The sequence below is a fragment of the Streptomyces sp. NPDC002888 genome (assembly GCF_042888465.1).
Taxonomy (GTDB): domain Bacteria; phylum Actinomycetota; class Actinomycetes; order Streptomycetales; family Streptomycetaceae; genus Streptomyces.
Map to the genome: position 1 here is coordinate 1 of NZ_JBIAPU010000035.1, position 56,621 is coordinate 56,621.

General features: G+C 69.1%; 46 protein-coding genes, 11 pseudogenes and 1 other annotated feature. Of the genes and pseudogenes, 28 read left to right on the top strand and 29 right to left on the bottom strand.

What is annotated here, in order from left to right:
• Positions 1–93: 93 nt before the first annotated feature.
• From tap to ACFYWX_RS39935, 9 genes and pseudogenes are all read right to left on the bottom strand, one after another.
• Positions 94–1,500: pseudogene (gene tap, locus ACFYWX_RS39895) on the bottom strand (telomere-associated protein Tap); the annotation flags it as partial.
• Between the two features lie 241 nt (positions 1,501–1,741).
• A complete protein-coding gene (locus ACFYWX_RS39900; RefSeq protein WP_389429996.1) occupies positions 1,742–2,866 on the bottom strand; it encodes an integrase in 1,125 nt (374 codons plus the stop codon).
• Between the two features lie 428 nt (positions 2,867–3,294).
• Positions 3,295–3,669 (bottom strand): helix-turn-helix domain-containing protein, encoded by a 375-nt coding sequence (locus tag ACFYWX_RS39905; RefSeq protein ID WP_389429997.1) that lies wholly within the window; start codon positions 3,667–3,669, stop codon positions 3,295–3,297.
• 18 nt (positions 3,670–3,687) lie between these two features.
• Positions 3,688–4,665: a tyrosine-type recombinase/integrase gene (locus ACFYWX_RS39910; protein ID WP_389429998.1), complete on the bottom strand. Its 978-nt coding sequence runs from the start codon at positions 4,663–4,665 to the stop codon at positions 3,688–3,690.
• A gap of 179 nt (positions 4,666–4,844) precedes the next feature.
• Positions 4,845–5,237, bottom strand: coding sequence for an AAA family ATPase (locus ACFYWX_RS39915; RefSeq protein WP_389429999.1), 393 nt, complete (start codon positions 5,235–5,237; stop codon positions 4,845–4,847).
• Between the two features lie 261 nt (positions 5,238–5,498).
• The gene (locus ACFYWX_RS39920) at positions 5,499–5,864 is read right to left on the bottom strand and encodes a hypothetical protein (RefSeq protein ID WP_389430001.1); all 366 of its coding nucleotides are present in this window, start codon (positions 5,862–5,864) and stop codon (positions 5,499–5,501) included.
• A 254-nt stretch (positions 5,865–6,118) separates the two neighbouring features.
• Entirely contained in the window at positions 6,119–8,401 is a 2,283-nt protein-coding gene (locus ACFYWX_RS39925; RefSeq protein WP_389430002.1) for a M4 family metallopeptidase, read from the bottom strand.
• A gap of 639 nt (positions 8,402–9,040) precedes the next feature.
• A pseudogene (locus ACFYWX_RS39930) lies at positions 9,041–9,208 on the bottom strand (IS6 family transposase); the annotation flags it as partial.
• A 24-nt stretch (positions 9,209–9,232) separates the two neighbouring features.
• Positions 9,233–10,476: pseudogene (locus tag ACFYWX_RS39935) on the bottom strand (IS3 family transposase).
• Positions 10,068–10,196, bottom strand: a sequence feature (AL1L pseudoknot). (Overlaps the previous pseudogene by 129 nt.)
• Positions 10,477–10,601: 125 nt before the next feature.
• Here ACFYWX_RS39935 and ACFYWX_RS39940 point away from each other — a divergent pair.
• Entirely contained in the window at positions 10,602–11,222 is a 621-nt protein-coding gene (locus ACFYWX_RS39940) for an MBL fold metallo-hydrolase (RefSeq protein WP_389430004.1), read from the top strand.
• Positions 11,223–11,269: 47 nt separating this feature from the next.
• On the opposite strand, the pseudogene ACFYWX_RS39945 reads toward ACFYWX_RS39940, so the two are convergent.
• Positions 11,270–12,410, bottom strand: a pseudogene (locus tag ACFYWX_RS39945) (transposase).
• A gap of 249 nt (positions 12,411–12,659) precedes the next feature.
• Between ACFYWX_RS39945 and ACFYWX_RS39950 the strand changes: the two are divergent.
• Entirely contained in the window at positions 12,660–12,875 is a 216-nt protein-coding gene (locus ACFYWX_RS39950) for a helix-turn-helix domain-containing protein (protein ID WP_389430123.1), read from the top strand.
• A 333-nt stretch (positions 12,876–13,208) separates the two neighbouring features.
• Here the strand turns inward: ACFYWX_RS39950 and ACFYWX_RS39955 are convergent, their stop codons facing one another.
• The 3 genes and pseudogenes from ACFYWX_RS39955 to ACFYWX_RS39965 all read right to left on the bottom strand — a co-directional run bounded on the left by ACFYWX_RS39955 (position 13,209) and on the right by ACFYWX_RS39965 (position 15,710).
• Positions 13,209–14,096, bottom strand: a complete 888-nt coding sequence (locus tag ACFYWX_RS39955) for an IS5 family transposase (protein WP_389430006.1) — start codon at positions 14,094–14,096, stop codon at positions 13,209–13,211.
• A 120-nt stretch (positions 14,097–14,216) separates the two neighbouring features.
• Positions 14,217–15,042, bottom strand: a pseudogene (locus tag ACFYWX_RS39960) (IS5 family transposase).
• 65 nt (positions 15,043–15,107) lie between these two features.
• A complete protein-coding gene (locus tag ACFYWX_RS39965; protein ID WP_389430008.1) occupies positions 15,108–15,710 on the bottom strand; it encodes a helix-turn-helix transcriptional regulator in 603 nt (200 codons plus the stop codon).
• 89 nt (positions 15,711–15,799) lie between these two features.
• On the opposite strand from ACFYWX_RS39965, the gene ACFYWX_RS39970 reads away from it, so the two are divergent.
• The 3 genes from ACFYWX_RS39970 to ACFYWX_RS39980 all read left to right on the top strand — a co-directional run bounded on the left by ACFYWX_RS39970 (position 15,800) and on the right by ACFYWX_RS39980 (position 17,135).
• Positions 15,800–16,111, top strand: coding sequence for a hypothetical protein (locus tag ACFYWX_RS39970; protein WP_389430009.1), 312 nt, complete (start codon positions 15,800–15,802; stop codon positions 16,109–16,111).
• A 215-nt stretch (positions 16,112–16,326) separates the two neighbouring features.
• Positions 16,327–16,515, top strand: coding sequence for an acyl-CoA dehydrogenase family protein (locus tag ACFYWX_RS39975; RefSeq protein WP_389430125.1), 189 nt, complete (start codon positions 16,327–16,329; stop codon positions 16,513–16,515).
• A 155-nt stretch (positions 16,516–16,670) separates the two neighbouring features.
• Positions 16,671–17,135, top strand: a complete 465-nt coding sequence (locus ACFYWX_RS39980) for a MarR family winged helix-turn-helix transcriptional regulator (RefSeq protein WP_389430010.1) — start codon at positions 16,671–16,673, stop codon at positions 17,133–17,135.
• A 307-nt stretch (positions 17,136–17,442) separates the two neighbouring features.
• Here the strand turns inward: ACFYWX_RS39980 and ACFYWX_RS39985 are convergent, their stop codons facing one another.
• Positions 17,443–17,610 carry a hypothetical protein gene (locus ACFYWX_RS39985; RefSeq protein ID WP_389430011.1) on the bottom strand — a complete coding sequence of 56 codons (168 nt, stop codon included), beginning with the start codon at positions 17,608–17,610 and terminating at the stop codon, positions 17,443–17,445.
• 183 nt (positions 17,611–17,793) lie between these two features.
• Positions 17,794–18,175: pseudogene (locus tag ACFYWX_RS39990) on the bottom strand (CoA-transferase); the annotation flags it as partial.
• Positions 18,176–18,642: 467 nt separating this feature from the next.
• On the opposite strand from ACFYWX_RS39990, the gene ACFYWX_RS39995 reads away from it, so the two are divergent.
• A complete protein-coding gene (locus ACFYWX_RS39995; protein ID WP_389430012.1) occupies positions 18,643–19,236 on the top strand; it encodes a CGNR zinc finger domain-containing protein in 594 nt (197 codons plus the stop codon).
• 36 nt (positions 19,237–19,272) lie between these two features.
• Here ACFYWX_RS39995 and ACFYWX_RS40000 read toward each other — a convergent pair whose 3' ends face one another.
• Positions 19,273–20,121, bottom strand: coding sequence for an MBL fold metallo-hydrolase (locus ACFYWX_RS40000; protein ID WP_389430014.1), 849 nt, complete (start codon positions 20,119–20,121; stop codon positions 19,273–19,275).
• Positions 20,122–20,341: 220 nt separating this feature from the next.
• Between ACFYWX_RS40000 and ACFYWX_RS40005 the strand changes: the two genes are divergently transcribed.
• Together ACFYWX_RS40005 and ACFYWX_RS40010 are read left to right on the top strand one after the other, a co-directional pair.
• Positions 20,342–21,517 carry an alpha/beta fold hydrolase gene (locus ACFYWX_RS40005; RefSeq protein WP_389430015.1) on the top strand — a complete coding sequence of 392 codons (1,176 nt, stop codon included), beginning with the start codon at positions 20,342–20,344 and terminating at the stop codon, positions 21,515–21,517.
• Positions 21,518–21,519: 2 nt separating this feature from the next.
• On the top strand, positions 21,520–22,434 hold the full coding sequence (locus ACFYWX_RS40010) for an alpha/beta hydrolase (RefSeq protein WP_389430016.1): 915 nt from the start codon (positions 21,520–21,522) through the stop codon (positions 22,432–22,434).
• A 421-nt stretch (positions 22,435–22,855) separates the two neighbouring features.
• On the opposite strand, the gene ACFYWX_RS40015 is transcribed toward ACFYWX_RS40010, so the two are convergent.
• The 5 genes and pseudogenes from ACFYWX_RS40015 to ACFYWX_RS40035 all read right to left on the bottom strand — a co-directional run bounded on the left by ACFYWX_RS40015 (position 22,856) and on the right by ACFYWX_RS40035 (position 28,084).
• On the bottom strand, positions 22,856–24,127 hold the full coding sequence (locus ACFYWX_RS40015) for an aldehyde dehydrogenase family protein (RefSeq protein ID WP_389430017.1): 1,272 nt from the start codon (positions 24,125–24,127) through the stop codon (positions 22,856–22,858).
• 134 nt (positions 24,128–24,261) lie between these two features.
• Positions 24,262–24,417, bottom strand: coding sequence for a hypothetical protein (locus ACFYWX_RS40020; RefSeq protein ID WP_389430140.1), 156 nt, complete (start codon positions 24,415–24,417; stop codon positions 24,262–24,264).
• Positions 24,418–24,640: 223 nt separating this feature from the next.
• A pseudogene (locus ACFYWX_RS40025) lies at positions 24,641–25,363 on the bottom strand (alcohol dehydrogenase catalytic domain-containing protein); the annotation flags it as partial.
• Positions 25,364–25,654: 291 nt separating this feature from the next.
• Positions 25,655–26,464 carry an SDR family NAD(P)-dependent oxidoreductase gene (locus ACFYWX_RS40030; protein ID WP_389430019.1) on the bottom strand — a complete coding sequence of 270 codons (810 nt, stop codon included), beginning with the start codon at positions 26,462–26,464 and terminating at the stop codon, positions 25,655–25,657.
• Positions 26,465–26,662: 198 nt separating this feature from the next.
• On the bottom strand, positions 26,663–28,084 hold the full coding sequence (locus ACFYWX_RS40035; protein ID WP_389430020.1) for an aldehyde dehydrogenase family protein: 1,422 nt from the start codon (positions 28,082–28,084) through the stop codon (positions 26,663–26,665).
• Positions 28,085–28,243: 159 nt separating this feature from the next.
• Here ACFYWX_RS40035 and ACFYWX_RS40040 point away from each other — a divergent pair, with 159 nt between their 5' ends.
• The 5 genes and pseudogenes from ACFYWX_RS40040 (at position 28,244) to ACFYWX_RS40060 (ending at position 31,296) form a co-directional block, all read left to right on the top strand.
• Complete coding sequence (locus ACFYWX_RS40040; RefSeq protein ID WP_389430021.1) at positions 28,244–28,861, top strand: TetR/AcrR family transcriptional regulator; 618 nt, start codon at positions 28,244–28,246, stop codon at positions 28,859–28,861.
• Positions 28,862–29,354: 493 nt separating this feature from the next.
• A pseudogene (locus tag ACFYWX_RS40045) lies at positions 29,355–29,492 on the top strand (transposase); the annotation flags it as partial.
• Positions 29,493–29,673: 181 nt separating this feature from the next.
• Entirely contained in the window at positions 29,674–29,943 is a 270-nt protein-coding gene (locus ACFYWX_RS40050; protein WP_389430126.1) for a winged helix-turn-helix domain-containing protein, read from the top strand.
• Positions 29,892–30,526: pseudogene (locus ACFYWX_RS40055) on the top strand (transposase). The gene ACFYWX_RS40050 and the pseudogene ACFYWX_RS40055 overlap by 52 nt, the downstream one beginning before the upstream one ends.
• The gene (locus ACFYWX_RS40060) at positions 30,523–31,296 is read left to right on the top strand and encodes a maleylpyruvate isomerase family mycothiol-dependent enzyme (protein ID WP_389430023.1); all 774 of its coding nucleotides are present in this window, start codon (positions 30,523–30,525) and stop codon (positions 31,294–31,296) included. Before ACFYWX_RS40055 ends, ACFYWX_RS40060 begins: the two are co-directional and overlap by 4 nt.
• 46 nt (positions 31,297–31,342) lie before the next feature.
• On the opposite strand, the gene ACFYWX_RS40065 is transcribed toward ACFYWX_RS40060, so the two are convergent.
• Both ACFYWX_RS40065 and ACFYWX_RS40070 read right to left on the bottom strand, forming a co-directional pair.
• On the bottom strand, positions 31,343–31,978 hold the full coding sequence (locus ACFYWX_RS40065) for a flavin reductase family protein (RefSeq protein ID WP_389430024.1): 636 nt from the start codon (positions 31,976–31,978) through the stop codon (positions 31,343–31,345).
• 652 nt (positions 31,979–32,630) lie between these two features.
• Positions 32,631–33,494 carry an alpha/beta fold hydrolase gene (locus ACFYWX_RS40070; protein WP_389430025.1) on the bottom strand — a complete coding sequence of 288 codons (864 nt, stop codon included), beginning with the start codon at positions 33,492–33,494 and terminating at the stop codon, positions 32,631–32,633.
• Positions 33,495–33,849: 355 nt separating this feature from the next.
• On the opposite strand from ACFYWX_RS40070, the gene ACFYWX_RS40075 reads away from it, so the two are divergent.
• Positions 33,850–34,119, top strand: coding sequence for a hypothetical protein (locus ACFYWX_RS40075; protein WP_389430026.1), 270 nt, complete (start codon positions 33,850–33,852; stop codon positions 34,117–34,119).
• On the opposite strand, the gene ACFYWX_RS40080 is transcribed toward ACFYWX_RS40075, so the two are convergent.
• Positions 34,092–34,703, bottom strand: coding sequence for a CGNR zinc finger domain-containing protein (locus ACFYWX_RS40080; protein WP_389430027.1), 612 nt, complete (start codon positions 34,701–34,703; stop codon positions 34,092–34,094). The two genes, ACFYWX_RS40075 and ACFYWX_RS40080, sit on opposite strands and share 28 nt — an antisense overlap.
• Before the next feature lie 668 nt (positions 34,704–35,371).
• Here ACFYWX_RS40080 and ACFYWX_RS40085 point away from each other — a divergent pair.
• Positions 35,372–36,160, top strand: coding sequence for an enoyl-CoA hydratase/isomerase family protein (locus tag ACFYWX_RS40085; RefSeq protein ID WP_389430028.1), 789 nt, complete (start codon positions 35,372–35,374; stop codon positions 36,158–36,160).
• Positions 36,161–36,203: 43 nt separating this feature from the next.
• Entirely contained in the window at positions 36,204–36,920 is a 717-nt protein-coding gene (locus ACFYWX_RS40090) for a flavin reductase family protein (protein ID WP_389430029.1), read from the top strand.
• A 324-nt stretch (positions 36,921–37,244) separates the two neighbouring features.
• Here the strand turns inward: ACFYWX_RS40090 and dgoD are convergent, their stop codons facing one another.
• The 3 genes from dgoD to ACFYWX_RS40105 all read right to left on the bottom strand — a co-directional run bounded on the left by dgoD (position 37,245) and on the right by ACFYWX_RS40105 (position 40,424).
• Entirely contained in the window at positions 37,245–38,390 is a 1,146-nt protein-coding gene (gene dgoD / locus ACFYWX_RS40095; RefSeq protein ID WP_286247620.1) for a galactonate dehydratase, read from the bottom strand.
• A 220-nt stretch (positions 38,391–38,610) separates the two neighbouring features.
• Positions 38,611–39,378 carry an SDR family NAD(P)-dependent oxidoreductase gene (locus ACFYWX_RS40100; RefSeq protein ID WP_389430031.1) on the bottom strand — a complete coding sequence of 256 codons (768 nt, stop codon included), beginning with the start codon at positions 39,376–39,378 and terminating at the stop codon, positions 38,611–38,613.
• Entirely contained in the window at positions 39,375–40,424 is a 1,050-nt protein-coding gene (locus ACFYWX_RS40105; protein WP_389430032.1) for a LacI family DNA-binding transcriptional regulator, read from the bottom strand. Before ACFYWX_RS40105 ends, ACFYWX_RS40100 begins: the two co-directional genes overlap by 4 nt.
• Positions 40,425–40,898: 474 nt before the next feature.
• Between ACFYWX_RS40105 and ACFYWX_RS40110 the strand changes: the two genes are divergently transcribed.
• The 10 genes from ACFYWX_RS40110 (at position 40,899) to ACFYWX_RS40155 (ending at position 52,515) form a co-directional block, all read left to right on the top strand.
• A complete protein-coding gene (locus ACFYWX_RS40110; RefSeq protein WP_389430033.1) occupies positions 40,899–42,245 on the top strand; it encodes an extracellular solute-binding protein in 1,347 nt (448 codons plus the stop codon).
• The gene (locus ACFYWX_RS40115; protein WP_389430034.1) at positions 42,242–43,285 is read left to right on the top strand and encodes a carbohydrate ABC transporter permease; all 1,044 of its coding nucleotides are present in this window, start codon (positions 42,242–42,244) and stop codon (positions 43,283–43,285) included. Before ACFYWX_RS40110 ends, ACFYWX_RS40115 begins: the two co-directional genes overlap by 4 nt.
• A complete protein-coding gene (locus tag ACFYWX_RS40120) occupies positions 43,285–44,106 on the top strand; it encodes a carbohydrate ABC transporter permease (RefSeq protein ID WP_286247629.1) in 822 nt (273 codons plus the stop codon). The genes ACFYWX_RS40115 and ACFYWX_RS40120 overlap by 1 nt, the downstream gene beginning before the upstream one ends.
• A gap of 162 nt (positions 44,107–44,268) precedes the next feature.
• Positions 44,269–44,928, top strand: coding sequence for a bifunctional 4-hydroxy-2-oxoglutarate aldolase/2-dehydro-3-deoxy-phosphogluconate aldolase (locus ACFYWX_RS40125; RefSeq protein WP_389430036.1), 660 nt, complete (start codon positions 44,269–44,271; stop codon positions 44,926–44,928).
• Positions 44,925–45,893, top strand: coding sequence for a sugar kinase (locus ACFYWX_RS40130; RefSeq protein ID WP_389430037.1), 969 nt, complete (start codon positions 44,925–44,927; stop codon positions 45,891–45,893). Before ACFYWX_RS40125 ends, ACFYWX_RS40130 begins: the two co-directional genes overlap by 4 nt.
• A gap of 40 nt (positions 45,894–45,933) precedes the next feature.
• Positions 45,934–46,995: a lactonase family protein gene (locus tag ACFYWX_RS40135; protein WP_389430038.1), complete on the top strand. Its 1,062-nt coding sequence runs from the start codon at positions 45,934–45,936 to the stop codon at positions 46,993–46,995.
• A 72-nt stretch (positions 46,996–47,067) separates the two neighbouring features.
• The gene (locus tag ACFYWX_RS40140; protein ID WP_389430039.1) at positions 47,068–48,597 is read left to right on the top strand and encodes an alpha-N-arabinofuranosidase; all 1,530 of its coding nucleotides are present in this window, start codon (positions 47,068–47,070) and stop codon (positions 48,595–48,597) included.
• A gap of 11 nt (positions 48,598–48,608) precedes the next feature.
• Positions 48,609–49,559: a glycosyl hydrolase gene (locus tag ACFYWX_RS40145; protein WP_389430040.1), complete on the top strand. Its 951-nt coding sequence runs from the start codon at positions 48,609–48,611 to the stop codon at positions 49,557–49,559.
• Positions 49,556–50,134, top strand: a complete 579-nt coding sequence (locus ACFYWX_RS40150) for a hypothetical protein (protein ID WP_389430042.1) — start codon at positions 49,556–49,558, stop codon at positions 50,132–50,134. Before ACFYWX_RS40145 ends, ACFYWX_RS40150 begins: the two co-directional genes overlap by 4 nt.
• Positions 50,131–52,515, top strand: coding sequence for a carbohydrate binding domain-containing protein (locus ACFYWX_RS40155; protein WP_389430043.1), 2,385 nt, complete (start codon positions 50,131–50,133; stop codon positions 52,513–52,515). The genes ACFYWX_RS40150 and ACFYWX_RS40155 overlap by 4 nt, the downstream gene beginning before the upstream one ends.
• A 576-nt stretch (positions 52,516–53,091) precedes the next feature.
• Here the strand turns inward: ACFYWX_RS40155 and ACFYWX_RS40160 are convergent.
• Complete coding sequence (locus tag ACFYWX_RS40160; RefSeq protein WP_389430044.1) at positions 53,092–53,661, bottom strand: TetR/AcrR family transcriptional regulator; 570 nt, start codon at positions 53,659–53,661, stop codon at positions 53,092–53,094.
• A gap of 236 nt (positions 53,662–53,897) precedes the next feature.
• Positions 53,898–54,620: pseudogene (locus ACFYWX_RS40165) on the bottom strand (DUF3533 domain-containing protein); the annotation flags it as partial.
• 31 nt (positions 54,621–54,651) lie between these two features.
• Between ACFYWX_RS40165 and ACFYWX_RS40170 the strand changes: the two are divergent.
• Both ACFYWX_RS40170 and ACFYWX_RS40175 read left to right on the top strand, forming a co-directional pair.
• Complete coding sequence (locus ACFYWX_RS40170) at positions 54,652–55,851, top strand: flavin-containing monooxygenase (protein WP_389430127.1); 1,200 nt, start codon at positions 54,652–54,654, stop codon at positions 55,849–55,851.
• Positions 55,848–56,198 (top strand): annotated as a pseudogene (locus ACFYWX_RS40175) (alpha/beta fold hydrolase); the annotation flags it as partial. The gene ACFYWX_RS40170 and the pseudogene ACFYWX_RS40175, both read left to right, overlap by 4 nt.
• Positions 56,199–56,621 lie beyond the last annotated feature (423 nt).

Sequence of the window (56,621 nt, forward strand, 5' to 3'; positions counted from 1 at the left end):
CAGGTCAAACACCGAACCAAAGTGTCCTCCATGAACTCTAAGCAGTGCACTTCAAGGCCATGTTCATGTCGTAACTAGAGAGAGGACTGACAGGTCGAAGGTGGGGTTCTCGACGTGGGTGGACGCGCCGAGGCCGACGGTCAGGCCGTTGGCTCCGGCGGCGAAGGCCATGTTCACGTCGATGCCGACCAGGTGCCGCAGGGTGCACTCGGCATCCGTCATCGGCCGCGCCCAGTCGTACGCCTCCTCGAACAGCTTCTCGCCGGGGCCGCGGACGTGGAAGCGCGGCAGATCCGCCAGGAGCGGGTGCCCGTCGGGGGCCTCGCACGGCGCGCAGTCCACCGTGTCCTTGCCCAGGCTGCCGGGGTTGTGCTCGGAGTGCCGGCGGCCTTCGGCGTCCGGCTCGGACGCACGGGTCGGCGGGTGCAGCGCGGTCATCAGCTCCAGGCCGGTCACGGCGGTCGAACCGCGCGGCGTCATCACCCGCGACGCGTACACGCCCAGCACCCGGGCGAGCTCCGCCGGAGGAAGCCGGGCGGCCTCGCCCCAGTGCCGGGAGTCCAGCGCGTTCCACGACGGGATGCACAGCTGCACGCACTGGCGGTCCGAACCCTGCGCGGGGCGGTAGATCCGCGCCCACGGCCCGAACCCGCGCTTGGTCAGCTTCCACTCCGCGCGGACCAACTGCTTGACGACCTTGTGGCCCTCCGGAATTCGCCCGGCGAGCCGCTCCTCCTGCGTGAGGGCGACCGGCAGGCCGTAACGCTTCAACGCGGCCTCGGTGAGCACCAGCAATGGGTCGGCGTCCTTGCCCGGACCGGACAGCTTCGGCGCCCCGAGCCTCGCCTCCGTGAGCGTCCACTCCACCAGGGACGGGATGGACTTGGCGGGCACGTCCAGAACCAGGCCGCCGGTGCAGTACGCCAGCACCTGCCCATCGGCGTCGACATCGACGACCGCCAGCGGACCATTCTCAAACCGCGGATCCGTGCCACCCGTAGGAGTCGCGGCCGGGGCTGCCTTCCGCGCGCCCGGACGGCTCGACGTCGACGACGGCCTCGCGGTGCGCGCCAGACGTGACGCAGCGTCCGGAGCTGGGGCGACGGGGGCAGAGGTCTGGGTGTTCTCGTTTGCAGTCATGGCCGCTGCCTCGGAGACCGGCGCCGCGGGCAGAGTCCGAACTTCCGGAGCGGGGGCGGGCTCGCTGATGAACGTCTCGGGCACCGCCGTGTCCTGCTCGGGCGCCGTGGCGCTGGGGGCGGCGGGGTAGAGCTCCGCGAGCTGGTCCAGCAGCCGGGCGTAGGCGTCGCGCTCCGGCGGGCGGGGCTCGGTCTTACCGGCCTCCCAGCCGCTGACGGTCGCACGCCGAACGTCCAGGGCGGAAGCCACTTCGTCCAACGTCAGACCGTGTGCCTGGCGCAGCCGCTTACGTTCCGCAGGCGGCGGCAGCGCAGACCGGGACGCAACCAGCGCATCAATCCGATCGAACAACTCGGACATGGAACACCTCCTGAGCAACACCCTAACCCATGAACCGTACGGATAGCGTACCTTTACCGTACGGATAGCGTACGAAATGCGTTGTGTTAGGTGTCGATCCAGGAGTCCTGCCCCTGTGTCCCGTCCTCGCGGCACCTGGGTCTGCGCAGGCTTTTAGCCGAGGGCCGCAGCGAGTTTCTTGGCCATGCCTGAACTGGCCGGAGGCAGTGCACAAAATCCCAGGGCGATGGGTGCTGGTCTGTCACATGAAGCTGGCCGGCGGCGTTGTTCCGGGCCGGTAGTGGGCGACTCCTGCGTATGACATGCCCAGCGATGTGGTGAGTACCTTGATGTCGAGTTCGTCTGCGAGGGTGAGCAGGCGGGTGGAGCGCAGGATGCGTGGCAGCAGGCCGACGGGGGCGAGGCTGTCGCGGACGTGAGCGGCGCCGGCGGGGCTGCGGCGCGTCCGGGTGAGGCGTGTGACGAGCAGGTGGGGGTTGTCCGAGCCGAGGCGGCGTCGATGTTCTTGGCAGCGCTGCAGGGCCCCCCAGGTCGCGTCGTCCAGCGGGAGGGCCACTGACCTGCCGGGAAACTGAACGCTCTGGTGATCAGGGTCGATTGCGGTGTCGGTGAGCAGGCGTAGCTCGGTGATGGTTGCTGCGTGGAGCAGGGCGGCGAGTCCGGCGAACGCCTCGTGCGGGTGGATGTCCTGCTTGGTGGTCCACCGTCTGTACAGGGCTCGCTGCTGAGCCAGTGCGAGGGTGGGTCCGTTAAATCCCCGTTGCTGCACCGCGGTTACCGGGTCGGCGGGGTTGTGGAGGACCGCCTTGGCGCGGTGGGCGTAGGCGAAGAACTGACGCAGTCCCGCGAGGCGGGAAGCCCGGCGGGCCGGGGCGAGGGCCAGGAAGGATTCCAGCTGCGCGGTGGTGACACTCGCCCAGTGCACGTGGCCCTCGGCGTAGAGGTGGAGAGCCAGGTCACGGACGGCGTCCAGGCGGATCTCGACGGTCTTCAGCTGGTTCGGCCGTAGCCCCAGCTGCTGGGCCTGCTCACGCTGGTGCAGCAGGGAGTCGGCGAATCCTCTGACCTGGGGACGCAGCGGGGCGGGTGTGGCCTCGATACGGCGTGCGCGGCGGGCTGCAGCTCGTCGACCCGCGAGGTCCGCAGGTGGGTCGAGGTGGCCGTGGGTTCGGAAGAAGTCGGTGAGTGCTCCGACAAGTTCGGGGGCGTCGTTTCGGGCGTGCGCGAGCAGGGTGCGGGGCTCGGAGGTCGTGGTTGTGAGGATCAGGCGCGCGGTGGTGGCGACGACGTCGGCCGCGTAGATCGGGTGGCGGTGCTCGGCCAAGGGAGCGGCGAGGGCGCGCCACCAGGAGGGCGGGGTGGGCATGCGCTCTGCCCAGCCGGCCGCGCGGGTCATGACGGTGCGCGGTGAATGCTCGTAGCAGCGCTTGCACATGCCTTTGGCCCACTGCCCGCTGGTTCCGCACCGTGTGCAGCGTGCCGCGGGCGCGGCGGTGGCGGGATCAGCGCAGGTCCGGCAGCATTGGGTCGCCGCGTCGAGGACGCGTCGGCGTCCGCAGTGCTGGCACTGCCCTCGTCCGGGTTGTCCGGCGGCGCGGCGTCGACACGCCGCGCACCGTTGTTCCGCTGATCGGCGAGGGGCGCCGCATGTGGTGCACGTGCGCGAGCACCAGGGGCAGCGACCGGTGTCGGGGCGCAGCCACCGCAGTCTGTGGCAGGCCGGGCAGTTGTCTTTGACGGTCGAAAAGGCGGCACCGGCGGTCACGGGCGGGTTCTTCGCAGGCTCGGATGCGGTCACAGCGGTGGCAGGGATCGGTGGCGGGGTACGGGCTGCTGCGGTGGAGAGGGCAGTGGGGCCGGGTCGGGGGCGGTGCGCGACGAAGGAGCTGGGGACGCGGCGGGCTCACACAAGGTCAGAAGGTCACCTGGGGTGCAGTCGAGCGCGGCGCACAGGGCTGCCAGGGTGGACAGCTTCACCTGGGACGGCTGTTTGGTGAACAGCGCGGACACCGATGCCGCGGACAGCTTGAGACCGGCTCGCTCAGCCAGGAGACGGCGCAGCTCGGTGCCTGTCCAGATGCCGCGCTGCGCTGCAGCCATCCGCAGCTTCCACTCCACCTGTGGCGGCGGGTCCGCAGGGTCGATGGCGTGCAGTTGCGGTGTGGTCATCGGTGCTCCTGGCTGTAGTCAGCCGGCCAGGCCGGTGATGGCGGTGCGGGTGGCGCGGCGCCAGGCGTCCTCGACGAAGGTGAGACAGGGCCGGACGTAGGCCATGGTCGCGGCGATATGCCGGTGACCCAGCAGTTGCTGGACGGTAAGCAGGTCCATGCCCTGCTCGTAGTGGTGGGTCGCGCAGGCGCGGCGCAGGTCGTGCGGGGTGAACCGGTCGTCCTGGGGGCGGCCTTCCAGGTCCAGAAGGTGGGAGAGGCGATCCCGTACGGTGTCCGGCTTCAGGGCCTGCCCGTGGATGTCGCAGAACAGCGGGGCGGTGTCAGGGAAGAAGGGGCGCACATCGTTCTGGTACCAGGTAAGGATCCGGTCCAGCCCGTCGAGCATGGGTGTCCATCTCGGGCGTGGTCCCGAGGCGTTGGCCGCCTTGCCGAACCGCACGTGGAGCTTGCCCGATGGGCCCAGTTCAGGATGGACGTCGCACTGGTCGAGGCGGACGGCTTCACTCACCCGAGGTGCGCAGTGGTACAGAGTGCGCAGCAGTGCGTAGTCCCGTGCCGCAGCCGGATAGTCGGACGCGGCCGCCAGGCGCGCGCGGGCGAAGGCGAAGAACGCCGTCAGGCGCTCAGCCGTGGGCGGCAGCCGACGCGGGGTGTCGTCCCAGACATGCCGCAAGCGGTTGAACCGGTCCAGCGGGTCGCCCACCGCCATGCCGTACAGGGCGCGGATCTCGGTGGCGTAGCGGTCTCGGACGAAGCCGTGGAACGTACGAAGCATCTGCAGATACTGGCGCCTGGTCCCCGCGGCCCGGCCCGCCAGCAGCAGTTGGCGGAGCATGGCATCCACGTCGGCGGGCTCGATCTGCCACACCGGCCGGTCGAAGTGGTCCAGCACCCGTTCCAGCAGGGACGTGTAGCAACTGATCGTCGTGTCGGCGAAACCCCGTACCACCCACGTCGAGACGAACGCCTCTGTGCAGCGGGCCTGGAAGCCCACTCAACCCGCGCCTGGTCGACATCGGATCCCGAGGTGGCAAGCCCGCCCTCAATCAGCCGGAGACACCGCTCCCCCACACCGCACCACCATCCCGCGACAACCGTCATTCAGGTGGCGCCTGAACCATGCGCGTGCCACCGAAGCCATCAACGAGACACCAGAAGAAAAGCAACCCCGCCTCACACATCCCCCTCCAATCCACACCACGGCACAGGCAGGCGCTGCGCCTCATCGACCACCAGCACCCGCGCCTCACCCAAAGCCCCCGCGACCGCGGCGTCGGCACGCGCCGACGTGTGCGGGAAACGGCCCGGCAGCGCCAAAGCATCGAACACCGCCCGCCTCATGCCGGACACCGACGGGCGCACCGGCACCGGCACCCACGTCACCTTCCAGCCCGGCGGGACCTCGTGGAGCGCCATCCGCACGGCCGCGGTCTTGCCCCGGCCCGGGTCGCCGAACACACACACCGCGCCCTCCGCCGCCATCGCCTGCCCGACCGCCTCGGCCACCGCCCGCACCGACGACGTCCGCACCAGCTGTGCTCCCGCCGACAACGCCACACCCGCCATCGCACCGCTCTCCCCCGACGGCCGCCTCGAGCTCCAGCAGCCGCGCCACCAGCACCGGCCTGGACACCCTCAACCCCGCCGTGACCTCACCCCACACGCCCGGCTCCCCCACCCCACACCCTCCCGACGCCCAAACCCGACGCCGACCACCGTGCCGCCGACCGGCCCCCGAAGGATCAGAAGTGCCGTTCCCATGACAGCGGAACAGGGAAGGGTGTACCGCCCCATGACAGCCACGACGGCACCAGACACCGCACCATGTCAGTGACTCCCCACGCTCAACACCCCACCACCAGCGAAAACACCCTGACCTGACATACCGTCACTGACACCACCCACTGACACCACACCGGCACATCGCACCGTGAGGGTGTGCCGCTTGGTGGCGATGCGCGCGAGCATCAGGGCGATCGCAGGGTCGGTCGTCGCGAGCGTGGTCAACTTCGAGTTGGGGATCTGGATGAACATGCACCGCGAGAGGCACATCCCGACGGACGTGATCTTCTTGTTGGTGTGCGGGTTCTGCCGGTCGTCGTTGTACGGCCCGAGTGACCCGAGGAGTGCTGCGTCGCTGATGTCCTCGAAGAGCATCACTTCGCGCCACAGGCGGGTCAGCGCGGCGACCACCAGTGCTCGGCCCTCCTCGATCATCGCCCGGTCCCACAGGCCGCGGTCTGGTCGTCGAGCAGCACGAGCCCACCGCCCGGGCCGGTCCGGGCACGTCGTCACGCATGGACCAGGAGCATCAGGGCGAGCAGTCCGACGGCCTCCCGGTCGGCGGGCGGAACGGCGTGCCCCGGCGGCGGGGGAGAACAGGCCGGGCCGCCCGTCGCCCCGGTGGTCCGGGTGCGACGGGCGGCTGCAGTGCCGAGAGGAGAGGGTCAGAAGCTCAGGCTCCAGCCGTCGAGGTATCCGGGGTCGACGGTGAAGATACCGGGGGTGTTGTCGTGGACGCGCAGCTTCCAGGTGCCGTCGGCGGGGACCGCGGAGGCGTCGACGGTGTACGTCTCGTGCAGTTCCGTGCCGGTGTCCCAGACGAAGTTCTTCACCGGGATCACCGTGCCGTCCTGCGCGACCAGTTCGATGACCTGGCCGCCGATGAAGTCGTGGACGAGATCGACGCCGACCTTCAGATCGCGGGGGGCGTTTCCTTCCCGGCCGGTGACGGTGATGGGAGACTCGACGACCGCCCAGTTCGGGATGTCGACCCGGGCCGGGTTGGTGAAGAAGGCGCCGCCGGAGGCCAGCACGGTCCAGCGGAAGGACAGGGCACGGGTCTGCGCCGCGGAGTTCGTGATGGTGATGACCGTGGTGAAGTCACCGGCCGTGGTCGGCGTGCCGCTGACCGCACCGGTGGCGGTGTCGATCGACAGTCCGCCGGGCAGACCAGTGGCGGCGTAGGTGAGGGCACCCGGGCGGGTGGACACCGCGTCGATCCTCAGGCCGGTCGGCTGGCCGACCGCCGACTTCTGGGCGGGCGGCACCGACGCGGCGATGTTGTTGACGTACGACGGGCCCACGTTGACGGCCGCCCAGGCGTTGCCGACGGCCGTGTAGACATCGTTGTCCATGCCGAACAGATCGGCCGCGGCCCGCAGGGTGGCGGTGCGGGCCCCCGCGTAGTCGGTGCGGCTGGTCATGTAGACGGTCAGCGCCCGGTACCAGATGGCGGTCGCGTTGTGCAGGCCGATGCCGGCGACCGGCTTGCCGTCGTAGGTGGGGCTGTCGTAGTCGATGCCGTGGATGGTCTTCTTGCCGCTGCCCTCGGCGAGCAGGTAGAAGAAGTGGTTCGCCACGCCGGAACTGAAGTGCGGGTCCAGCTTCTTCGTCTCGGGGGTCCAGTAGTCCTGGGAGGTGCCCTTCGAGGAGGCGTCCTTGGATGGGTGGTCCATGTAGCGGATCGGCTTGCCGGTGCCGCGCAGGTCGATCAGCTCGGCCATCCGGTAGTCCGGCGTGTCCTTCGGGTTGTCTGCGAAGAACTCCACGGCCGCGGCCATGATGTCGCTGGTCGCCTCGTTCAGGCCCCCGGACTCCCCGGCGTAGTACAGGTTCGCGGTGGCGTGGGTGACGCCGTGGGTCATCTCGTGGGCGGCGATGTCCATGGAGGTGACGGGCCTGGCGTTGTCCAGTCCGTCACCGTAGGTCATGCAGAAGCAGAGGTCGTCCCAGAAGGCGTTGGCGTAGCCGCTGCCGTAGTGGACCCTGGAGCGGGCGCCGACGCCGTCGTCGGCTATGCCGTTGCGGCCGAACCGGTCCTTGTAGAAGTCCCAGGTCCGCTGCGCGCCGTAGGCGGCGTCCACGGCCGCCGTCTGGCGGTCGGCCGGCGTCCCGTCGCCCCAGTGATCGTCGTCGTCGGACAGCAGGGTCTGCGCGCCGTTCGCGGCGATGTCGTACGTCCTGTGCCCACCGCGCTGCGGGTCGGTGAGTTCGTAGGTGTTGCCGTTGTGGACCGAGCCGATCTGTACGCGTCCGCTGTACCGGCTCTCGCCCTCGCCGGTGTGAATCTGCTCGACGCTCTCCAACTGCTTGCCGGTCGCGGCGTCGGTCACGACCTGCCGGCGGCTCGGCGTCCCGTCGTCCTGTACGCCGGTGACGACGGATTCCCAGGCCAGGGTGGTCTTTCCGGCCTCCGCCCAGACGACGAGGCGTGGTGCCCCGGCCGAGGTGGCCCTCTCGGTCCCCTCCGCCTTTCCGATGGCCAGAGCGGACCTCTTGGCGGTCGCGGCCGGGACGGTGGCCTTGGTCGTCGGCACGGACACGGCCCTCGGCGATGCCTTGGTGGCGGTCAGGGACTCGCCCCGCTCGTGGACCACCAGGTCGCCGCCGCGAACGGGCAGTCCGGCGAAGGTCCGCTCGTACCGCGTGTGCACCGTGCCGTCGGCGTCCTTGACGACGTCCCTGGGCACCAGCTTCTCCCGGTCGCCGAGCTTCAACCGGCGGGCGGTGGTGGTGCTCTCGTCGGCTGCGGCGCTGAGCATCCGGTCCCGCTGAGCGGGGGAGAGTTCGACGGTGTCAGCGCCGGGGCGGGGGTCCGCCGCGATCTGCCGCGGAGCCCGGCCCTGGTCGGCCGCGGTCGCGGTGGTGACCGTCGCGGGGAGCGCCGATAAGAGGAGAGCGGCCGCCGCCGTGGCCGTGGTCGCCGCCACGCGTCTGCGTGGGACCACTCCACGGCGGGTGGAACGGGATTCGGCGGGTGATGTGCCTCTGACAACACGCGGGTTGTTCGTCACTCCAGCAGCTCCTTTGGTCGGCCGCTCGGTGACGGCCGGTAGGGCAGACCCGGAGACAGGACGCTCCGGTGGGCGAAGGTGCAATGCCCGGGCAACGCGCAGATCGTTTCAATAAGTGAAGGCAATGTCATCGATGCGGGAACTGTTGTCCGAAAGCTGGCGACCGTTGGCTGACTGACGCACGGTCACGGGCCATGCACAGCAAGGCAGTTCACGCGGCGGCAACACCGCTTTCACCTGTGATGATTACGGCGTCTTATTGTTCGGTCGATCGGCTGTCCGGTCCAGGCGTCACCCCGACTGTCGAGGCGGCTGGTGTGCCGCGCCGAGCAGAGCTGTAAGAAGGTGAAGTGAAGTGATCGAGGAAACCCTTGGTTCTTCGATGTCTTGACGGTTGCTGCTCGTCCCTGGAACGGGGCGCGGTGGCCGTACGCCCGGCGCCGCGCCTCGGTGCCTATGCTGTCCTGCCATGCACCGGCACGCCGACACGTTCCTACGGCGCTGTCACGTTGTTGGGGACGTGGGTGTCTGACGGCGTGCCCGGGTGTGGCTGGCCCAGGCGTCAGCCTCGGCTCAAGCTGTGGTGGGCTGGCCGGCGGCGCCTGTGATCTGGTCCCAGATCGCGAAGCGGTTGATCATCTCGGTGCGGTGTTCGGTGGCGTTCATCAGGTGCCGTCGGGGTCGGAAGTGGGGTGAGATGCCGCTGAACGCGGACAGGAACCGCTGGGCTGCGCCGGTTGAACCGCTCCGGGATCGGTGGAGGCTCTATGCGTTGGCTCCAGCCGCCGGTTGGGGCTGGTGTTGAGCGTAGTAGTTGGTCTCGTGCTCGTGGGGCGGGATGTCTCCGATCGCGGTGTGGAGGCGCTGGTTGTTGAACCAGTTGACCCATTCCGCGGTGGCGAGCTCGATGTCGGCGAGGCCGTGCCAGGGCTTGCGGGGCTTGATCAGCTCCGTTTTGTAGAGGCCGATCTGGGACTCCATGAGCGCGTTGTCCAGGGCGTCGCCGACGGTGCCTATCGAGGCGTCGATGCTGGCGTCGACGAGGTGCGCGGTGAACGCGAAAGACGTGTACTGGCTGCCCGCGTCCGAATGATGAACCAGCCCCGGTCCAGCGGGAGTTCCGGCCCGGTCGCGTCGCCACAGGGCCATGTCGAGGGCGTCGAGGACGAGCTTGGCCCGCTTGCTGGTGGCAGCGGACCAGCCCACGATCGCCCGTGAGAACACGTCCACCACGAGACGCGACGTAGACGATCCCCGACCAGGTGGCGACATGGGTGAAGTCAGCCACCCACCGCTCGTTGGGACGTGACGCGGTGAAGTCGCGCCCGAGCAGGTCACCAGCCCTGTCCTGGCCGTCGTCCCGGATCGTGGTGCGGATCTTCTTCCCGCGTCGGGCGCCCTCCAGGCCCAGGTCGCGCATCTGCCGGGCGACGGTGCAGCGGGCCACTGGTATGTCCTCCCGCTGCAGCTGCCGCCAGACTTTGCGGACCCCGTAGACGCTGAAATTGTCCGTGTGGACGCGGCTGATCTGCGTCTTCAGCTCCGTGTCGCGGACCGACCGCGCGCTGGGGGCACGGTTCTTGGCGGCGTAGTAGGTGCTCGTCGCGATCTTCAGTCCGTGGCCGGTCAGGACACGGCAGATCGGCTCGACCCCGAACACCTGCCGATGCTCGTCGATGAACGCTACGAGCGCTTCGACGGCCGGTCGAGCTCGGCCGCGAAGAAAGCCGACGCCGCCTTCAAGGTCTCATTGGCTCGCCGCAGTTCGGCGTTCTCGGCCTTGGCCGCTTGATCTCCGCAGCCTCCTCCGACGAGATGCCGGGACGCTGACCGGCGTCCGCCTCCGCCTTGCGGACCCAGGTCCGCACCGTTTCCGCTGCGCCGATTCCCAGCTTGGCCGCGACCGCCTTCATCGCGGCCCACTCGGTCGGATCGTTCGGGCGGATCTCCGCGACCATGCGCACCGCACGCTCGCGAAGCTCGGGAGGGTAGGGGGACGGACGTGCCATGACTCGATCCTCTCAGGGAATCGAGCCTCCATCAGATTCGGAGCGGTTCACTTCTCTGGTTGTCTGTTTTCGGCTGATCGCGAACGTTGGTGTCGCTGCGCCGGGTAGTTGGCAGGGTGAAGGCCATGAGGATCACCAAGTTCGGTCACGCTTGCGTGCGGTTGGAGAGGAACGGCGGGGCGATCGTCATTGACCCGGGTGTGATGACTCCCGAGCCCGATGCGTTGTCGGGGGCCGAGGCTGTCCTCATCACGCATGAACACTTTGACCACTTCGATCCGGATCGCCTGCGCGGATTTCGGTCCGACATCTACACCTGCGCTGGGGTTGCCCGGCACCTGAGCGGGCTCGGCGAGCGCGTGCATGTGGTCCGCGGAGGCGACCACTTCTCTGTCGCGGGCTTCGAGGTGTCGGTGTCGGGAGACAAGCATCACTTCAGTCATCCAGATGTGCCTCCGGTCGACAATGTCGGGTTCCTGATCGACGGAGAGGTCTTCCACCCGGGTGACGCACTGACGGTGGTCGACGTGCCGACGCTCTTGCTGCCTGGTCAGGCGCCGTGGCTGACGGTGCCTGACATGATCGGCTACCTGCGCCGGATGACACCGCGCCGTGCTTATGCCATTCACGACGGGCTCATCAACGAGTGGGGCCTGAAGGTCCTGGACGACGTCCTCGCCATGGAGGCCGAGCGGACGGGTGCCGAGATCCGGCGGCTCCGCCCCGGCGAGAGCGTCGAACTGTGAGAGGACGGAAGTCGGCCAGTGGAGTACCGCACCACCGTTTGTGATCTTCATGGCTGATTCGCGGCTTGTCGGCGGTAATGGCTGGCCTGGGCTCGGGCCATGTGGCGGCGCCCAGGCAGACCAGCGGAGCCGGTGGGCACGTCGTGCACGGGCTGGACGACAAGCGTCGTGAACAGTCGCTGGATCTCGTTGCAGGTGAGCGGGATCAGCCCGTTGGAGGCGGGATGGCGGACGTGTTCGTCGGCGCGGACGACGGCGAGGAAGGCGTGAGCAAGCATGGCCAGAGTGACCCAGCGAGACCACAAGGTGAAGCGGCGGAGTTTGTGCTCGTCCAGTCCGGCCAGGCCCTTTTCGGCCTGGAATGTCTCCTCCACCCGCCACCGTGACCCGGCGACGCGGACCAGCGTGGTCAGGGGCACCGGGGTGGGCGACCAGCAACGGTAGTAGGCGAGTTCACCGGTGGTGCGGTTGCGGCGGATCGGCAGCCGGTGGCTGCCGGGCCGCACGTCGGCCAGGTCGATGACGGCCCAGTCGTAGAAGCGGTGCCCCTTGGCGCCGGCTCCTGGCCGACAGCTTCTGCCAGGCCTGCTTCGGCACCTTCGCGGCCAGGGCATCCGCGCGGAACTTCCCCGCACCAGTGGTGGCTTCATGGGAGCAGGTGACGGCTAGCACGTAGCCGACTCCGCGCTCTTCCAGCGCGGACCGCAGCTTCGAGTTGCCGCCGTAGACCTCGTCGCCTGCGACCCAGCTCACGCGGTGACCGGCGTCGAGGAACCGGTCGATCATGCGGGCGGCCAGCTCACGGTCCACCGCCGTGTGCCCGCGTAGTTCCGCGTAGACGAGGTCGACCGCGACCTGCGCGTTTCGATCCTCCCGGCGGTGCCGGTGTACTGGCGCTGGACACCGGCGGTGTGCGTGCCCTTCTTCACGTCCCCGGTCTCGTCGACCACCAGCACCGCATCCTCGTGCTGCAGATGCTCCAGCACGTACTCCCGCACGTCGTCACGCACGCGGTCGGCATCCCACTTGGCCCGGCCGAGCAGGTGCTGCATGCCGTCCGGACTCGCTTCCTCGGCCCACTCGGCAATGCTCCAGCAGTTCTTGCGCGTCCGACAGCAGCCCCAGCACCAAGTCCCTCACCCGGCGCCGGGGCTCAACCCGCGCGAACCGGCCCGCTATCCGGCCCATCAGGTCCTCGAACGCCTCCTGCCAGCAGGCAGGGTCTACGCTGTGACCTGCGGCCACCGCATGATCTTCAGTCTTCACAAACCGATGATCAGCGGTGGCCGTACCAGTCTCGCGGCCGACCCCCTACCAGCGAGATCACGTCTACGCCTGGAGTACTAGTGTCCTGAGTCGGAGATTTGTCGTTGGTCTGGTGTGAGTCGTCCTGGACCGAAGATCCCGCCGGTGGTGCTGTCTGATGCCGAGCGGGCCATGTTGCAGTCGTGGGTGCGTCGTCGTTCGAGTGCCCAGTCGTTGGCGTTGCGGTCGCGGATCGTGCTGGAGAGCGCGGACGGGCATGCGATCGCGGAGGTAGCCCGGCGGCTGGGCATCACCACGGACACGGTTCGGGTCTGGCGCCGGCGCTTCCTGGAACGTCGGCTGGACGGTCTGTGCGACGAGCCGCGGCCCGGTGTGCCACGCGGGTAACGGCCGCGTCCGATTTGTTCGAGGAGTCCCTGGCGGACGAGTCGTCCCAGGCGGGAGCGGGTGACGTTGATCGAGGGCTCGTCGGTGGGCAGGCCGATGTGCTCGTGCAGATCGCGGACACGGAACACCTTTTCTGGGTGTTCGTTGAACGTGGTCACGATGCGCTGGTAGACGGTGGCGGTCTCCGCGGGGGCCGTTGCGTGGTCGGGCGTGCTGAGGCCGTCGATGACCTTGCGGGTCGCGGTGAGCTCGGCCAGGCGGGCTTCAGTCTCGGCGAGGGCGGTGGTGAGCCTCTCGATCTGCTCGCGCAGGTGGTCGGCTCGTGCGGCGGTCTCATCGTGCTCGGTCTGCAGCAGCCGCAGGAGTTCGCTGACGTTCACGCTGCCAGCTCCACGTCGTCCCGCCAGGTGGGGCAGGGGTGGTGAGGCGGCGGAGCATTCCGGCGGTGGAGGCCCAGTAGACGCGGGAGGCCGCGTTGTCGGGCCGGTGATCGTAGTCGCGGGCCAGGCGCCGCTGCAGCATGAGGGGGCCGTTGACCTGCTCGACCACCCACCGCTTCAGTTGCGGGGCGAAGCCCATGCCTTCGTCGTCGGGGTGGCGGCGGACCACCTCGACGGTGATGTCCTTCACCGCCCCGTGGATGATCACGGCGTCCTTGAAACCCTGGTCGACCAGGACCTTTTCCAGGCACATCCCGCATCGTTCGGCCGCCTGGTCCAGCAGGGCGATGCCGGCCTCGTTGTCGTGGGCGCTCGCGGCGAGGATCACCACACCGATGATCAGGCCCAGCACGTCGACGGCGAGTCCCCGCTTCCTGCCAGGGGTCTTCTTGTTCACGTCCAGTCCCGTCGTCTCCTTCGGCACCCCGGCCGCCACGCGGACGGACTGAGTGTCGATGATCACCAGAGACGGGTCCTCTAATCGTCTGGACCGCTCCCGCACCTGGCAGCGCAGGATCTCCTGAATCCGCTGGTCAAGACCGTCCTGGCGCCACAGAGTGAAGTAGTAGAACACCGCCGACCAGGCCGGGAGGTCGTGTGGCAGGAGCCGCCACTGACAGCCCGTCCGGCTCTGGTAGAGCAGCGCGTTCACGACCTCGCGCAGGTCGCAGGAGCCCGGGTCCCCGGTCGCCGACCGCGCCACCCGCTCCTGCTTCCACGCGGTGACCAGCGGCTCGATCAACGCCCACTGCTCGTTGAACAAGTCGGTTGCGTACGGCATCCGTTCCCTGCCGCGACCTCATCATGCACGCGACATAACCCGAGAACGGAATCCTCCCATCACCCACGAACGGGCGACACCACATCATCAGGAACGGCACTTAACGCCCTCTGAGAATTCCTAACAAAGTGAGTGGTTGACCAGTCGGCGCCAGCAGATGATGCTGCAGGCCAGGCCGAGGAAGGCTTCGTGGATGCCGTCGCGGATCTCCCAGCGGATGCACAGTCCGCGGACCAGTGCAGCAGTGCAAAGCTCCGCTCTACCACCCAGCGGTGCGCGCCCAGCCCGGAACCGTGCTCGACTCCGCGCCGTGCGATGACCGGGGTGATCCCCAGGGCCCGCACCTGCTTGCGGTACTCGTCGTGGTCGTAGCCGCAGGTCGGCGTAGACCGCGACCGGTCGTTGTCGGGGTCGTCCGCGCCGGCCGCGTACGGGCGGGACGGCCTGGAGCAGGGAGATGAACTGGGTGACGTCATTGCGGTTTCCGCCGGTCAGCGACACCGCCAGGGGGATACCGTGCCCTTCAGCGATCAAATGGTGCTTGGAGCCTGTTCGGGCACGGTGACCGGGCTCGATCCCGTTTTGGGCCGCCCTTGAGTGCTCTGACGTGCGAGCCCTCGATCACCGCCCTCGACCAGTCCAGCGCGCCGGCGGCGTCAGCTCGGCCAGGAGCGACTCGCGCAGACGCTGCCAGACTCCCGCGTCGTTCCAGTCACGCAGACGCCGCCAGCAGGTCATGCCGGAGCCGAAGCCCAGCTCCTGGGGCAGGAACTCCCACGGAATGCCGGTGTACAGCACGAACAGGATGCCCGACAGCAACCTTCCGGTCGTCCAGACGCTTGCGGCCGGGGCGATCCGTTCGGAGCGGCACAACCGGCAGCAACGGCTCGATGCGCTCCCATAGCCCATCCGGCACGATCCACGGCGGCTGCTCGCCCCTTCTCATGCGCAGGCTAACAATCCATCACACACCGACAATCCAAGGTCAGCTGCAGCATTCTGTTAGAAGTTCTAAAGCGACTGCTCCCGGAACTGCCGCGGAGGCAGTCCGTAGCGTTCCTTGAACGCGCGGCTGAAGTGGCTCGCCTGCTTGAACCCGAGCCGCAGCACAAGTGATTCCATGGTGCCGGTGAGCGGCGCCCGCTGGGTCAGGATCGCGTGTGCCTTGGTGAGACGCTCCTCCATGAGCAGCCGCACCGGCGAGGTCCCCTCGGCGTGGAAGAGAAGGTAGAGATAGCGCTCGGAGATCCCGATCTCGTGGGCGATGGCAGCAGGAGTCAACGACGCGTCGGAGTGACGCTTCCGGATGCACTCGCGAGCGCGGGCTCGGTGCAGGTCCTGGTACTCGTCCGCGTCTGCATTGCTCCCAGACTGCCAGCGCAGCGCCGCAGTCAGTACGTCCAGTGCATTGTCCAGCAGCGGCGCAGTCACCTCGGCCTCGACGTCCGCCACCCGCTCGGCCAGCGACTGGAGCAGCCCCGATGCAAGCGCTCCGATGCCGTTCAGGCCGCCGATGCTGAGCGCCGTGACGCCCTCGACGTCTCGTAGCCTTCGCGTGAGGAGGTCGCGCGGAAAGCGCACCACGACCTGCTTCGAGTCCTGCCGGAACGCCACCGGTAGGGCCGCGCGCTGTCGTACAGGACCAGCTGACCGGGTTGAGTGAGCTCGGCGACCCTGTCTGCCTGCGAGTAGACGATGTCACCTTGAACAAGAAGACTCACGAACAGGTAGTCGCCGCCCGTGCGACGGATGAGCCCTGTCGACCGCTCGACCTGGTGCGGCCGCGCCGCAACGGTGCACAGGCGGGACTCGCCGATCTGGCCGCCTACGATCTGGCCCTCGAAGCTGCGGCCATCGTCTGCGGCCTGCGTGGGATTGAGGTCCACGAAGGTGTCAGAGATCGCCTCGCGCCAGAACTCGAAACGCCGAGCCGCGCTGACGTCCCGGGTCGTCTTCTGCACCGTGAGCACGCGCCGCCCCCTTTCGACAGCTCGCCTCTTGTGACGCGCGTCTGAAGTGGCACCCGAATTATCTGCGGCCGGCCACTTTTGCGCTAGTGCTGCGAGTCCGCTCACATCCAGCGACTCCCTGATGACTACGAGTTTCCGGTTGCTCGTTCCCGCAGCATGGGCGCGATCGGAATCGTAGTGGGCCGTGCCGATCGCGGAGTTGTGCGCGTTCACTTGTACGCGGACAGGGCGAAGTACTACGCCACCAAACTGTCGGTGGACTGGCGCGCGACGCCGTCCAGGCATTCGGAGGCCTCGGCTTCGCACGCGAACTGGGCGCCGACGGCAGCCCCGGCCCCGTCGAGGCGATCTACCGGGACAGCGAGATCGGCGAGATCTACGAGGGCACCAACGAGATCCAGAAGTGGGTCATCGCCCGGCAGATCTTCGGCCGGGCCATCGTCAGCTGACGGCCCCGCCGCTACCCTGCCCTGCGAGCCCCGCTTCTGCGCACCGGGATCGCTGCCCCGGTGCGGCCACCTCAGACCTTCTCGCACGATGGACCCAGACGATACGCAGGGCTAACCATGGGCGGGGTAAACGATGTCCGAGGCTCCCGAGGACAGTGGCCGAACACACCATTTGCCTGCTGGTCAAACTCGGGCAGGTGGCATTCAGGATCGCCGAAGACGGCATCGGCGGAACCGGCCTGCGCGTGCGCCCTACAGCGTCCTGCAGGCCCCTGGCCGACAACGCGGCCATGCCGCAACTGGCGCTCGGAGCGTTCCTGCGCATCGACCCGGCGACGATGGTGACGAGCCTTGACGACCTGGAACGGGCCGGATACGCCGAGCGGACACGCGATCCGCAGGACCGACGCCGCTACGCCGTCGACATCACCGACGACGGGCGCAAGATCCTGGCCGACCTCAACCGCACACTCGCCGGTCTCGACAGCGAAATCCTCGCCGACCTGGGCGCCACTGAACGGCACTCGCTTCACGCCCTGCTGGGCAGCCTCGCCGAGAGTCCCGCTCTCACCGCCATGTTCGACGCCGTCCGCGAGCAGAACAGCGCGAAAAGGGCTTAACAACACCAGGAGATCTCCGCAGTTCCCGGCGATATGCCCCGGCTGTGACGGCCGCACCACATGGGCAGCCAGCCGCCCCCGCCCCTCGATTCGAGGCCGCTCGCCTTCGCGGTCAGCGGCGGCTTCAAGGCGGTCTGCCCGCTTTACAGGCCGTCACGGATGGTGACGGCCTCACAGGCAAGATTGCCGGCCTCATCGCGGGATGCCTGGCCGACATCAGCGAGGGCCGCATCGACCCGCTGCCTGTGCATTCACTCGACATCAACCGCATGATCCGCCACCTCGGCGGTGGCCCCGGACATCCGCTTCAACGCCCCGCTGCCACGGTGTACGTCCGTGCGGCCATCATCGACCGCGGGCCGACGCCACCGGCGGCTTCGTGTACTCCGGTCTCGGCGGCACCGAGCCTGAGGGTGTCGAGGCCGAAGACCGCGACCGGACCGTAGACCTCGGCCAGGCGGGCGGTGGGCCCCACCGGTCGTCAGGCCCTTCGCAGCGAGCCTCGCGCTCGGGATAGGACAAGTAGCGGCCCGAATACGGGTTCAGACTGATCAGCGGTATGCCGCCAGACTCGCGGAACCAGCAAGTGCCCATCGGCGTGATGGAAGTACGCCGCCCCCTTCAGAGCGGTGACTGGCTGCTTGCCGGCGTTGATCAGGTCGGCCCGCAGGGCGCCGATCAAGGCGACATCAGCTCGGATCGGGTACTCGAGCACATAGTCGCGGCCGCCGATCGTGCGCACCTCCTTACCCTCCCGCAAGCTGCGTGTCGACGCCCGTCGGCGAGAAGAACGCGCCGATGCCCTCGCCCGCGGCGCGGAGGCGTTCGGTGAGATTCCCCTGCGGCGCGAGCTCCAGCTCGATTTCTCCCGCGCGGTAGAGACCGTCGAACACCCACGAGTCGCGTGCTCCATGGCACATGAGCGCGTCGATCAGCTCCACCGGCTGGCCCGCGCGGCCAAATCCACCAGTCATCACGGTGGCGCCGTCACGGATTCCTGAGACGGCGGCCGCGGTGTCCTCGACGGTCTTGTCGATCATTGTTCCTCCACGCGTTCGGGCATCGCGCGACCTCTCAAGCGATTTCACATGGCCGACCCACGTGGTGACAGCGCACGACGATCGACACCATCTGACGCAGACCCGATGAGCGCGAAGTACAGCGCCCTCTCGGCCGGCCGCCGGACAGATCACGGGCGAGCGCCGAGCAGGTGGCCGAGCATGGCCCGGGCAGGGGTGCCCACCACCTGGGCTGGGCCGGGTCTTACGGTCACCGCACGGAGGAGGCCGGAGACGGTGTGGCGACAGTGGTCGGCGTCGACCCGACCGGCTCACCCCACAGGGGCTCCAGACCTGCTGTGCGGACGAGTCCCGCACCCGCGGGGGGCGCCGGCAAGCGATGCCGCGCACTCGCCGGTGCGTCGAACGCACCGCACCGCCGTTAGGGTCCTTTCGGCGGCGATCCCGCTCTCCTCGCCAATAGAGACTGGAGCTAATAAGCTATGCCTATGTCTGAACTCGCGAGCGAACGCTACACCGACCGCATCGCCAGCGGACCGCTCATCCTCGTCCAGGAGGTCTTGAACACCCGCGCCGCCGGCAAGCCCGCGCTCGAGGACCTGCTCTCGACGCCGGATTCTGCGACGTCATGGCTCTCCAGCGCGCTGGACGAATGGAGTCGGCGTACCGGAGCGGAGGCGCCGGCGATCGAGGTCGATGAACCGGGACTGGTGCGGCTTCAGCAGCTACGCGCGTCGCTGCAGATGACGGTGTCGGGTGCGGTGCGCGACACGCCGGTCCGGTCCGCGCCGAAGGGTGTGAGCGGCGCGCTCGAGGTGCGGATCGACGCTGATGGCGTCTTCTCGCTGGCGCCGCGCGGCAAGGACGTCCCGTGGGTCGTCGCGGCCGTGCTCAACGAGATCACGAACGCCCAACTGACGGGTACGTGGCGTCGTTTGAAGATGTGCCGTAACCGGGTCTGCTCGGTTGCGTTCTATGACGGCACGAACCCCAACAACGGCGTCTGGCATGACGTGCGCATTTGCGGTAACGCCGTGAACCTGCGGGCCTCGCGGCAGCGTCGGGCGGCCGCGCGCGCCTAGCGCGAGGCGGGCCGCCCGACCGACGCCGCTGTTTACTCAGCCTTTCGCGGCCCGGCAGGAGCCCCACAGCGCACCGGGATTGATGCGCGACGGGTGACGCTCCAGCATGTACTCGTACAGTTCGAGGGTGCTGCCGGTGCGACGCACTCCGCTGTTGAAATCGAGGATGTAACAGCGGGTCTCCTCGATGTGACGCGGATCGTCATCGGCTACCGGATCCTTGTGGCCCGCGACAATCGCGGTCGGCGCCAGCGCCTCGACCGTGTCGAGAGCCCTCAGCCACTCGTCTCGCCCGGCCGCGTCCGATGCCGCGAGCATGAGGTGCACGTTGTTGTAGATCACGTCGCCTGCGACGATCAGCCCCAGGTCGGGAACGTGCAGGCAGGTGGTGTTGTCGCTGTCGGTGTGTCCCAGGCGGACCGGGCGGACCTCCGCCCCGCCCACAGTCAGAACCTCACCCTCGAGCGGTTCGGCGAGTACGAGTCGCTCAGGGATCTGCTCGGGGAACCAGGCGCGCCAGACCGCCTTGAGGACCTCGGGCGAGGACTGGTAGGCCATGTCCTCGACGACCTCGGGCAGCGCGTAGGCGCGCGCACCGGGGTACTGCTGCAGAACGGCTCCGAGACCGAACCAGTGGTCCCCGTGGCCGTGCGTGACGTACACGCTCGTCAGCGGAGCGTCACGCTCGCTCAGCCACTGCAGCAGGCCCTCTGACTGCGCGATCGTGAAGAGCGGATCCACCAGCAGCGCCTCTCCCCCGTTCGAGATGAGGGTGCTCGACGTCGGCGACCAGCGACGCTCGCCCTGATCGGGCGGCACGTCGGCGTTGGTGGTCGGCATGCCGTCCGCGATGTGTACGGCGTAGGTCAAGGCGTTCGACGTCATTGGTGGACTCCTCGGATTCTCGGGTGGGCGCTTCCGCTCTGGGCCGGAACGCGGAGTAAGCCGGAAGGTCCGGCCCTCATTCCGTCGCTCACCGAGCGATGACATTGACGTAAGCATAGACCCTATGCTTACGTCATAGAGCTCGCGTCGGCCGAGAATCTCGAGAGCCACCGGCTCCGATTCGTCGCCGCAGGAGAGCGATCGTCAAAGGAGACACGAGATGAACAGCCCAGCGACGAAGGCGCCGACCGCGGTGCTCGTCCACGGATACCTGGACGACGGCGCCATCTGGAACAGCGTCCGCACCGTCCTCGACGAGCGGTCGATCCCCTCGATCGCGTTCGAGCTCGCCGGCATGGGTACGCGCGCCTCGGATCAAGGGCCGTTCACACTCGCCCGCTGGGCCGACGACCTCGAGAGCGTCGTGCGCGCGACGGAGGGCCCCGTCGTGCTCGTCGGCCACAGCATGGGAAGCCAGATCGCCGAGCTCGTCGCCGCCCGCCTGGCCGAGCAGGTGCGTTCGCTCGTCCTGGTCAACCCGATCCCGCTGGCGGGCACTCACCTGCCCCCGGACCAGATCGCCCCCTTTCAGGCACCGGATCTCGGACTCGACGCGCAGCGCGCCTTCCGCGGTGCGCTCGCCACCGCGTTCCCGGCCGAGGAAAATGACCGACTCGCCCAAGTGGCGCTGCACGTCGACCCGTCGACGATCTCCGACACGGCGACGGCATGGAACAACGGCCACTCGGACGGACAGCAGCCCAGCAAGTTCCACGGGAGCGTCGCCATCCTGCGCGGCGAGAACGACCCTTTCGTCACAGAAGAGATCGTCTCCGCGTATGTCGCGCCCCGCTTTCCCAGTGCCACCTCGCAGGCGATCGCCGGCACAGGCCACTGGGCGCACGCCGAGAACCCGGCGGCGGTCGCCGCCGTCATCACCAAGGTCGTCGAAAAGATCGCGTCGAACCCCGCCGACGGCCGCCCGGCCAAGGCCTGGACGAGTGCGTTCGAGCAGCGCACCGAGGAGTCCTTCGCAGTGGCGCTCTCGCCGAACGTGCGGATGGAGGCGAGCGCACTCGCCAAGCCGCTGGAGCGCAAGGAGCAGGTCGAGGCCCTCATGGCCGTGGTGAGCTCCCTGTACGAACGGCTCGAGTTCGTCCGGAAGGTACAGGACGGCCCGCGGACGTATCTGGAGTGGGAGGCCAGCGCGTTCGGTGGCTTCGAGATGAAGGGGATCACGATCCTCACTCGTGATGACGAAGGGCTCATCACGGAGATCGCCATCCACCACCGCCCCCTCGGCGCCGTGGTGCAGATCAACGCGAAGGCCGGGGCAACCCTGACCGCGGCCGGCCTCATCCCCGCCGAGTACTTCAGCTTCACGGAAGGCGAATGACCATGACAGAACGCATCGACGTAGAGTTCACGGCCGACGGGGATGTGACTCTGCGCGGCTGGCTCTACCTGCCGGACGCCGAGGGTCCGCGCCCCGCGATCACGATGGCGCACGGATACGGCGGCAACCGCGAGATGGGCCTCGACCGGTACGCGCGCAAGTTCGCCGACGCGGGCTTCGTGGTGCTCGTCCACGATCACCGGACGTTCGGTGCGAGCGACGGCGAGCCCCGCAACGACGTCGACCCGTGGCGCCAGATCGCGGACTGGCGCCGCGCGATCAGCTTCCTGGAGGCCCGGCCGGAGGTCGACGCGGACCGCATCGGGGTGTGGGGTACGAGCTTCGCAGGCGGCCATGCCATCGTGCTCGGTGCGACCGAGGTCCGGATCAGGTGTGTGGTGTCGCAGGTGCCCACCATCAGCGGATTCGAGCAGTGGCAGCGCAAGGTCCCTCCGGAGCGCATCGCAGCCTTCGAGCTCGCGCACGTCGAGGACGAGCGCGCCCAGGCCGCCGGCGGTGAACCGCGGTACCAGACCTCCATCGGCGACGATCCGGCCGACCCGGCCCTGTTCAGCAGCCCGGACGCGCTGCGCTTCTACCGTGACCTGGTTCCGCCGGGCCGCTCGAACAACACGGTGACGATGCGCTCCAACCGGGCTTCGCGGCTGTACGAGCCGGGCGGGTGGATCGCCCGGGTCTCGCCCAAGCCGCTCATGATGATCGTCGAGACCGGCGAGACGGTGGTCCCTGCCGACCTCCAACTGGCCGCCTTCGAGCGAGCGTTGTCCCCGAAGGAGCTGGTGCTGCTGCCCGGCAGCCACTTCGACGCCTACAAGGTGCACTTCGAGGAATCCAGCGGCGCCGCGCTGTCGTGGTTCCGCACTCACCTCGACCCGGTTGCGGCAACCGGCTCGTGAAATGGAGGCGGTTCCGGCTGCTGCTGGAACCGCCTTTCCAGGCGGGCGACTGCCACCTCTTCCCCTGGCGGAGCGCTTCCGGACCGGGTCAGCCACGTTCACGCGCCACCTGGCACGGTCGCTCATACCCTCGGGCACCGCTCAACGAGGAGAGGGGACGCCCGATACGACACGTCGATGAATCAGGCGCGATGGGACGCTCGATGACATGGCCCTCGTGGAGTGCCGTACCGACCCGTTCACCGGCCGCCGTGTGTGCCGACGCGGACATGCAGAAGACCCGTCGCAGGCGGCGGCTGTAGCGCTTGGGTCGGTGCAGGTTGCCGGTGCGGCGTCCGGAGTCTCGCGGGACAGAACAGCTGGCGCGCCCGCGGCATGAAGCAGAACGAGGCCAGTGACCGCGCCTCGATGCGGCATCGGCTCACCTGTGCAGGGACGCCGCGGGTCGCACGACGTACTGGCGCAGGTACAGGTCGCGGTAGGTGACGGGGCCGCGGGGGCCGGGGACGCGGTCGATGTTGATGCCGGTTTCCGGCAGGCGCAGGAGCTTGAAGCCGTCGAGGAGGCGGGTGGTGGAGTTCCAGAAGACGCCTGAGCCACCGTAGGCGTCCATGAACCGGGCTGCGGTGTCCGGGTCGTGGGTGGCGATGGCGGCGGCCAGGCCGGAGGTCTCCTCGTTGGCGATCCGTGCAGCTTGGACCGGGCCGTCCGCCTCGTCGACCGTCACCGTTGCCGCATGTTCGGAGTCCAGGGACCACTCGTAACCGCGCGCGTGGGTGTGCGGCGGCAGCGACGCCGTAATGCCCAGGTCTTCGAGGGTCTTCACGATGCCCGGCAGCAGCTTGTCGTGGACAGCCCGGTCAATGAGGAGCAGATTGAGTCGGTTGCAGACACCCAGCCGGTCCAGACTGCTGGTGACCAACTCGTGCACCAGCTTCTCGTCGGCGTCCCGGGCCACATAGAGCACTGTGCCGCCGTCCGCGTGGGCCAGCGTGCGCACACCGTGCCGGGCGGCCTCTCGGCCGAGTTCCCGGGTGCTGTCGCCGCTGCCGCGCAGGATGACCAGAGGGACGGTCTCGGGCAGCGACACCAGCGCGTATGCCGCGGCTCGGTCCTCACTCGGCACCAGCTGGATGGCGTCCGGGTTCAGTCCCGCGTCGGCGAGAGCGGGCGTGATCACGTGAGTGACCAAGGCCTGTGAGGAGCGCAGGGCCGCCGAACCGGTGCGCAGCACGCCGCCGTTGCGGGACTTGAGGAACTGGGAGGCGACGTCGAGTGTCACATTCGGGCGCGCCTCGAAGTTCGCGCCGATGACACCCACCGGGCGGCGGCGCTCCAGCAGGACCAGGCCGTCGGGACGCTCCTCGAGGACACTGTCCCGCGGCTCGTGCGGCACGTCCGCCAGCGTACGCAACGCCGCGGCCATGTCCCCCAGCCCTGGGCCGGTCAGCCGCAGGCGATCCTGCAGTGCCGCCGACATCCCGCTCGAGGCGGCCGATCGCAGGTCCTCCTGATTCGCCGCTGTCAGCACGTCGCCTGCCGTGTGCAGCCGCTGCGCCATGGCCCGCAGCGCGGCGTCGATCTCCACGTCCGACGCCCGGGCCAAGGCCGCCGAGCCCTGCGTCGCCCGGACCGCGCAGGTATGAACCGCCTCTCGGACGGAGCGGGGCACGCTCATCTCGTTTCTGCTCACATCGGTCCCTTCACGGTCCAAGCGCAATACGCGACAAACGAGCGACAGTAGAATCGTTCAACAATCCCAGCGCGCAGCCACTGTAAACCGCTCGGTTTCCTCATGGCAAGGGCGGAAGCGGTGGGGGCGCACCGTCAGAAAGTGACCACCGGCTTGAGCGTGACCCCGTTCTCGCTGTCCTCGAAGGCCTGGTTGATGTCCTCGAACGCGTAGTGCTTGATGAGCTTGTCGAACGGGAACCTGCCGGCCTCGTAGAGGGCGATCAGCTGCGGAATCAGTACGTGAGGCACGGCATCGCCCTCGAGGACGAAGGTCACACTGGCGCCGGTGAGCATCGAACTGCCGATGTCGACGGGCGACTCGGTGCCGGGCCTCGCCAGGCCCACGATGGCGGCGTGGCCGAGCGGGCCCATCGAGTCGATCATCTGGCGGAAGACGGCCTTGTTGCCGGTTGCATTCCAGCGCGTAGTCCGCGCCGCCTCCGGTGATCTCCTTGATGCGGGCGACCGGGTCCTCGTTCCTGCTGTTGATCGTGTGAGTGGCGCCGATGCTCTTGGCGAACTCGAGGCCGCTGTCGACGATGTCGACGGCGATCACGGTCGTGGCACCTGCGGCCACTGCCGCAAGCAGGCCGGAGAGGCCGACCGCGCCCGTACCGAAGAGTACGAAGCTCGAGCCGGGCTTCGGCTTGAGTACGTTGAGCACGGCGCCCGCGCCGGTCTGAACGCCGCAGCCGAGCGGGCCGAGGATTTCGAGCGGGGCGGTCTCGGACACCTTCACGACGCTCCGCTCGGCGACGTTCGTCACGCCGGCGAAGGAGGACTGTCCGAAGAAGTGGGAGGAGATGGCGGAGCCGTCCTCGGCGCGGAAGACGGTGCTGCCGTCGGGGCGAGCGCCACCGAAGCTACGCATCGCGAAGTCGGTGCAGTAGGCGGGGTGGCCGGAGTTGCAGCCGGCGCACGCACCGCAGCTGGCGAAGCTGAGCACGACGCGGTCGCCGGGCGTGATGCCGGTGACCGCGGAGCCGACCTTCTCCACGATGCCCGCGCCCTTGTGGCCGAGTACCGCCGGAAGCGGCGGGGGTACCACTGGTCGCGCACGATCGCGTCGGTGTGGCAGACGCCGGTGGCGACCATGCGCACCTGCACCTCGTCGGGGCGGGGCTCGTCGATCTCGACGTTCTCGATGACGAGCGGCTGTTCCTTGGCGGTCGCGATGGCCTACCTTTCTAGACATGGGTCTGATCTGGTCATTCGTAAGATCGGAGGGCCCAGGGGTTCTGGTATGGCTGTCATGCGGGCGCCGTTGGCAAGGGGTTGGGCGCCTTGTTCGCGCGGGCTGGTGCTCGTGTGAAGAGCGGTCGGCGTCGCCTGTGGTCAGGTCGAGGTCTCGCCGGCGAAGCAGAAGCCGGGGCCTTCCACGGTCACCAGCACGGCGTGCCGGGAATGGCGGTCGATGATGTCCAGCGCCGCCCGGAGTTCGTCGTCGGGGGCGGCGTCACTGCGTTTGACGGTGGTCTGGAGAGTGTCAGTGGCCGGGCCGACTCGAGCGCATCTGCCACTGGGTCATCGCGCCGAAGGCCAGCACGGTGCCTCGGCGGGTGGTGAAGCGGGAGACGAGGGTGCTCAGCCAGTTGAATGTGCCGGAGACGACGCTGGGCGGCGGGTTGCGCCGGTCCAGCGCGCGCAGTGCGGTGGTGACCACTTGGCGCGGGGTCTGCATCCGGACCCCGCGGGCCATGTCATCGGAGCCGAGCGCGTCGAAGAACTCGGTGCGGGTCGGGCCCGGGGAGAGAGCGAGCACACGCAGCCCGGTCCCTCGGGATTCCTGCCACAGCGCCTCGGTGAAACTCAGCACGAAGGCCTTGCTCGCCCCGTAGACGGCGGCGTTCGGCCACGGCTGGTACCCGAGTGAGCTGGCGACGTTCACCAGGACACCGGTCAGCTGGTCGATGAACGCCCTGGTGACGTCGACCAGGCTCGCCACGTTCAGGCCGATCTCCTGCTGGACGCGCTCCGGGTCCTCCTGGCGGAAGGGGGCATGGGTGCCGAAACCGGCGTTGTTGACGAGGCTGGTGACGGTGATCCCGCGCCGGGCCACCTCCTTGGCCAGCGCTTCGCCCGCGGTCGGCGCGGTGAGGCCGAAAGGCACTACCGTGGCGGTGATCTGGTACTTGGCGGACAGTTCGTCGGCCAGTGCCTCCAGGCGGTCAGCGCGGCGGGCGACCAGCACGAGGTTCGAGCCGCGCTCGGCAAGCCGGCGGGCGAACTCCGCGCCGAGGCCGGCACTCGCGCCGGTGATCAATGTGGTCTGGGTGCGGTAGTCGATCTTGGTCATGGCGGTCGGGGACGCGGTGCCCTTGCGGGTACCTCTTCCCCTTCTCCTTTCCATCCTTGCGACGGTCGGCAACCGTCATCCGGTGCCGAGGCGGGCCCGGAGCCCCCTGGGCGATGGTCGTCACACTTGAGGTCGTCATCCCTGGCTGCAGGGCGGTGATCACGCCGACCGCGCCCTGATACTCCTCGCCGATCCGGCTCACGTGATGCGTCGCAGGATGCGGTCCTTGCCGCGGGTGTAGGGCGGGGTGGCCACGCCCAGCGTGTCCGGCTTGAGTGGCTTGTCGAGGACGGACTTGATGTGACTGAAGGTGTCCAGGGAGTACGAGCCGTGGTAGCGGCCCATGCCGCTCTCGCCGACACCGCCGAAGGGCAGGTCGGTCGCGCCGAGCTGGAGGTTCGAGAGGCCGAAGACCAGGCCGCCCGAGGACGTCTCCGCGGTCAGGCGCCGCTTGGAACGCTTGGACGCGGTGAAGGCGTACAGGGCCAGCGGCTTGTCCCGCCCGGTGATGAAGGCGATCGCGGCGTCCAGGTCGGGGACCCGGACGATGGGCAGGATGGGACCGAAGATCTCGTCGCGCATCACCGCGGAGTCGGGGTCCACGTCGGCCAGCACGGTCGGGCCGATGTAGCGGGCGTCGCGGTCATGGTCGCCGCCCACGACGGTCCGGCCGTCCTTCAGCAGGCCGGCCAGCCGGTCGAAGTGGCGCTCGTTGATGATGCGGCCGTAGTCGTTACTGCGGGCCGGATCGGCGCCGTACATCTCGCGGATCGCCTCGACCAGGTGCGCCTCGATCTCGGCGCCCGCCTCGCCTATCGCGAGCACGTAGTCGGGTGCGACGCAGGTCTGGCCCGCGTTCATGAACTTGCCCAGGGCGATGCGGCGGGCAGCGGTCGCGAGGTCGGCGCCGGGTTCGACGACGGCGGGGCTCTTGCCGCCCAGCTCCAGGGTGACCGGGGTGAGATGGCGGGCCGCGGCGGTCATGACGATGCGCCCGACCGTGCCGTTGCCGGTGTAGAAGATGTGGTCGAAGCGCTGTGCCAGCAGGTCGGTCGTCTCCTCCACGCCTCCCTCGACGACGGCCACGGCCTGCGGGTCCAGGACCCGGGGCAGCCAGTGGGCGAGCACGGCCGAGGTCGCGGGGGCGACCTCGCTGGGCTTGAGGACCACGCTGTTGCCGGCGGCCAGGGCACCGATGACCGGCGCCAGCGCCAGATTGACCGGGTAGTTCCAGGGGGCGATGACCAGCACGACGCCCAGCGGCTCACGCACGGTCCAGGCCCGGGACGGCATCAGCGACAGGGGCACGGAGACCCTGCTCGGACGCAGCCACCGGTCGAGATGACGCAGGGTGTGGTCGATCTCCCTGACGAGGAAGCCGATCTCCATCATGTGCGACTCGGTCGCGCTCTTGCCGAGGTCGGTGTGCAGCGCCTGCGCGAACACGTCCTCATGCTCCGTCAGCAGACGTCTCAACGCCTGCAGCTGCTGCTTGCGCCAGGCGACGGACTTGGTACGGCCGGTGTCGAACGTGGCACGCAGTCGCGCGACCGTCTCCGCCGCAGGGGCCGCCGCAGCGGCGATGTCCGGCTGACCGCCGATGGGTGCGTTGGTGTCCATAGCCAGAAGCATATACGAAACGAAAGTCTTTCGTTTCGTTTGCTTGTATACTGGTCGTGTGACCTATGCCACCCTTACTCAACGTTCCCTACGGCAACCCGACCATCCAGCGCGCTCCGCCGCCCACACGTCCCGCCGGACCTCTTCGGGAGCCGCCCGATGACCGGGGCACAGGCACGCCGGGGGCGCCCCCGCGATGCCTCCCGCGACCGTGCGCTGCTGGAGGCGACCATGGCCGTTCTTACCGAGAGCGGTTACCGCGCACTCACCACCGCCGCCGTCGCGGCCCGCGCCGGAGTGTCCACCGCCACCCTCTACCGCCGCTGGCCCTCCAAGGAGGTCATGGTCGTCGACGCCGCCGCCGCCTACGCCCAGGAACTCACGACGCAAACCGACACCGGCACACTCGAAGGTGACCTCCGCGCCCTGCTCCGGGACAAAGCGGCTTCCCTGACAGGGAGAGAAGGAGGGGTGTTGCAGACCTTGATCGGCGAGGCCCCGCACAACACCCCGCTGGCCGAGGCCCTCACGAACGTGTTCGTGCTGCCCATGCGCCGGCGCATGGAGGAGATCACGCAACGTGCGGCGGAACGAGGCGAGATCCCGCCGGTAGACCACGCCGACCTGCTCGGCGACCTGGTCATCGGCCCCATGGTCAGCAGGTTCTTCCTCACCCCCCTGCCGCCGGACCAGGTGGACGCGGCAACCGCGGCGGAGACCGCCGACCGCCTCCTGCCCTTCCTCCTGCGCGCCGTCGGGCACCAAGGGCACGTCTGAGCGAAGCGGCCCCCGAACGCGTCCAAGAAGGGCAGGTTCATCGGGGCCGCCTTTCGAGGAACCATGCCGCCAGGAACCAGGCGGACGGTGACGCAGAAGACGGCCCGGGACCACCTTTGAGATCGGTGCCCTACTGCGCCGCGCGCCTGGGAGCGGCGGGCGTCGGGCGGGGTGACGGACCTTGTCCCTGCCGAAATCGACACTCAAGGCCTCCACCCGTGTGGCCTCGCAGAGCAGCACGGGCACAAGGAAGGACGAGGCAGCCGGGGGCCAGTGGTGGCGTATAGGCCCTTGGCCGCCTTCTCCTCGTCGACATGGATCCCCCGGCAGCCGCCCGGTGACGTCGGTGAACCCGCCGATCCACAGAACCGACTTCGCCCCCGGCGCCGGTGACCAGAAGGGGATCGTCTTATGGCATCCACGTGCCTCTACTGACCTTTTCGGGTTGCGTTCGGGTGGTGACGTTGGGTGATCCCCGCGGTATGCCGGTGTTATGCGGTTCGCGGAGGGTGGGGGCCTGACTGCTGAGCGGCGGGCTGCGCGTGAGGCGATCCGGCTGGAGGCCGGGCGGAGGTTCGCACGGGGTGACAGGACCTCGGATATCGCCAAGGACCTTCGGGTGAGCGAGCGTTCGGTGGAGCAATGGCGCCGCAACCGGCGTGAGGGCGGAGTGGAGGGTCTGAAGTCGAAGGGACCCGCGAATCTGCCGAAGCTGTCGGACGAGCGGTTCGCTCTGCTGGAGAAGGAGCCGGCCAAAGAGCCGGGCCGCGCATGGCTGGGAAGATCAGCGGTGGACGCTGGAACACGTCGCCATGCTGATCGGCCGCCAGTTCCGGATCAGCTGCCCGATCGCGGGAGTGTGGCGGCTCCTGCACCGCCAGGGCTGGTCGTGGCAGAGCCCTGCCCGACGGGCGCTGGAACGCGACGAGCATGCGGTCGAGCTCTGGAAGCAGGACGTGTGGCCGCAGGTGGAAGGACCGCGGCGGCGTTCGTGGCCTGGATCGTCCTGGAGGACGAGGCCGGATTCGCGATGGCGCCGCCCGCCCCCACCTGGGGCCGGCGCGGGCAGACTCCCGTGGTGAGAGTGCGGGGACGCTCCCGGCGGCGGATCTCCATCGCCGCGGCGTGCTGCTACCGGCCCGGCGACAGGTTCGGCTGATCTACCGGCCCCGCTTCCACTCGCCCCTCAAAGGAGCACGCAAGAGTTTCGCCTGGCAGGACTACCGCAACCTCCTGGTCCGCGCGCACCTGCAGCTCGGCGCCCCGATCGTTGTCGTCCGGGACGATTTGAACACCCATCGTGCCGCCGGCCTGAGGAGGTACGCAGCCGACCACGACTGACCCACCATCGTCCAACTTCAGTCCTGCAGCCCGGACTTGAACCCGGTGGAAGGTGTCTGGTCCCTGTTACGGCGCGGGTGGATGGCCAACACCGCATTCAGCGATCCCGACCACCTCGCCCGTACCATCCGCCGAGGCCTCGCCCACATCCAGCGCCATCCCGAACTCATCGACGGCTGCCTCACCGAAACTGGTCCGACCCTTGCCTCAGACGCCCGAAGACAATCCGCAAAGGTCAGTAGTGGTTCTTCAGGTACAGGCGGGGAGCGGGACCGACAGGGCGCTGGACAGGACGTCCGACTGCGTACACGATCGTGCTCATGACACCCGAGGAAGCCATTGTCGCCACTGCCGACCGGATCGCGGTGCTGCTGGAGGCGGGAGCCGACCCGCGGACGCCGTTGCCTGGCGCGGAGTGGACGGTGGGGGAGGCGGCGGCGCACCTCGCGCTAGCAGGCAAGCTGATGGCGGACATCGGGGCGGGCGAGGACCGTCCCTACGGCGATGGGACGCCGAGCGGTCTCGCGGCGGCCAACCGTGCGGCTCTGGCTGTCTTCCCGCAGCGGGATCCGGCGGTCCTCGGCGCGGAGATCGCGGACAGGGCCCGGGCCTTCGTTGCGGCCGCGGCCGGTTGCAGTCCGCGGGAGGCGGTGCTGACGCCGATGGGGCCGATGGATAGGGCCACCCTGGGCTCGTACCTGCTCACGCACCTGCTCGGGCACGGATACGACATCGCGGTCGCGCTGCGCGGGCCGCACATGGTCGACCGAGAAGTGGTCGCGTTCACGCTGCCCTTCATACGACTGGCCATGCCGCGTGTAGTGAACCCCGGCGCGGCCGGCCACCATGCGTGCTATCTGTTGCGGATCGGCCGCGACCGCTTCGCCGTCACCTTCGCGGACGGCGTGCCCACGGTCACCGACACCCCGCCCAGGCGCCCCGATTGCACGATAGCCATCGACCCCGTCGCCTTCCTCCTCCTCGCCCTGGGCCGCTGGACCGCCCCCACCGTCATGGCCCGCGCCAAGGTCGTCGTCTGGGGCCGCAAACCGTGGCTGGGCCTGCGCTTCCCGACGCTCTTCACAGCGCCATAGAGAGCGAGCAGATTGCCACCGGACAGCCGCAGAGGTCTCAGGGTCCTCAGAGGTCGAGGGCCAGGCGGTCGCCGCAGGAGCGGGACACGCACAGGAACATGCAGTCTTTCGCGGCCCTCTGGTGATCGGCGAGGCGCGAGTCGCGGTGATCGGGACGGCCTTCCAGGGCCGGGGTGAGGCACCTGCCGCACGTACCCTGCTCGCAGGAGGCGAGCACCTCCGCCCCGGCCCTGCGTACCGCCTCCAGCACCGAGACGCCCAGGGTGACCGTGACCGTGCGTCCCGTGCGCCGCAGGTCGACCTCGAAGACGGTGTCCCGTACCGGTGCGGCCTGTTCGGCGGCGGTAGAACGCTCGGTGCGCAGCGCGTACGGCGGCCAGACGGCACAGGCGGCTTCCAGGGCGGCGAGGAGCGGGGCGGGACCGCAGCAGTAGACCTTGGTGTCCGTGCGCGGGGTGCCGAGCCGGGCGGCGAGGTCGAGCAGTCCGCACTCGTCCTGCGGGACGATGTGCACCCGCTCGCCATCGGCGGCCGACAGCTTTTCGTGGAAGGCTATGGACGCCCGGGTCCGTCTGCAGTACAGCAACTGTGAGTCGGCGCCGAGCAGTTCGGCCCGGTAGATCAGCGGCAGCGGGGTGATGCCGATGCCACCTGCGATGAACAGGTACTTCTCCGACGGCACCAGCGGGAAGTGGTTACGCGGCCCACTGACGCCGACCCGATCGCCCGGGCTCGTGTGTCGTGCACATAGGCGGAGCCGCCGCGGCCCTGCGGCTCGCGCAGAACGGCGATCCGGTACGTGTATGCGTCCCACCGGTTCCCGCACAGCGAGCTCACGAACGCGTCGAAGGGGACGCTCGCACCATGACCGAATCCTCTCAGCTTGTTCTTTCTTTCCAGCCTCGAACGACGCCTCGAACTGGGTCGCTCACCTGGGGATTCGCCGGACGTGGGTGCGACCTCCGTCTGATCCTGTGCTCCGACCGCTGCTGCCCGAGCACCGTCGTGGGCACGGAGCGATGTACGGCGGTCTGAACCACGGCCGGCTCGACGTGGACCGGCTGCGGACTGTCCTGGCCGGACTGTCGCTCCCACTCCTGCGCCCAGTGCCGAGTTGCTTGGCACCTCCGAGTCTGGCGCGGTACGGCACAGGATCCATTATCAGGACGTGTACCCGCAGTCGACAGCCTCCCGGACCCGATGCCGCCAGTGAGGGCAGTTCCTCCTCCATGTCGTCCATGAGCGTGCCGACCAGTCGAGATCCGCAACAGCTGAACGGCCTCTGCCTTACCCCGATGACGAGTTCTGGCACGACTTCCGTAAAGCGATCACGATTAGTGATCGGCGCATGTTTCGAGTGCGTGGAGGATCTGTCGCACTTCTGCCATGCCGACAAGCTTGCGGACGCGCGTCGCGTCGAGGTTCGCTGCCGCGTACGCCGCCCGGGCACCGAGGTCGAGATCCGCCTCCTCGCGCCCGAGCGCTTCGATCAGGGCGAGGACATCCTGGCCGGTCGAGGACGCGCGATAGGAGCCGTCGGGCGCCGCGCCACCGGGCCAGTATCCGCGCTGTGCGGGCGCTACCGCCCAGTACCCTTCCTGTGCAAGGCGGCCGAGAAGCCCTGCCCAGCTGGCGGCATGGTCGGGAAAACCGTGGAGGCACACAACGAGTGGCCCGCTGCCGGCCTCAAGGATCGGAACCTCCAGCCCGCCTGCCAGAACCGTCCGATGACGGACACGGTCAGCCGCCTGGGACCTACCGGTCGGGGAGCCCTCGGCAAATGACGGTCGCCGGGTCACCTGTGTCATGCGTTCGACCTCCAAGCCGCCTTCGCGGCGTCGCGGTCCTGCAAGCCCGGACCGAGTAGTTGAGTTCTGTGTTCTGCTCCAGCCGAAAGAACGGCCAGATGCGGCACCCGTGCGACGCGCACTGCGCCTACTCGCGCCCGACGGCCGGTGCCGAACATGCCCTCCACTCCCGGCGAGGGCAGAGCCCACGTGCCAGAGATGCGGAATGATCTTTCCGCTGGCCAGATGCGCGGCGGACACGACTGCGCCGACCGACGAGCGCCGTGCCACCCACAGCCGAAAGACCCGATCGCTGGTGCCACACGCAGTGCCGCGCCACACCGTCACCCGGAGCCCCTCCCGGCGCCCGAGGGCCTGTACGGTCCGGTCGGCACCGGAGGTTGTCGTCATGCGAGGCCTCCTGACGGCGAGAAGCCACGATGGACGCAATGACCGTAAGTCTTTCAATTATTTCACTCAAGTGCATGTACTCTTCGGCACGCCCTCACCTCTGACCCAACGAGGTGAGGGAATATTGAAATGATCAAAAAGATTACAGTCATTCCAGAATGAGGCCTCCCATGTCACAGCCAGCAGGCAACACGGCAGTCGGCGTCCCTCAGGTGGACCGGACTGGACGAGGGCGTTCGACACGCAGTCCCACGCGGCCTTCGTTCAGGCCTTCGCCCTGGACGTCGTCCTGGAGGCGACACTGCTCACCCGTCCGGTCGAGGGCCAAGAACGGGTCGCCCGCGTGATGACGGTGATGAGCAACACCTACGAGTTCCTGCAGTTCACCCATCAGGCGACCAGCGGCCGCCGTACCTACCGGGAGTGGACGGCGCCAGCCCTCGGCGGGCTGCAGCTGAAGGGCGTGACCGTTCTCGTCCGCGACCAACAGGGCCGTATCGAGGCGGCGGCCATCCACCATCGCCTCCTCAACGAAAGCCTCCTGCTCTCCGAACACGCCGGGCGGCAGCTGCTCGACGTCCTCGGCCCGGACGGCTGCTACGACCCGACGCTCCGCACGCGCTGACGCGCCCGGTGGGCTCGCAGATTCTCCGGGTTGCCGCAGGTCCTGGTGGAGTGCCACACACCGCTGTTGTTGCGGGAGCGGTCGAAGAAGGCCGTCGTGCAACGGGCGTTGCGGCAGATCTTGAGGCGGCGCCAGGTGTCCGCCTGCTGGGCCTGGAACATCTCAAGGAGCACCAAGGCTGCCACATACCGCCAGCCCTGTCCGCGCGGCTGAAGGACGACCCGTCCGTTGCGGTCCATCCGCAAGGCCGCCGCCGCGACATGAACGGCGGGCGCCACGTCAGCGTCGTCGCCGCGTGGGCCGTCGCCGTCCGGCGAGGCGAGAAGCCGCCTCAGCTCGGCACGCAGGCCGCGCAGTTCCTCGAGATCATTCTCGGTGAGGTGCACCTGCGCTGCAGCCTGCGCCGCCTCCCGGGCCCAGCAGTCCAGAGCCTGATCGACCCATGCCTGCGCCTCGGCGAGGTCGTCCAGAAGATCGGCCGCCCGGGGCCGGCCGGCGGAGATGGTGTTGAGCAGGTCGTGCACCAGCGCCAGCCCGAGCGGTGCGGGATCAACCTCGTACCGCGTGGACGCGGACCACGCCATGGCCCTGCCCCCTTCACTCGTCGTTCCGCCGACATGACCGTGGTCATGTGGCCACTGCCTCAGGGTACGGCACCCCTGCCACCTTGAATGGAAATGAGCTATGGGCTTACAGTCATTTCAGTTGAATCGGCAACGCAGCCGCACGAAGGGTGTCGCTCATGAGCTCGTCAGCCCCCACAGGCCCCAAGACGCTCCTTGTGCTCCGGAGCGCAAGAACGGTGGCGGCACCGACGTCGCGGTGCTGATGACCCACTCATCACCGCGGAGCATGTCGGCGCCGTCGTACCGCCACGCCTCCCCGACGCCCGCACTGCCGTCGTCGACACAGGAGGTCACTGGCCACGCCCAGGGCCGCCCGGCGCGCTCGCCGCACACCTCGACGCGTTCCTGGCCTCGTATCGCTGACAGCCCGGACCCGACCCGCCCCGCGCACACCGGCCCCTGCTGACGACCGTCGCCGCCGACGACCTCACCCTGCCGGCCTCGCGCCGGCGTCCTACAAGCAAGCCCTGGAACCCGGGCGGCTGACGCTCATCGGCCAAGGCCGCTTCGCCCCGTACAGCACGCAGTTCCCCACCGCCGCGCAATCCGCCCCCACCTGGTTTTTGCGACCGCCTCACCCGATGGGCCGCGAGCCCGCCCGCACTGTCCCGAGCCAAGGAAATGCCATGCCCGTTCTCACCCACTCCATCGATGGCGATGTCGCCACGATCGTCCTCGACAACCCCCCACAGAACCGCTTCGCGCCCGAGTTCACCCAGGAGCTCAGCGACTCCGTCGACGCCATCACGCGCAGCCCGGCCCGCGCCGTCGTGCTGCGGGCCGAGGGACCCGACTTCAGTTACGGTGGCGACTTCCGCCCCTGGGTCGACGCCGACCGCACCGGCCTGCGAGCCGACTTCGACCTGGCCATGGCCGCGATCAACCGGTTCGAACAGCTTCCCCTCCCGGTCGTGGCCGCAGTCCAGGGACTGTGCTTCGGCGGCGGGTTCGAACTCGCGCTGCGCGCCGACATCATCCTCGCCGCCGAGAGCGCCCGCTTCGGCCATCCCGAGCAGTCCCTCGGCATCGTCACCCTCCTCGGCGGCATCCACCGCGTGGCCGAACGGGCCGGCCGGGCCCGCGCCTTCGAATGGGCACTGACCTCCGAGCAGGTACCCGCATCGACGATGGCCGACGCCGGGGTCATCAACCGCGTCGTCCCCGACGACGAACTGCGCACCGAAGCCGAGGCCTTCGCCCGGAAGATCGCCCAGGGCCCCACCCGGGCGCACGTCGTGCACAAGGCGTTGCTGCGCGCCTGGGCCACAGGCGGCATCCCGGCCGCCGACCAGCACCTGTTCGACCTCGCCGTCCCTCTCTTCGAGACCGAGGACGTCAAGGACGGCCTGGCCTCCGCCGCCAAGGCCCTCAAAGAGGGCCGCCCCCGGCCCGTCCTCCCCTTCAAGGGCCGCTGATCCCCCCACTCCCCCTCACCCGCCGCCAGCCAGAGGACACCACATGATCATCGATTCCGCGGACCTGGACGCGAAGTCCGCCTACAAGCTGCTCATCGGCAGTGTCATTCCCCGCCCCATCGCCTGGGTGAGCACCATGTCCACCGAGGGTGTGGGCAATCTGGCCCCCATCTCCTTCTTCACGGTCGTCGGGCGCAAGCCGCCCCGGATCTCGCTGTCGTTTCAGCCGCGCTCGGACGGCGCCACGCTCAAGGACAGCTTCGTCAACATCCGGGACACCGGCGAGTTCGTGACCAACATGGCCACCCTGCCGCAGATCGAGGGATTGAACCGCAGCGCCTTCGAGTTCGAGCCCGACGTCGACGAGTTCGATGCGGTCGGGCTGGAGAAGGAGCCGTCCGAGGCCGTCCGCCCGCCCCGCATCAAGGGAGCGCCCATCGCGTTCGAGTGCACCGTCGAGCACATCTTCTCGGCACCCGACGGACTCAGCAACGCCGTCTGGGGCAATGTGGTGCGCTTCTACATCAGGGACGACCTCTATGTGGGCGGCCGGATCGACTTCGGTGCCATCGCTCCGGTGGGACGACTCGCCGCCGAATACACCCTGGTGAACAACGCGTTCGTGCCACCGCTCGACCCTGCGGTGCTCCAAGAGCACTCCGGACGCCGGATGGAACGCCTGGACCAGAAGGACGCGCACTACTCGCCGATCGACACGCCCGACTGGTCGCCGTCCGGCTCCACCACCTCCGTCGACTGACAGTAAGGGTAGAGGTGACCCTGTCGGCGGGGACCGGCTCGCCGATCGATCGGAGTCCCGTCCGGCTTCGCCAGACATCATCACCGGGCATCGCGCATCGCACATCGCGGATGGAACAACGTCACCCCACAGCCGGTCGGCGCCGAATCGGAAGACGTCCCAGTGCCGGATGGCAAGCCTGTGCTACCAGGTGGGCTGTGGGCCGCCGAGGCCAACCGCACAGGTCGGCCCCCACGTCCCTCGACCACGGCTCCCGGCACCTGCCGGGCGTGGGCCAGGGGCCGGAGGCGCGCGATGCGACATCCGGCCGGAGCCTCTGCCGGGCTACCAGGAGGCCAGTGAGCCGTCCGTGTTGCGCCAGACCGGATTGCGCCAGCGGTGGCCTCGTTCGGCGGCGGCCCGGACCGCGTCCTCGTCGATGGTGATGCCGAGACCGGGCGCGGTGGGGCGGTCGATATAGCCGTCGCGGAACGTGAAGGGCGTGGTGTCGGCAAGGTAGTCCAGCAGTCCGCTGCTGTCGCCGTAGCCAATGCCAAGTGCCTGTTCCTGGATGAGGAAGTTGGGGATCGCGAAGTCGAGCTGCAGACTCGCCGCGAGGGCGATGGGGCCCAGCGGGCAGTGCGGTGCCACCAGGACGTCGTACGCCTCGGCCATCGCGGCGATGCGGCGGCTCTCGGAGATTCCTCCGGCGTGGCTGATGTCGGGCTGGGCCACGGCGATGCCGTCCGAGAGCACCGAGCGGAAGTCCCAGCGCGAGTACAGCCGTTCGCCGGTGGCGATGGGGATGGAGGTGGAACGCACCACGGCGCCGAGGTCCCGGGAGAACTCCGGAAGCACGGGCTCTTCGACGAAGAGCGGCAGAAGCGGCTCCAGGTGGGGCAGGACGCGACGGGACATCGCCCCGCTGAACCGGCCGTGGAAGTCCAGCGCCAGGTCGCGCTCCGGCCCGATGGCCTCGCGAACCGCGGCCACTCCGTCCACGATGGCGTTGATCGCGGCGGGCGTGGCGAGCGGCTCCAGCTGGCCGCAGGGGTTCAGCTTGACCGCCGTCATGCCCTTGGCGACCTGCTCTGCGGCCGATTCGGCCAGCTCCTCAGGGGTTTCGCCACCGACCCAGCCGTAGACGCGGACCCGGTCGCGTACGTGGCCGCCGAGGAGCTGGTGGACCGGGACGCCGTGAGTCTTGCCCGCGATGTCCCACAATGCCTGGTCGATTCCCGCCAGGGCGCTGTTCAGGACGACTCCGCCGCGGTAGAAGCCGCTTTTGGCGAGCACCTGCCAGTGCTCCTCGATGCGGGCGGGGTCCTGGCCGAGCAGGTAGTCGAACATCTCCTCGACACAACGGGCGACGGTGTGGGCCTTGCCCTCGACTATGGGCTCACCCCAGCCGGAGATTCCCTCGTCGGTGTCGACGCGCAGGAACAGCCAGCGCGGTTCGACGAGAAAGAGTTCGTATCCAGTGATCTTCATGTGATGGACCTCCGGGTCCTGTGCTGTGTACGGCTCGATGGCTGGGCTGAGGGCTGGGGGGCGTGGTCGAAAGCGGGCGCAGGAAACTGTCCGCTCGCCGGGACGAAAGGGGCGTTGGTTCGCGGGAAGCCCGCGTGCGAGGGGTGCGGAGGCTCGGGAGGCTCAGGCTCAGGCAGGGGCGGGGGCAGGGGTGTGGGCCCCATCAGCCGAGGCCCCGGGCCTACTCCTGGGAGCTGATGCTGCGACCGCCGTCCACGAGCAGGTTCTGCCCGGTGACGAAGGAGGCGTCCTCGGAGGCGAGGTAGGCCACGGCGGCGGCGATGTCCTCGGGGGCACCGAGCCGGCCGACCGGCGTGCGCGCGATGGTCTGCGCTTTGTACTCCGCGGGTGTGTCGGCCCACAGGGCGGTCACCACGGCTCCGGGCAGGACGGAGTTGAACCTGATCCGGCCTCCGTACTCGACGGCCAACTGGCGTACCAGGGCGTCGATCCCGCCCTTGGCCGCGGCGTAGGCGGGGAAGCCCTTGAAGCCGATGGCCGCGTGCACGGACGAGGTGATCACCACCGCGCCGGTGACCGTCCTGAGGAGGGGCACCCCGGCCCGGACGCCGTAGAACACCGAGTCGAGGCAGAGCCGCAGTTGGTCGTGCCAGGCGGCGTCGTCGAGTTCGTGCGCCGCTCCGGGCAGGTTGCGGCCCACGTTGAGGTGGAGCACATCGAGGCGCCCGGTCCAGGACTCGGCCTCGGCGACGGCCGCGGCCCACTGACTCGGGGAGGTCGCGTCGAGGGGCCGGTCCCGGGCCCGCCCGCCGTCCGCGCGGATGACCTCGGCCACGCGCCGGGCGGCATCGGCGTCCACGTCGGTGACGAGGACGGACGCCCCCTCGGCCGCCAGTCGGCGGGCGGTGGCCGCCCCGATGCCGGAGCCGGCCCCGGTGAGCAGGGCCGTCCGGCCGGTGAAACGTGCCGGTGCGGCGGCGACGGTCATGGCGTTTCTCCTGGTTCCGCGGGTCTGGCCGTGGAGCCGCGCAGCACCAGCCGCGGCTCGGTCGGTACGACGACGTCTCCCACCGGCCTGTTCTCGATAGTGGCGACCAAGGCGTCCACGGCAGCGGTCCCCAGCTCGTACAGGGGCATCGCGACGGTGGTCAGCGGGGGATGGAGGTGTGCGGCCACGGGCAGGTCGTCGTTGCCGACCACCGAGACGTCCTCCGGGATCCGGAGGCCGAGGTTTCTGATCGCGGCCATGGCGCCTATCGCCTGGGCGAGCGAGCTGGTGTAGAGCGCGGTGACCGGCGGGTGCGCACTGCCGGCGGCGGGACGCAGCAGCTCCCGCGCGGCGGAGCCGCCGCCGTCCTCGGTGAAGTCCCCGGACGCGATGGGAGCCGCGTCCAGTACCAGGGCCTCGGCGTGGCGCCGGAACGCCTGCTTGCGGACCTCGCTGGGGGTGATCCCTGCGGGACCCGCGATGTGGCCGACCCTGCGGTGACCGAGGCCGTACAGGTGGTCGAGCGCGGTCACGCTGGAGCGGGCGACATCCATGGTGACATTGCGGCCGGACCCCTCCACGGAGCGGTTGAGGAACACGTGGGGGACCGGACTGTGGTTCAGGGTGTCCAGCAGGGGGTGGCCGGGGCGGGCCGAGGCGATGAGCAGTCCGTCGACCCTGCCCTCCTGCACCAGGTCGTTGAAGGAGTCGTCGGCCTCCTGCCCGTCGAAGTCCTCCGCCAGCAGGGAGAGGTAGCCCAGCTCGCGGGCACGCTGATAGGCGCCGCGGGCGATGGTGACGTACGTGGGGTTGGCGAGGGCGGGGATCAGCAGGGCCAGCGCGTGGGTGCTGGCTCCGGCCAGGGCCCGGGCCCCGGAATGGGGCCGGTAGCCGAGCTCCTCGGCGGCCTCATGGACGCGTCGGCGTGTCTCCGGCCGCACGGACAGGTCCTGCCGGCCGTTGAGCACCTTGGACACGGTGGCCTTCGAGACTCCGGCCGCGTGCGCCACATCCACGAGCCTGGCACGGACGGGTTGTTCCGGCACGGGCCCCCCTCTTCGGTAGGTGTCGCCTCCTGGCCCCCTGGCGCGGGCCGGGAGTGACTTGGAAGTACCTCTTGACACTTTCTGGAAACGCAACTTAACGTTCGCGAAAGTTTCAGTCAACCGGTTTCCTCAGACGGAAATAAGCACTAGAACTAACCAGAGCACTAGAAACCGGGCATAGCCACACTGCTAGCTATCGGCCAAACCTGACATGGAGTCAGCTGGTCGAACACCCCGAGCCCACCGCCGACGCGACCACCGTCGCACCCGCGGTTCGCCGGACCGGAGCACGCACTCGTCCACGCAGACGGACGCGCTCGGTCCAGGGCGGCAACACCGCTGCCGAGCCGGTGTTCCACCGGCCGCCGTGCTCCTCACGTCCGCTCGTCGCGGCATCCCCTCATGCCGCAATGGACCCCGTCGTACGTCCCGTAGCCGCGTACGCCCCGCCACGAAAGGCCCATCAGCATGCCCATGTCGACGACGACCTCTCTCGACAGACGGCGCTTCCTCGCCGTCTCCGCCGGAACCGCGCTCGCCGCGACCGGTCTGTCCGCCTGCGCCGGCTCGGCCGGCACCGGCGCGAGCGGATCCGGGAGCGGTAAGACGACGCTCACCGTCATGACGGTGGAGAACGAGTGGGACAAGAAGACGCTCAAGGCCGCCGAAGAGGCGCTGGGGATGAACATCGACGTCATCATCTGGGACGCCACCAAGCTCAACGCCATGCTGGCCGCGAAGAACGCGCCGGACGTCGTCCGCGGTTTCGGCGCGACCGAGACCCCGTACTTCGCCGCCCGCGGCCTGATGACCGACCTGGACCCGTACTTCGCCAAGAGCTCGGTGCTGAAGCCCTCCGACCTCGACCCGGTCAACGACGTGTGGCGCTACGACGGCAAGAAGCAGGGTGCCGGCCCGCGCTACGGCATGGCCAAGGACTACTCCCAGGACTCCATGTTCTGGTACCGCACCGACCTGTTCGAGGCCGCCAAGCTGGACGCGCCCAGCGCCACCGAACCGATCTCCTGCGACGAGTGGCTCGACCTCGGCAAGAAGCTGGTCAAGCGCCGCCTGGGCAAGGTCAAGGTGTACGGCCTGAACGCCACCGGCATGGGCGTCTTCCCGCAGCTCATGGGCATGACCGCCTCCGCCGGCGGCAGCCTGTTCGCCGAGGACCTGGCCACGGTGGACTTCTCCTCCCCGGAGGCGCGCAAGGCACTGCAGTGGTACCTGGACTACGCGAAGGCCGACATAGGCCCCAGCGTCGTCAACCCCAACCCGGACGGCTGGGACGGCCCCACCTACCAGGCCAACCGGATGGCGATGAGCTGCAACGGCTACTGGTTCGGCGGGCTGATCGGCGCCGACCCCAAGCTCGCCGACGTCTCGCGCTTCGCGCCAGCGCCGCAGCTCGGCGGCACCCGCGTCAGTTCCTGCTTCGGCGCCACCGGCTTCTGGATCCCGAGGGACGCCAAGAACAAGGACGCCGCCTGGAAGTTCTTCGAGTGGTACTTCGGCGGCAAGCCCGCGCAGGAGCGGGCCGCCAGCGGATGGGGCATCCCCTCGCTGACCTCCCTGCGCTCGAAGATGCCGCAGACCAACGCCTTCCAGAAGCAGGCGTTCCAGGTGCAGGAGCAGGAGCTGCCGCACTTCTCGGTGCTCAGCTTCACCCCGTACGCCCAGCAGGCCGCGCTGGAGGGCGTGCTCAACAAGGTGCTTCCCGGTGCCGTGAAGTCCGGGACGTCCGCAGGCAAGGTCGCCGACCAGCTCAACTCCCGGATGAACGAGCAGCTCGCCCAGGGCAAGGAGCTCGTGGGGTGAGCACCGATCAGATCACCGTGCCGGGCGCGCAGTCTCCCTCCGGGGAGACGGCCGCCCGGCCCGGGCCCCGCGCCGGCCGACACGCCGGTCGCAGAGCCCGCTCGCTGACCACCCGCCGGGCCCTCTCCTTCTACGTGTTCGCCGGACCCTGGGTGCTGGGCTTCCTCACCCTGACGGCCTTCCCGCTCGGCTACGCCCTGTGGCTGAGCCTGACCAATGCCGACGGACTGTCGAACAACTCCCGCTTCGTCGGCCTGGACAACTACCGGGAGGTTCTCAGCGACCCGGAGACGATGTCCTCCCTGGCCCGTACCGGCGTCTTCACCGCTGTCACCGTGCCGCTGACCATCGCAGCGGGGCTGTTGCTCGCCGTGCTGGTCAACCAGCCGATCCGGGCCCGCGGGCTGTTCCGCACCCTGCTGTACCTGCCCGCGGTCGTCCCGCCCGTGGGTGCCGCCCTCACCTTCAAGCTCATCTTCGACCGGGACTCGGGCGCCGCCAACGGCGTCCTGGACGCCCTTCACCTCGACGGCGTCAGCTGGCTGATGGACCCCTACGCCCGCTGGGTCCTGATCACCCTGACCCTGTGGGGCGCCGGCAACGCCATGATCATCTCGCTGGCGGGGCTCCAGGAAATCCCCAAAGAGCTCCACGAGGCCGCCCGCATGGACGGGGCGAACACCTGGCAGTCTTTTACCAAGATCACCCTGCCGATGCTCTCCCCTGTGCTGTTCTTCCAGGTCATCACAGGCATCATCGCCGCCGTGCAGAGCTTCCTGCCGCTGCTGATCTCCCTCGACCCCACCCCCAGGGGCGTCACGGCCGTACCCGAGGGCAACTACCTGTTCATGATCCACGTGTTCGCCCAGTACTTCGCCAACGGTCGTTACGGATACGCCTCCGCGATGCTCTGGGTGCTGTTCCTGATCATCATCGCGGTCACCTTCCTCGTCTTCAGGCTCAGCAAGGGCGCCGTCTTCTACTCCGTCGCCCCGGAGTCGGACAAGCCGTCCCGGCCGCGCACGATCGGAGGCAAGTGATGGTGTTCCCCCGCAGAAGTGCCGTCTACATGCTGCTGGTCGGCGCCCTCGTCCTCTTCCTCGGCCCGTTCGGCTGGCTGCTGGACACCGCCCTGAAGGATCCCTCGGAGCTGCGCGCGCTGCCCATCCACTGGTGGCCGCACCACCCCAGTTTCAGCAACTTCCGGGACGCCCTGACCCAGATCGACTACCTCGGCTACGCCCGCAACTCCCTGACGATCGCCACCCTCTACGCCGTCCTGGTCACCCTGGCCTCGGCGTGGGCGGGGTACGGCTTCGCCCGTCTCAACGCGCCCGGCAAGCGGCTGATCTTCTCCGTCCTGCTGTCCACGATGATGCTGCCGCAGGTTCTCACCCTCATCCCGACCTATCTGCTGTTCGCCAAGATGCACCTCACCAACACCTATGTGCCGTGGGTGCTGTGGGGCCTGTGCGGAGCCCCGTACCTGATCTTCCTGTTCCGGCAGTTCTTCTCGAACATGCCCAAGGAACTGGAGGAGGCCGCGATCGTGGACGGCTGCGGGCAGATCCGCATCTTCTGGCGGATCTTCCTGCCGCAGTCCTGGCCGGTCATCGCCACCAGCCTGATCCTGTCCTTCAGCTGGACCTGGGGCGACTACATCGCGCCCGCCCTGCTGCTGGACGACACCCACACCACGCTCGCGGTCAAGCTCGCCTACGGCTACCACAACGCGCACGGTGCACCGCTCGGGAACCTGGTCGCCGCGGGCGCGGTGATGTACGTCGTCCCGGTGCTGGCGTTGTTCCTCATCGTGCAGCGAGGCTTCGTCACCGGCGCCGCCACCTCCGGACTCAAGTGACCCACCCCCACCGACGCACCCGCTGAGCCACCCTCACCGCCGCACCGGCTGGTCCGCCCTGCCGACGCACCTCCGATCCGCGTCACCGACGCACCCCGCCAGCAAAGGAACCCGCATGACCGACACCCAGGGAATCCTCATCTCCCCCACGGCGGTGGGGTCATGACCGAGCGTCCCGCCCTCACCCCGCAGCTCGGCCGGACCCGGGTCATGGCCATCCTGAGGTCGGCCGACGCCTCCGCACTGCCCGCCGTGGCCCGGGCCCTCGCCGCCGGCGGCGTCACCTGCCTGGAGATCACTCTGACCACCGCCGGGGCGCTCGACGCGCTGGCCGCCGTCCGGGCGGAACTCGGCCCCGGCGTGGCGGTCGGCGCGGGCACTGTGATCACCGGCGACCAGGCCAAAGACGCCCTGGCGGCGGGAGCGGAGTTCCTGGTCGCCCCCGTCGTGGACACCGACGTCGTCCGCGACGCGGCCCACCGGGGTGTCCCGTGCTACCCGGGAGCCTGGACACCGACCGAGGTGTCCCAGGCATGGCGGGCCGGCGCCGCCGCCGTCAAGCTGTTCCCCGCGAGCACGGGCGGCCCCGCCCACCTGCGCCAACTGCGGGCGCCCCTGCCCGACATCCCCCTCGTCGCCGTCGGCGGCGTCGGCATCGACGAGGCGCGGGACTACCTGGACGCGGGCGCCTGCGCGGTCGGCATCGGCTCCCCGCTCCTGCGCGGGGCGGACCGGGACCCGACCCCGCAGGCACTGGACGCCCTCACCACGAGGGCACGCACCCTGCTGGACGCGGTACGGGCCGGAGAGGCGAGAACGTGAACACCTCCTCACCCCCGGCCGGCGAGCCCTATCTCGTCACCCTCGGCGACGTACTCGCCGTCATGGCGGCCCGGGGCCCCGGGCTGTTCGCGCTCGGTACGACACTGCGCCTGGGGATCGCCGGCGCGGAGTCCAACGTCGCCGTCGGGGTCAGCCGGCTCGGCGGATCCGCGACCTGGATCGGCCGGGTCGGCGACGACGAACTGGGCGACCTCGTCCTGCGGGAACTACGGGCCGAAGGGGTCACCACCGTCGCCGCGCGCGATTCCGCCCCCACCTCCCTGCTGCTGAAGGAACGCCGCACCTCCACCCACAGCCGTACGCGCTACTACCGCACCCACACGGCAGGCGCCCGGCTCACCGCCGACGACATCCCCGAGCACGTCGTCGCGGGGGCAGCGGTCCTCCACATCACGGGCATCACCCCGGCGCTCGGAGAGGGCCCCGCCGAGGCCGTGTCCCGGGCCGTGGACATCGCCGTCGACGCCGGCGTGACCATCTCCCTCGACGTCAACTTCCGCTCGCTGCTGTGGAGCGAGACCGAGGCCCGGCGCGCCCTGCTGCCCCTGCTGCGCAGGAGCGACCTGGTCTTCGCCGGACCGCACGAGGCCGCTCTCGTGGTGCCCGGCGCCGACGGCCCGGAAGAACTCGCCCAGGGCATCTGCGACCTGGGACCCGGCGGGGCCGTGATCAAGCTCGGCGCCGAGGGGGCGTACGCCCTGCTCGACGGACATGCTCACCGGCAGCCCGCCATACCGGTCCGTGTGCACGACTCGGTGGGCGCGGGAGACGCGTTCGCCGCCGGGTACCTCGCCGAACTGCTCGCGGGAGAGCCTCCGGAACGGCGGTTGCGGACGGCGGCTCTGCTCGGCGCCTTCGCGGTGAGCACCGCCGGCGACTGGGAGGGCCTGCCCCGGCGCTCTGAACTGGGACTGCTCGACCACCACGACGACATCGTCCGCTGACACCTCCTTCCGCCCGGCACAGCTACTTCCAGGACCACCCATGCCCACAAGCCCCTCCACCGGCGCGATCGCCCTCCTCACCGGCTCCTACACACCGGACGGCCCCGGCGTCGCCGCGCTGCTCCTCGATCCCGCCACCGGCCGCACGACGTACGACGACCGGGTGAAGCCGCTGCCCGTCAGCGGGGCCTCTTTCCTGGCCGCTCACCCCTCGCTCGACGTCGTCTACAGCACGAACGAGACCGAGGCGGGGACCGTCAGTGCCATCGCCCGCGACGGCGACGGCACCCTGTCGCCGCTGGGCGACCCGGTGAGCTGCGGCGGGGCGAACCCGTGCCACCTCACCGTCCACCCGGGCGGAGAGTGGCTGCTGACCGCGAACTACGGCAGCGACACCGCCCCGGGCACCGTCGCGGTGCACCGGCTCGGACCCGACGGACGCCTGCTGGAACCAACCGACCTCGTCATCCACCAGGGCTCGGGCCCGGTCACCGGACGTCAGGAGGGCAGCCACGCCCACCAGGTACTCGTCGACCCCGCGGGCCGCTACCTGCTGGCCACCGACCTGGGGGCGGACGCGGTGTTCACGTACCGGCTCGACACCCTCACCGGCACCCTGGAGCGGGTCGCGGTGAATGCGATGCGCGCGGGATCCGGCCCCCGCCACCTCGCCTTCGCCCCCGGCGGTGACCTGGTGTTCAGCGCCGACGAACTGTCCTCGACCGTCACCTGCCACCGCTACGACGCCACCGACGGCACCCTGACAGCACTCTCCTCCGCACCCGCCACGGCAGCCGAGGACGTCGTCAACCAGCCCGGCGCAATCGTCGCCTCACCCTGCGGACGCTTCGTGTGGGTGACCAACCGGGGTGCGGACACGGTCGCCGCGTTCCGACGCACCGGCACCACCCTGGAACCGGTCGGCGAGGTCCCCGCGGGCGGCACATGGCCCCGCGGACTGACCCTGGCGGCCGGTCATCTGCTCGTCGCCAACCAGCACAGCGGCACGCTCGCCGCCCTGCGGGTCCTGGACGACGGCACTCTCACCCAGCCCCACCCGCCGGTCCCCGCCCCCTCGGTGGTCTGCGCACTGGCGCTCTGACCGCGCTCCCCCGCTCACCCCCTCCCCTTCACGTCCGAAGCGACGTTCTGAAGTCACGTCTGAAAGGCAGTCATGTCCGAGCCCGGCACCACCCCAGCCGCCCGCTTCACCCTCGACTCGGCGTTCGACGTCGGCAGTGTCAACCCGCGCCTGTACGGATCGTTCGTCGAGCACATGGGCCGCTGCGTCTACACCGGCATCTACGAGCCCGGCCACCCCGCCGCCGACGCGGACGGCCTGCGCCAGGACGTCCTGGCGCTGGTCCGCGAACTCGGCGTCACCACCGTCCGCTACCCCGGCGGCAACTTCGTCTCGGGCTACCGCTGGGAGGACAGCGTGGGCCCCCACGAGGAGCGGCCGGCCCGGCTGGACCTGGCATGGAAGTCCACCGAGACCAACGAGTTCGGCCTCGGCGAGTTCATGGGCTTCTGCGGCAAGACCGGCATGGAGCCCATGATGGCCGTCAACCTCGGCACGCGAGGCGTCGAGGACGCGGTACGGCTGCTGGAGTACGCGAACCACCCCGGCGGCACCGAACTGTCCGACCGCCGCGTCGCCGACGGCGCCAAGGAGCCGTACGGCATCCGGATGTGGTGCCTGGGTAACGAGATGGACGGCCCCTGGCAGACCGGGCACAAGACCCCCGAGGAGTACGGCCGCCTCGCCGCCGAGACCGCCCGCGCCATGCGACAGGTCGACCCCGATCTGGAGCTGGTCGCCTGCGGCAGCTCCAGCTCCTCCATGCCGACCTTCGCCTCCTGGGAGTCGACCGTCCTCCAGGCCACGTACGACCTCGTGGACTACGTCTCCCTGCACGCCTACTACGAGGAGATCGACGGTGACCGCGACTCCTTCCTGGCGTCCGCCGTGGACATGGAGCACTTCATCGAGTCGGTCGTCGCCACCTGCGACCACGTCCGCGCCCGCCTCAAGGCGGACAAGCGCATCAACCTCTCCTTCGACGAGTGGAACGTCTGGTACCAGAAGCGGCCCAACCCGCACCAGGTCGAGGACTGGCAGCAGGCGCCGCGCCTGCTGGAGGACGTCTACACCGTGACCGACTCCGTGGTCTTCGGCTCGCTGCTCATCGCCCTGCTGCGGCACGCCGACCGGGTCACCGCGGCCTCCCTCGCGCAGCTCGTCAACGTCATCGCGCCGATCATGACCGAGCCGGGCGGCCCCGCGTGGCGGCAGACCACGTTCTACCCCTTCGCCCAGGCGTCGGCGTACGGACGCGGCCGGGTGCTGCGCGTCGAGGTGGACAGCCCGACCTACCCGACCGCCCGCTTCGGTGACGTACCGCTGCTGCACGCCACCGCGGTGATCGACGACGAGACGGGCGCCGTCACCGTCTTCGCGGTCAACCGCGGCCAGTCGGAGGCGCTGCCCCTGTCGATCGACCTCCGCGGCGTCGACGCCCACATCCTCGTGGAGCACCTGGTCCTGGCGGACACCGACCCGGAGGCCAGCAACACCGCGGACAGCCCCGACCGAGTCACCCCGCACACCGCCACCGGCACCGGCGTCACCGACGGTGTCCTGCACGCCGAACTCGAACCGCTGTCCTGGAACATGATTCGCCTGACACCCCGTCAGGACTGAGGGGAAAACCGATGACAGCCATTGCCCGCCCCCTGTTCCGCGACCCCGTTCACGACGGCGCGACCGACCCCACTCTTGTGTTCAACCGGCACGCCGGCGAGTGGTGGATGTTCTACACGAGCCGGCGCGCCGACGCGCCGCCGATGAACGACGTGAGCTGGGTCCACGGGACCGACATCGGGATCGCGTCCTCCGCGGACGGCGGCGCCACCTGGCTGTACCAGGGAATCGCCGAAGGGCTGGACATCGAGCCCGGGCGCCACACCTACTGGGCGCCCGAGATCGTCGACGACGGTACCGAGTACCACATGTACGTCAGTGTGATCCGCGGTGTTCCGACCCGGTGGGCGGGCCACGCGCGCGTGATCCGTCACTACACGAGCCACGACCTCTTCACGTGGACCTACCGTTCCACCTTGTCGCTCTCGTCCGAGAGGGTGATCGACGCCTGCGTCCTACGGCTGCCCACCGGCGGCTACCGCATGTGGTACAAGGACGAGGCCGATCACGCACACACCTACGCGGCCGACAGCGACGACCTGGCGCGGTGGACCGTCCGGGGGCCCGCCGTCGAGTGCTCGGAGCACGAGGGCCCGAACGTCTTCGAGCTCGGCGGCAACTACTGGATGCTCGTCGACGAATGGCAGGGACAGCGGGTTCTTCACTCGCGTGACCTGGAGACGTGGGAACCGCGAGGACTCCTCCTCGACCGTCCCGGGCAGGGCCCGGACGACGGGGGATACGGCTACCACGCCGATGTCGTCGTCAGTGAACTCGGCGCCTATGTCTTCTACTTCACGCATCCGGGGCAGTCCGGCGACGGCGCCGCACACCACGGCGACAACGACCGCCGGAGTTCGATCCAGGTCGCCCGACTGCGGGTGAGCGGAGACACGCTCGTGTGCGACCGCGACGAAGCCCTTGAGGCCCCCGTCCTTCCTCTCGAAGGGCCGGTCCGGTGACCGGCATCCGACGAGCGACGAAGGGGGCCCGTCGCACGGCGATGATCCCGTTCCTCACCGCGCTCCTGCTCGTCCCCGCGCTCCTCCTCGTCACCTCATGCCAAGCCGAGGAACCACCGGCCGGCTCCGGGGTGACCCTGCTCGACGGGAACCGGATCGCCGTCTCCGGCCCGACCCTCATAGCCGCACTCCCCGTCGACGACCAGGGAGACGTCGGCGCCGCGCACGCACGGAGCCAGATCCCGTCGCTCAAGAGCGTGGCGCTGCAGTACCCCGACGTCCGGGTCCTCATCACCGACTCCGACGGCCACACGACCGACGGCGCACTCAAGAACTTCGCGGCGAACTGGTCCATCCCGCCCGACCTCGTGGTCGCCGCGGACTCGCCCTCCGTCGGCACCCGGCTGTCCAAGGACGGACAGCTCCACACACTCCTGATCGGCGCCGACGGACACGTGGCCGCCGATTGGGCGAACCAGCCCGCTCCGACGCAGGCGATCGTCGCCGCGCTCCGCAAGCGAACGGCGAGCCCAACCACCCATCCCGACAATGTTGTGCGGGGAGAAGCACCATGAGACATGTCACTGACATAAGACGGTTCGTCGCAGGCCTGGTCGTCACCATGCTGGTCGCCTGCGCCGCGGTAGTGCTCACGCCGGCGGTGCAAGCCCAGGCGGCGGGCACCTCCTACTACGTGGACTGCTCGGCGGCTGCCGACGGGACCGGTACCTCCGGCTCGCCCTGGAACTCGCTGGCCGGCCCGAACGCGAAGACCTTCGCGCCGGGGGACCAACTGCTGCTGAAGAGAGGGACGACCTGCACCGGCACCCTGCACCCGCTGGGCTCGGGCAGCGCGGCAGGCGGGTCGATCTCCATCGACGCCTACGGCACGGGCGCCCTGCCGGTCATTGCCGGAGGCGGCGGCACGGACGCGATCTACCTGTACAACCAGGAGTACTGGGAGATCTCCAACCTGGAGGTGACGAACACCGGCGCGGTGAAGGGCGCGAACGCGCGGCGCGGTGTCTACGTGGTGCTCGAGAACTACGGCACCGGCAACCACTACAAGATCAGCAACCTCAACATCCATGACGTGAACGGCAACAACTCGAAGGAAGTCGACGGCAGCGCCGGCGTACTCTTCGCCGTTCTCGGGACCACGACGCCCAGCGCCTTCAACGATGTCGTCATCGACGGCAACACCGTCGCCGACATCGCCCGCAGCGGCATCAACATGTCGAGCACATGGCTGTGCCGGCCGTCCATCGGCTGCAACAACCCCGCCTGGACCCCGTGGACCGGCGTCGTAGTCAGGAACAACACCGTTCATGACACCGACGGCGACGGCATCGTGGTGCAGATGTCGAAGGACGCCCTCATCGAGCACAACGTCGTCTACAACGCGGCGAAGGCCAGCAACGCGGCGAACGCGGGCATCTGGGCCTGGGACTCCGACGGGACCGTGATCCAGTACAACGAGGCGTACGGGACCAAGAAGAACACCGGGAACCCCGACGGCCAGGGCTTCGATGTCGACTATGGGCAGGACGGCACGATCGTCCAGTACAACTACAGCCACGACAACGAGGGCGGGTTCATCCTCTTCTGCGGCTGCGGCGGAGGGTCACGCCTCAGCAGCAACGCCGCGGTCCGCTACAACGTCAGCGAGGACGACCGTCTCCGGGTCGTCAACATGCTCGGCTCGCAGGACTCCCAGTTCTACAACAACACCATCTACATCCCCTCGGGATCGACCGCGAACGTCTTCGAGGTCTCCGGCGCCTGGAACGACCTCACGCTCGCCAACAACCTCATCTACAACCTGGGCAGCGGCGGCTACATCTACACCACCGGTCAGCCGGCCTCGAACTTCGCCTGGCGGAACAACCTCTTCTACGGCAACCACCCGGCCAGTGAGCCGACCGGCAACGGCAACATCACCGCCGATCCCCTGCTGGCCTCGCCCGGCAGCGGCGGCACGGGCATCGGCAGCGTCGCGGGCTACCAGCTCACCGCCTCGTCCCCGGCCATCGGTGCGGGAGTCGTCATCCCCGACAACGGCGGCAAGGACTACTGGGGATCAACCGTTCCCGCGGTCTGCGCACCCGACATCGGCGCCGACCAGTTCAGCACGCCGTCCGACGCGACCTGCCTCGCGAACGAGAACTTCGGCTTCGAGAAGGGATCGCTGACGGCCTGGAGCGCGTGGAACTCCGCTTCGGTGGTGAACTCGGGCGCCCACAGCGGCACCTACGCGGCCCGGATCGGGCCCTCGCCGGCCTCCGTCGAGCAGTACGTCCCCGTCGCGCCCCGCACGACGTACCGGGTCTCGGGCTGGGTGAAGTCCGCCGTCGCCGGTGAGGTCATGAACGTCGGTGTCAAGAACACCGGCGGCCTCGAAACGACGGCGAGCGCCTCGGGCACCGGGTGGACCTTCGTCTCCGCCGACTTCACCACCGGAGCGACCAACAGCACCGTGCGCCTGTACTGCTACAAGAGCTCCGGCAGCGGGAACGGTTACTGCGACGATCTCGCCGTCACCCCCGTCAAGAACCACGTGATCAACGGCAACTTCGAGTCCGGCCACACCGTGCCCTGGCGCAACGGTGACTTCTCGCTCACGGGTACGTCGTCCAACGGCAACGCCGCCGCACTGACGAACTCCTCCCTGAGCGGTGGCGCCCTGTGGCAACTCGTCTACACCCTCAAGCCGAACACCACCTACCGGCTGAGCGGCGCGATCGCGAGTCAGACCGCCGGCACCACGACGGCACTGGAGGCCAAGCTCTACAACGGTTCCGCCGTCACAAGTGCCTCGACCACGTCAAGCACCTACTCCAAGCAGTCGACGACCTTCACGACGGGGGCAGGTGTGACGACCGCCCGCATCTACTGTCACCTCGTCTCCGGAACGGGCGACGGCTACTGCGACGAGGTCACCCTGACCGAGCAGTGATCGACTCCGCCGACGGCAGGTGAGGCCGTCCAGGGCCAACAGGTGAGCGTGGGCGTGCCCGGCTGAACACGGACCGAGTCCGTGTCGGGGGCCCACGCTCTCCGCCTGCTCCCCCACGCCAGTCCTCGCACGCGACTCACTCCAGGGAGAGCTGTACTGATCCCCGGCGTGGAATCCTCAAGACGGCGGCGGTATCGGTGGGGGCCGCCTCGGCTGGGCCTCGTGGGTTCGACAGAGGCCCGCGGCCGACGCCGCCATGACCGCCACCTCACCGGACGGCAGCAACAGGATCACTCGAAGGGCGATCTTCGCCGCCGCACTGGCGCGGAGCGCGGAAGACACGCGCCTGCTTCGAGAGGGCGGCCAACGGGATGGAGAGGGGAGCGCCAGCCCTTCGGGCAATGGCGAACGCTCACACGCGGGTAGTCTCGACACGCCCCGAAACGCTTCTGATGCAAATGCAGATGCAGGGATGTGCCGCCGTGGCGGCCGCCGAGACACAGGCCGACGACCTGATCGGCGAGGTCGTCCGGGCGGGCCGGACGAGGATCCGGGAAACACGGGTAGGACGAGGCGTCAGCGCACGCCTGCCGTGTCGAGCAGGGTGACCACTGTGGGGGCGATGAGTCCCGTGATGGTGTCGGCTCCGATCCCCGCGCGGGCGCTGGCGCCGTCGAAGACCAGGATGAGCTGCCGGGCCAGCAGGTCGGGGTCGCTCGCGCCGCCCTGTTCTGCCTCGGCACGGAAAAAGGCCGTCAGTTTCGCCTTGATCCGGTGTGCCACTTGGCTCGCGGAGTGACTCTGGTCCTTCAGCTCGATCTGCACAGCCAGGTACGGGCAGCCTCGGAAGTCGGGCGCGCCCGCCTGCGACTCCAGTTGCTCGAAGACGTACAGGATCCGTTCGCGGGGGGAGCGGCCGTCGTCCGCCGGGGGCAGGAGAGCGGCCGCGAAGGAGGCAGTGCGCTCCTTCAGGCTTGCCGCCAGCAGGTCGTCCTTGCTCTCGAACAGCTGGTACATGGAGCGCTTCGACACTCCCGCCGCCTTGCACAGGGCCTCGACGCCGACGTTGACACCGTCTCGGTAGGTGAGCGTGGCCGCTGCCTCCAGCAGTCGCTCTCTGGAACTTGGCTTCACTTCGGTGGTCATATCGCGAGGTTAGCTCGAATCGGACGAAATAGAAACCGATCGGTTTCCATGGGTGCCGGGAGCCGCCCGGCGCCGTGCGGGCACCTGGCGTCCGCCCAGAGGCTCGGCGACGGTCTCGGGGGAAAGACCGTCGCCGAGCCCTGATGGTGTTGCACGCCCTCCGTCCCCACGGGGGCGACACACACGGGGCCACTCCGCACAACGGCCCCGTCCCAAGTGATGCGGGAGCGGATTTGCTACACCGGGGCGGCGTTCTTCTCGGGCTCCGTCTCGACCGGGATGCGGTGCAGTCCCTTGCGGTCGTACCACCCCAGCACGCCGAAACCGAACAGCACGACCACCACGAGTCCGGCGGCCATCATCACCCAGCCCCGGGTCAGACCCGCGTCGCCCTGCACGTCGAAGTAGAGGATCGAGCGGATGCCGCCGGTGATCTGCCGCAGCGGCTCGAACCCCGCGAGGAAGCGGAAGAAGCCGGGCAGCGCCTCGATCGGGGTGGTGGCCCCGGCCGTCGGCACCGCCATCCCGATGAAGACCAGCGTGACCACCAGCATGCCGGGTGTGCCGAACACGGCGAGGAGGGTGAGCGCGCCGATCCCGGAGACCGCGATGGCGCACACCGAGAACAGCCACAGCAGCTGCAGGTGAGAGGCGTCCATGCCCATGATGCCGACCGCGCCGACCATGACCAGGGTGCCCATCAGCAGGGACAGGCCGGTCATGAGGGTGCTGCTGATGGCGAGGGTCTGTATGCGGGTGGCCCGGACCAGCGGGCGGTGCAGGCGCAGCGGGCCCATGTCGTTGTGGGTGTAGCCGAGGGCGTGGTCGACCTGGCCGCTGATCACGTTGGCGGAGAGCATGCCGACGACCACGAGGGCGAGCGCGTAGTAGAACGCCGTCATGCCCAGGCCACTGTGCGCGTCGAGCGGATGACCGTCCTCGACCGTGTCCGACGACGGCCTCGACCGGCACCTGCACCTCGGGCACAAAGTGCTCCGCGCGGACTTCTCGTCCGACAAGGCGCGCTGGACCGTCACACTCGAGCGCACCGGCGACGGCGAGCAGTTCGACGTCACCTGCGGCGTGCTGTTCTCCGCCGCCGGCTACTACGACTACGCCGGCGGATACACCCCCCATTTCGAGGGGCGCGAGGACTTCCGCGGCCCGATCGTCCACCCGCAGCAGTGGCCGGAGGATCTCGACTACACCGGCAAGAAGGTCGTCGTCATCGGCAGCGGCGCGACCGCCGTGACGCTCCTGCCGTCGATGGCCGAGAAGGCGGGTCACGTCACGATGCTGCAGCGCTCACCGTCGTACGTGCTGCCCGTGCCGCGCCAGGACCCGATCGCCAACACCCTGCGCCGGCTGCTGCCGGAGACGGTCGCGTGGCGGGTCTCACGACGGATCAACATCAACCGCCAGCGCCTGATCCTGGCTCTCAGCCGGCGCTACCCGAGGCAGATGCGCCGTCTGATCCGCAAGTTCAACGCCGGTGCGCTTCCCGCGGGTTACGCGGTCGACACCCACTTCAACCCCCGCTACAACCCATGGGACCAGCGGTTGTGCGTGGTCCCGGACTCCGACATGTTCAAGGCCATCTCCAGCGGTGCGGCATCCGTGGTCACCGATCGCATCGTGCGGTTCACCGGAGGCGGGATCCTGCTCGAGTCGGGTACCGAGCTCGACGCCGACATCATCGTCACGGCCACGGGGCTGAACATGCTGCCGTTCGGCGGGATCGCGCTGCACGTCGACGGGCAGGCCGTCGATCTCCACGACCACTTCATCTACAAGTCCATGATGGTCAGTGGCGTGCCCAACTTCGCGTTCGCGCTCGGTTACACCACCAACGCGTGGACGCTCAAGGTCGATCTGGTCTCCGACCACCTGTGCCGGCTGCTCGCCCACATGGACCGCCACGGCTACGCGACCGTCACCCCGGTCGCCGATGACCCGACGCTCACCGGACGGCCTTTCCTCGACATGGACACGGCGTACATCAACCGTGCCATGCACCTGTTCCCGCAGCAGGGCTCCCACGCCCCGTGGACAGTGAGCCAGGACTACGCGCTCGACCGTGCCCGACTGGGCGGCCCGGCGGAGGACCCCGCTCTGAAGTTCACCGGCACCGTGGTGGGCTCGGCCGCGGCACCGGGCGCGACGGCGACGCCTGAGGAAGCAGCGGCATGAGCACGCCCGCCTTCATCTCCGTCAACGGTCGACGCACCCGAGTCCGTGTCGAGGGTGACCCGGCCGATCCGCCCGTGCTGCTGTTGCACGGCATCGGCCGCAGTCTCGAGGACTGGGCCCCGCAGTACCCACGCCTTGCCCAGGGACACCGGTTGATCGCCCTCGACCTCCCGGGCTTCGGGTTCTCCGCCCGCTCCCCCGAGGCCACCACACTGGAGGTGCTGGCACGTGGGGTGATCGAGACTCTCGACGCCCTCGGCGAGCAGCGGCCGCTGCAGGTGCTCGGCAACTCGCTCGGTGGCGCGGTCGCGCAGCAGTTGCTCGTCCTCGACCCGGAAGCCAACACCACCAACAAGATCGTCGATCCCGCCACCGGCAAGGAGGTCGCCTACCCCACACAAGGTCTGAGCGAGCCGGGCGAGTTGTGGGTCAGGGGACCGAACGTGATGACCGGCAATCTCGGCAATGAGGAGGCGACCGCGGCCACGATCGACTCCGACGGGTTCCTGCACACCGGCGACCTCGCCCAGGTCGACCACGCCGGCCGGGTGTCCATCGTCGACCGGCTCAAGGAACTGATCAAGTACAAGGGCTACCAGGTCCCGCCCGCCGAACTCGAGGCCCTGCTGCTGACCCACCCGGCCGTCACCGACACCGCGGCGGCTGCCCGCGTCCGGCGATGTCATCGTGCTCAACCGGGCGGCAGCAAAGGGCCCCCGGCCCGCCCTGCAGATAGCCGTCACGGACGGGCGTCTGGAGCCTGCCGGCAC

Bases quoted from the DNA above. Each gene is read 5' to 3' on its own strand.
- ACFYWX_RS39915 (WP_389429999.1), bottom strand. From the start codon at position 5,237: ATGGCGGGTGTGGCGTTGTCGGCGGGAGCACAGCTGGTGCGGACGTCG.
- ACFYWX_RS40070 (WP_389430025.1), bottom strand. From the start codon at position 33,494: ATGACGACAACCTCCGGTGCCGACCGGACCGTACAGGCCCTCGGGCGC.
- ACFYWX_RS40080 (WP_389430027.1), bottom strand. From the start codon at position 34,703: ATGGCGTGGTCCGCGTCCACGCGGTACGAGGTTGATCCCGCACCGCTC.
- ACFYWX_RS40035 (WP_389430020.1), bottom strand. From the start codon at position 28,084: ATGGACACCAACGCACCCATCGGCGGTCAGCCGGACATCGCCGCTGCG.
- ACFYWX_RS39905 (WP_389429997.1), bottom strand. From the start codon at position 3,669: ATGACCACACCGCAACTGCACGCCATCGACCCTGCGGACCCGCCGCCA.
- ACFYWX_RS40030 (WP_389430019.1), bottom strand. From the start codon at position 26,464: ATGACCAAGATCGACTACCGCACCCAGACCACATTGATCACCGGCGCG.
- ACFYWX_RS40120 (WP_286247629.1), top strand. From the start codon at position 43,285: ATGGTGTTCCCCCGCAGAAGTGCCGTCTACATGCTGCTGGTCGGCGCC.
- ACFYWX_RS40005 (WP_389430015.1), top strand. From the start codon at position 20,342: ATGAACAGCCCAGCGACGAAGGCGCCGACCGCGGTGCTCGTCCACGGA.
- ACFYWX_RS40135 (WP_389430038.1), top strand. From the start codon at position 45,934: ATGCCCACAAGCCCCTCCACCGGCGCGATCGCCCTCCTCACCGGCTCC.
- ACFYWX_RS40085 (WP_389430028.1), top strand. From the start codon at position 35,372: ATGCCCGTTCTCACCCACTCCATCGATGGCGATGTCGCCACGATCGTC.
- ACFYWX_RS40090 (WP_389430029.1), top strand. From the start codon at position 36,204: ATGATCATCGATTCCGCGGACCTGGACGCGAAGTCCGCCTACAAGCTG.
- ACFYWX_RS39900 (WP_389429996.1), bottom strand. From the start codon at position 2,866: ATGCCCACCCCGCCCTCCTGGTGGCGCGCCCTCGCCGCTCCCTTGGCC.
- ACFYWX_RS40075 (WP_389430026.1), top strand. From the start codon at position 33,850: ATGAGCAACACCTACGAGTTCCTGCAGTTCACCCATCAGGCGACCAGC.
- ACFYWX_RS40140 (WP_389430039.1), top strand. From the start codon at position 47,068: ATGTCCGAGCCCGGCACCACCCCAGCCGCCCGCTTCACCCTCGACTCG.
- ACFYWX_RS40000 (WP_389430014.1), bottom strand. From the start codon at position 20,121: ATGACGTCGAACGCCTTGACCTACGCCGTACACATCGCGGACGGCATG.
- ACFYWX_RS40125 (WP_389430036.1), top strand. From the start codon at position 44,269: ATGACCGAGCGTCCCGCCCTCACCCCGCAGCTCGGCCGGACCCGGGTC.
- ACFYWX_RS40160 (WP_389430044.1), bottom strand. From the start codon at position 53,661: ATGACCACCGAAGTGAAGCCAAGTTCCAGAGAGCGACTGCTGGAGGCA.
- ACFYWX_RS39950 (WP_389430123.1), top strand. From the start codon at position 12,660: ATGTTGCAGTCGTGGGTGCGTCGTCGTTCGAGTGCCCAGTCGTTGGCG.
- dgoD (WP_286247620.1), bottom strand. From the start codon at position 38,390: ATGAAGATCACTGGATACGAACTCTTTCTCGTCGAACCGCGCTGGCTG.
- ACFYWX_RS40010 (WP_389430016.1), top strand. From the start codon at position 21,520: ATGACAGAACGCATCGACGTAGAGTTCACGGCCGACGGGGATGTGACT.
- ACFYWX_RS40060 (WP_389430023.1), top strand. From the start codon at position 30,523: ATGACACCCGAGGAAGCCATTGTCGCCACTGCCGACCGGATCGCGGTG.
- ACFYWX_RS40155 (WP_389430043.1), top strand. From the start codon at position 50,131: ATGAGACATGTCACTGACATAAGACGGTTCGTCGCAGGCCTGGTCGTC.
- ACFYWX_RS40050 (WP_389430126.1), top strand. From the start codon at position 29,674: ATGCTGATCGGCCGCCAGTTCCGGATCAGCTGCCCGATCGCGGGAGTG.
- ACFYWX_RS39995 (WP_389430012.1), top strand. From the start codon at position 18,643: ATGTCTGAACTCGCGAGCGAACGCTACACCGACCGCATCGCCAGCGGA.
- ACFYWX_RS40145 (WP_389430040.1), top strand. From the start codon at position 48,609: ATGACAGCCATTGCCCGCCCCCTGTTCCGCGACCCCGTTCACGACGGC.
- ACFYWX_RS39940 (WP_389430004.1), top strand. From the start codon at position 10,602: ATGAGGATCACCAAGTTCGGTCACGCTTGCGTGCGGTTGGAGAGGAAC.
- ACFYWX_RS40110 (WP_389430033.1), top strand. From the start codon at position 40,899: ATGTCGACGACGACCTCTCTCGACAGACGGCGCTTCCTCGCCGTCTCC.
- ACFYWX_RS39955 (WP_389430006.1), bottom strand. From the start codon at position 14,096: ATGCCGTACGCAACCGACTTGTTCAACGAGCAGTGGGCGTTGATCGAG.
- ACFYWX_RS40100 (WP_389430031.1), bottom strand. From the start codon at position 39,378: ATGACCGTCGCCGCCGCACCGGCACGTTTCACCGGCCGGACGGCCCTG.
- ACFYWX_RS40040 (WP_389430021.1), top strand. From the start codon at position 28,244: ATGACCGGGGCACAGGCACGCCGGGGGCGCCCCCGCGATGCCTCCCGC.